Genomic DNA, 57,671 nt, shown 5'->3' on the forward strand with positions numbered 1-57,671 from the left:
GGTGTGAGGCCAGTTGTAGGGTGGTGCGTGCCGTATGGCGTGAGGCTGGTTGTAGGGTGGTGTGAGGCCAGTTGCAGTACGTTTTCATTAACTACAATCTGTCCGTTTTTCAGCAAAGAAATTAACACAAAGACTGCCCATTTTGCTCACCAACCGCCCACCCGACCGCAAAAATTCAATTCTCGCACGAGTTTGTTTTAGTGCAAAAAGAAACTAGCGCACATTCATAACAAACCTGCATAACAACGAATAAAATTACAGTTTAAAGGGACTGCAAGGCCATTAGCATCGAAACATCCTGCGTTTTGGTGCAAAATACACTGCATTTTGGTGCTAAACAGGTTGCGTTTTGGTGCAAAACACACTGCGTTTTGGTGCTAATTGCACTGCGTTTTGGTGCAAAACACATCGCATTTTGGTGCAAAACACAAGGTATTTTGCCAATAATCACAAGGCATCTTGGATAAAAATTCATCACATCAGGCCACTTAAAACCTCTATTTGGGGGTGAAAACGTGTGCAAAATAGGAGCAAAATGGTGCTTTTTGAGGTAGTTTTATATACAAAAAGCCGCTTTTGGGACTTGAAAAAACAATGAGATAACAACAAACTAGAAAGGTAAAATGGTGCTAAATGCAGTAGGCAGACTTAAAAAAGGACAAAAACAAGGGTACGTAAAGTGGGAAATAGTGGCTATTTGCTAGCTTTATGCCCCCTTTTTCTTCTAGAATGGTGTGCCGACAAAGGCATGTTTTGTAAAATATTAATACCGCATTTAACTTAAAAAAGAGTATCAACGCAGCATTACCTCAATACCGCTCCGAGGAGAGAAAGAAACAAAACGTTTGCTACCACAAAGCCAACTACGCCACAACAAGACATATCACTCCCCTCTCCCCTTGGAGAGGGGTCGGGGTAAGGCCAGTAGGGGTCGGGGGCGAGGCCAGTTGTAGGCGGTGTATGGCATATGGGGTGAGGGCAATTAGGGTAAGCTTGCGCCTAACAACGTTCGTTTTAAAAGCATACCACTCCCCTCTCCCCTTGGAGAGGGGCTGGGGGTGAGGCCAGTAGGGGTTGGGGGTGAGGCCAGTTGTAGGGTGGTGTGGATATAGGGTGAGGCCAGTTGTTGGGTGCGTTGTTGCTTTTGTAACTGCCTTGTTTTATTTAAAAAACACCTTTTCCAGCACCTTGTCAGTTGCGCCAACCTGACTTTTCACGTACTCGGTAGACTTCTCCCCTGCTACCTGCACGCGCCACGGAGCCTCGATAAACTCGTCCATCAGCGCATCGAAGTGTGCTTTACAATCCACTTCAAAGCCGCCGCCGGCCACCATCAAGTCTTGTGCCTCTTGGAAACGCTGATTGTTTGGGCCGAAAATAACGGGAACGCCCCATACGGCAGCCTCCAAAACATTGTGTATGCCAACGCCAAAGCCACCGCCAACATAGGTTACGTCGGCATAATGGTAAACGCTGGACAGCAATCCATAGCAATCGATAAGCAGACAATCGGCCTCGGCCACACTCTCGGGTGTGGCCTTCGAATAGCGAATGGTTTGCCCTTCAACCTGTTGTTCCAGCTGTTGCAGGTGCTCTTCGCTTACCACGTGGGGTGCAATAATCATCTTCCAATCAGACCGCGCGTTGAAGAAAGGCACGAAAATCTCTTCATCAGACGGCCAGCTGCTACCCGCAACAAACAAGTGCTTGCCCTGCACAAAATTCTCAATCAAAGGCAAATGCTTGCTGGCCTTTTGTATTTGCAGCACGCGGTCGAACCGCGTATCGCCCGTAACAGAAACATTGCGAATGCCTATCGTGGCCAACAGACTGCGGCTTTGCTCGTTCTGCACAAAGAAATGCGAGAAACAAGCAAGCACCTTTCCATAACTCTTGCCATACCAACGAAAGAAAATCTGGTCGGGACGGAAGATACTACTAACGCTATATGTCGGCACACCACGATGCTTAAGGATGTGCAGGTAATTGTACCAAAACTCGTACTTGATGAAAAAGGCCATCACGGGGCGCACCAGCCGCAAGAAACGGCGGGCGTTGAGCGGCGTGTCGAGCGGCAAGTAACAAACGATGTCGGCACCTTCGTAGTTCTTTCGCACCTCGTAGCCCGACGGCGAGAAAAACGTTAGCAGCACTTTGTATTGCGGATGTGTGTGGCGCAACTCTTCGATAAGCGGTCGCCCTTGCTCGAACTCACCCAACGAGGCTGCATGAAACCACACGTATTGCGCACCTTCTTCAACATTGTTGCGCAACACGTCGAAAGCATCGCGTTCGCCTCGCCACATCTTCCGCACCTTGGTGCTGAAGAAACTGGCAACGGCAACGCCCAAAAGATAGATGTAAATGATGATGTTATACACGAGTGTAAGGTTTTTGATGGATGACGTTTGGCGTAACTGCGTGGCCCGCAGCACCTTTTGCGCAAGGCAATTGTCGTTCTGTCAACGTCTGTTCTACAGCCTGTTCAGCAGTTTACTTTAAACAAAGGGCAAGCGGCGCAATGCCGCACTTACCCTATTTCAACACCTCAATAGCCCTACGAAGTCGCGCCAAGGTTTCTTCTTTTCCAAGGAAAGCGCTGATGTCGAACATGCCAGGACCCTTGCCTTCGCCCACAAGTGCCAGGCGGAAGGCGTTCATCACGTCGCCCAACTTATAGCCCATGCTTTCTACCCAGGCAAACACTTCGCGCTCTTGGTTCTCGATGGAGAAGTCGTTCAGGCCTTCTAGCACGTTGCTCAATTGGGTCATCACCTCGGCCGAGTTCTCTTTCCAGCGTTTCTTCACCGTCTTCTCGTCGTATTGAACCGGCGCGATGAAGAAAAACGAGCACAGCGGCCACAGCTCTTTCACAAAGTTCACGCGGTCTTTCATCATGGCAACCACCTGCACAATGCGTTCCATGGGTTCGTCAATGCCGTTGTTGGCCACCATCGGCGCGAAAAGACTTGCAATCTCTTCGTTGCTCTTCTGCAATATATACTCGTGGTTAAACCAAATACCTTTCTGATAATCGAACTTGGCGCCGGCCTTAGAACAGCGGCTGATGTCGAAGGCCTCAACGAGCTGCGGCAGGGTGAACAACTCCTGCTCGGTGCCTGGGTTCCAGCCCAACAAGGCCAAGAAGTTTATCACCGCCTCGGGGAAATAGCCGCTTTCGCGGTAGCCCGACGACACTTCGCCCGTCTTGGGGTCGTGCCATTCCAGTGGGAAAACGGGGAAACCCAGCCTGTCGCCATCGCGTTTCGACAGCTTTCCTTTGCCTTCGGGTTTAAGCAACAAGGGCAGGTGGGCAAAACGCGGCATGGTGTCGGCCCAGCCAAAGGCTTTGTATAGCAACACGTGGAGCGGCGCGCTAGGCAGCCATTCCTCGCCACGGATAACGTGGGTTATCTCCATCAAGTGGTCGTCTACGATGTTGGCCAAGTGGTAGGTGGGCAGTCCGTCGGCGCTTTTATACAGCACCTTGTCGTCTAAGATGTCGCTTTTAATCACCACGTCGCCCCGAATCATGTCGTTAACATGCACCTCTTCGCCGGGCATCACCTTAAAACGCACCACGTATTGCGTGCCATCTCCAATCAGCGCGTCCACCTCTTCGGCACTCATCGTCAGCGAATTGCGCATGCCGTTTCGGGTTTGGGCATCGTATTGAAAGTTTTCTATCTCTGCCCTTTTGGTTTCAAGCTCTTGCGGTGTGTCGAAGGCGATGTAGGCCTTGCCTTCGTTTAGCAACTGGTCTACATACTGTTTATAAATCTCCTTGCGCTCACTTTGTCGGTAAGGTCCATACTTTCCGCCGAAGGAAACGCCCTCGTCGAACTTTATTCCCAACCAGCGGAACGACTCGATGATGTATTCTTCGGCTCCTGGCACAAAGCGTTGCGAGTCGGTATCCTCAATGCGGAACACCAAATCGCCACCTTGTTGTTTGGCAAACAGGTAGTTGTAGAGTGCCGTACGCACTCCGCCGATGTGCAATGCCCCCGTGGGACTGGGCGCGAAACGCACCCTCACTTTTCTTTCAGACATATTATATATAATAGGTATGTTCCCCCCCTGCGTGGGCGTTTCGCTTGTTGGTGCAACGCCTCTCGCCCAAGGGATGGCAATTATTTCATGCTGTTGTTTTCGTCTCGGCATACGCCCCGCGTTTTTACACGCATGGTAAGTATGGCCGCTAATTTGTGCAAAATTACCATTTTTATGCTTAACTAGCAAACTCTTTTACATAAAAGGGGAACGTAAGCGGCTGAAAAAATGTGTCATGCAGCAACCTAGGCTTATACCACTTGCAACGCCAAAGCGTGCGGTTGACGGCCTTGCCAATGCCACAGCATGCCCATAAACGCTAACATATCGATAAGATTGTACTGGATTACGGCAAAATTGTATCAACGAGACCAGAAGAAAATGCCTAAATTTGTAACATCTAACATAAACAAGAAACAATTATGAGAAAGCCAATTTTACTAGCTTCCTTTGCGCTCTTCACCACATTGAGCGCCTTCCCGATGAAAGAGATTGCCGGCGAGTTTCAACCTTGGGACGCCAATTGCCAGATATTGGGAAACAATGTTGCATTTATGACCGAGTGGAACGGTGTAACCTTCAAGTTCTTCGACAAAGACGGATGCGTGTTTGAAGGGGGAACAGACTTCTCGGAATACGACATGCTGGTGCTAAAACTCAAAGACGCCTCGTGCATGTTTAAGATTAAGACCGAATACACGGACGGAACGACACAACAAGACAGCTGGGGCGCGGAGCAAGCCATAACGCCAGGACTTCTCGTTGCCGGCATAGCCCTGAACCACGAGCATAAGAAGAACGTGAAAGACTTTGTTTTGCAAAGTGCCGACTATCCTGGAATGATTACCGTAGACAAAGTTATTGCTTGCACAAAGGCCGAATACGAGCAAATGTTGAAGGAGGAAAAGGCTAAGCGATTCGAACTGACTCTGAAAAAAGTGAACGAAGGTGGCGGGGCAGATTACGACCCTGCAACAAAAACCATCAGCATTAAAGACGACTGGGCGCATAAGGGATGGTACTTCAACGACCAATTTAGGGATTTCAGCCTCTTCAACCTGTTCGTCATTCAGTTTGCCCAACCAACGGCAACCGACGGTGAAATAGGCATCGAATACGATGGTGAAGGTGCCCAAACAACCACAAGCAGGTTTGAAACGGGTGTTTCGCAGGTTAACGTGCCCTTATCTAAGGACAAGAACAAGCTGAGGCAGGTTTATGTAAAAGGCCCGTCGGGTGCCACGTTTGTGCTTAAAGGCGCACGTTTTGCAACCAATGGCGAGGTGACGGCCATTAAGCGCATCGACAAGGAAAAGACATCGGCCAACGCGCCGACACGTTATTACAGTTTGGACGGCAGAGAACTGAAACAGCCCACCAAGGGGTTGCACATCGAAAAGAAAAACGGTAGCGCACAGAAAGTGTTTGGAAGGTAACACAGCTGCTAGGGCATAGCAACATGCACGCCACCAAATAAGGCAGGCTCTGAACATCGTTAACGGTTCAGAGCCTGCCTCGGTTTTGTGCATTCCTTATTATATATGGTATTATCGTTTCTTAGCAAACCTCAGGTTGGCCAATGCAAAGTCGGCATCAAACCCATCGTGAGGTTGGTAAACGATGGTGAGGTCGTTGCTGCCTTTCTTCAATGTGGGTTGAGCATCGTTGTCTCTAAACCATGTGGCGGCATCTAGGGTTATGGTGCGCCACTCGCCGTTGGTATTTAACGATACGCCTTGGTCTGCCGGGTTCCAACGTAGCTTCATGTTGTCGGCACTTTGCTGGCTCCAGAAGATGAAATCGCCTGTGGGTATGGGTTTATCCTTGGCTGTCCAAACCTCGAACTTGATGCAATAGTTTTCCAAATGGTTCACCACATCAGCATCGTCGAGGTCGAAATGTCCGGCGATGAGCGTATCCCAATTCCATGCCGAGTAGAGGTTCTTTCGCCTAAAGAAACATTTGCCGACAGGCGGAACGGGGTCGCCCTCGTTCGTTCCGTCGGTGAAATAGTCTTGCGAGGTCCATAGGTAACCCTTACCGAAAAGGTAATCCTTATCGTAACTGGCAAAGAGTTGCACGCCTTTGTCGCGATAAGGCAGGCGTATAGGTTGCTCTAACTTTGGGCTCGACATTACTATTTCTGCGCCATCGGCAGCATCTTCGGGTATGGTGAGCACAATTTTCTTGTCGTTTTTCTCAACCACCGTTAGCGGTTTGCCCCCTAATGTGAATGTGGCCTGGTTTGAAGTAAGCCCATATAGGTTGAAAAATTCTCCCATAACGGTGACATTACTACCCGGTTTGGCAAATTCGTTGTCCAGCCCCACAACCTTTAGTTTAGGGAAATCGACGGTGAAATTCGTGGTGGTTTCGCCCAAAGCGGTGCGTACGGTAAGGGTGTTCGTGAGCTTATTGGGAGCTTCGGCAGGTATGGCCACGTTTATCCGCGTGCGGACAGCATAAACGTCTTTGAGGTTTACCTCCACATCATTAAAGAGAATGGCCGTGGGGTGTGCCAAGTTGTCGCCGTGAATGGCAAGCCATTGGCCCATGCCACTTTGGGTAACCGCTTGGTTTAAATCGGTAACCGTGGTAATCTTCGTTATTGTAGGTGCGCCAGCAGCAGAGAAATCTTCCACATCGGGATTGTCTACAATGTTTTGGCAAGCCATCATCGCCGTGGCAATGGCAAGCAAGCCAAGGTTTAAATGTTTTCTTATCTTTGCTTTCATTATCGTGCAATTAAAGGGGATATGTATCTTTGGGCAAAGCCGTTACCACCCCGGATTGTTTTTAGTTATGAACTTATTAACGCCCACTTCCGAACCGGGAATGGGGAAGAGCAAGTGTTTTTCCATCCTTGTCTTCACAATGTCCACCTCGTCTGTTCCGCCGATGGCGTTCATCACAGGCAGATAGATGCCCCACCTAATCAAGTCCCATCGGCGATCGCCCTCTTCGGCAAACTCCATTGCCCGCTCTTCCAACACAGCCGAGCGGAAAAGCACCTTATCGTTGATGTTGCCTACACCCGTAAGCGATTTGGGCGTGGCATTGCTGCGCACCCTTACGCGGTTGAGGGCGTTAAGTGCTTCGGCGGTAGGACCATTGTTGGCCTCGTTGGCTGCCTCTGCATATATCAGCAGTACATCGGCAAAACGCAGGAAGGGGAAATATATGTCGGCGCGCTTTTTCGTTCTGTCGCTTACATAGGTGTACTTGGTGAGGTAGGCCAAGTAATTGTTATCGTTCTTGCTTTCGTAAGAAAGTCCATCGTTGAAGGGTGCTACGGGAGCCACCCACTTCCCTTCGTCATTGGTATAACCTTGGGCCTTTTTCTTCCATTCGTCGGTGTTGGGATAATAAGAACCGCCATGATAGTCTACGGCATGATAACGTTGCCAGCGGTGCATCACGCCTTTGGTTATGCGATAGTCTTGCGGTTCGAACAGCTTATACCAATGATTGCGCATGCCATGATGCAAGCCGTAGGTCTCGCCGGCCGTACCCAACACGCCCGTATAGCCCTCGCCGAAAGAAACACCATAAACATCGTCGTTGGAAACGGTTTGCAAGCTCCAGATGTGTTCCACCTTATTGCGGTTGCCTATTGCCCAAAGTGCATCGTAAGGCAGTAAGTCGTACGAGCCGTACTTGCCGTCCATCACCTCCTTGGCCTTATCGCGCGCTAGGGCGAAACACTTCATGTAGTCTATCTTATCATATCCCGCGAGCTGCATTTTTTTGTGTTCGATGGCCACAGGATTGGTGTAAACCTTCTCGCCAGCCACTTTCTCGAAGGCCTTTCCGCCCCTTACGATAACCTTTTCGCCTGTGGGGACGGCACCCGAGGCCATGGTTAGGTAGACCTTTGCCAAGAGCGACGCAGCCGTTCCTGCCGAAACATGCCCCAAGGAAAATTCCCTATCCGTGTTCTTATAGAGCCGTTGTTCGGCCTGTTGCAAGTTGGCGATGATGTAATGGTAAACCGAGTCGATGGGTTGGCGTGGCTGGTGAATGTCGGAAAGTCCCGAATTGATGGTGTGATCACGAACGGGGATGGGGCCAAACGCCCTTACCAACAGGAAATAGGCGTATGCCCTGAGCACCTGCATTTCGCCAATGGCATTGTCTTTGCCTCGTGGCGTGGTGCCCGTCATGGCCTCAACGTTCTCAATTCCCAGGTTGCAGCGGTGTATGATGTTGTACATCTTCTCCCACATCTGCTGTGCGTGGTCGTCGTCTTGGAAGTTTCCCGACCCGAATTTGCCAAAGGCCCAGTCGGGACCTGTCATGTAATCGCAGTCGAAATCGAGCACATGGGGAAAGGCATCCCAGCGAAACACCTCGTAAGTGAGCGCGCTAAAGGCGCCCGTGGCCCATTGTTGTGCGCCTTCGTCGTTGTTTTCTATGTTCTTGTCGTTGACGAACGAGAAACCCTTCTCGTCCAACAGGTCTGCGCACGAGATGCAGGATGCGGCAACAAGCGCGCCCCACAAGCAAGCGGCAATATACTTAACACCTATCTTTTTCATAATGAAACTTCGTTTTTAGTAATCCAACTTAAATCCGAGGGCAAAGGTTCGGCTGCCCGGATAACAGTAATAATCCACGCCACGTCGCGATGCGTCCCAACCGAAAGCATTCACATCGGGGTCGGCTCCGCTATATTTGGTAATGGTAAACAGGTTTGTGGCACTGGCATATACATATATGTTAGAGATGCCTTGCCAATGTGGCTTGATGTTGTAACCCAAATTTAGGCTTTTCAACCGCAGGTAAGAGGCATCCTCCACGTACCTATCCGACACTTTCATGTCGCGGTTTCGCGTAGCTACGTTTTTGGGATAGCGGGCTGTTGCAGCCGTTTCGGGTGTCCATCTGGCCTCGTACGCACTGCGGGGGATGTTGCCAATGTCGTCGAGTCGAACGTCGCGCATGTTGGCGTTGAAGAGACTGTTGCCCACCGAACCTTGGAAGAAGAAACTCAGGTTAAACCCTTTCCAACTGAACGTGTTGGTTATTCCGAACGTATAGTCGGGCAAAGTCTTCCCTATTACGGTTTTGTCGGCATCGGTAATCACCCCATCTCCGTTGAGGTCTTTGTACTTAACCTCACCGATAACGAAACGTTTAATCTCGTCAGACGACATCCCTGCGTAGCTTTTGTTCATGCGGGCTTCGGCCTCGTTATCATAAAATCCATCTTCAAGGAAACCGTAAATGGTGCCGATATGCAGTCCGTTGCGCTGGATGAACACCTTTTCCATACCGGCAGATACGCGTTCGGCAAAGCGGTCAGAGGAGAGTCCGCCTATCTCATTCTTGTTAAAGGCGATGTTTGCTTCGATGTTCCAATTGAAACCTTTGTGGTTAATGGCATTGAACTTCGCTGCCACTTCAATTCCCTTGTTCACCACATGGCCTTCGTTAGACCACATGTTGACGAAACCGTTGCTGGAAGGGATGGCGGTGCTTTGCAGCAAGTCGCGTGTTTTTTTCCAATACAAGTCGGCCGTAAGGTTAACTCTTCCTCTCCAAAAGGCCATGTCGAGGCCAAGGTTAAATTGGTCGGTGGTTTCCCATTTCAGGTTTTTGTTCAACGCGCCACGCCATAACACCTCCGAGAAACCGCTTGCCATGCTGCCATTATAAGGATAGTTGGATGCTATCATATATAATTGTGCCTGATAAGCGCCAATGCCTTGGTTGCCCGTTTGTCCGTAGCTGAATCGCAGTTTAAGGTTATCGAAGATGTCTAAATCCTTAACGAAACGTTCTTCTGACAGTCGCCAGGCCACCGCACCAGATGCGAAGTGTCCTATTTTGTTGTTTGCCTGAGAGAATTTGCTCGACCCATCGCGGCGCAAAGATGCTGTAGCGACGTATTTTCCGCCCGCATACGAATAGTTGACGCGTGCCAATAGCGACATCAGCTTTTGCTGTCCGCGCTCGCTCTCTGGCGCATTATAGCTTAATCCCAATCCCATATTGTGCTCTTGGGTTACGTCCGAGGGAAAGTTTTTTGCAGACATGCCCTTCGAACCGAAGTTAGCTATCTCGTAGGTAAAGCCTAACAAGGCGTTTACCGAATGCTTACCGCCGAAACTCTTATCGAAAGTAAGCAGCGATTCGGACGTCAGGCTCTTCCACCAGCTATCGCTTTGCCCTCCTTTCCCATTGTCGGGATACTTGCCTTCGGAGGTATGCCTGTCGTAATACGACCCGCGACTGTTTTCCGAATAACCCAATCCGAGGTTCTGTCGGAACTTTAAATAAGGCCTGATCTTAGCCTCCAAGTAAGACGAGGAGAAGAAGTTGCTCATCCGCTGCTGGTCTTTCGAGTTGTTAAGATAAACCACAGGGTTCGATGCAAGCCAGTTTAGCTTGTCCGACTCATACACGCTGACATCGGGGGCATAAGTGGCAGGGAACACCAAGGCCGACCTTACCACACCAACTTCATTGCTCGACTTGGCGAAGTCGGTCGTCGAGTTGGTGTAATTCATGTTCATGCCAATCTCTAACCAGTCTTTCACCCTACGTCCGATGTTCATGTGAAGGATGTAACGCTCAAATCCCGAACGCCTGATAACGCCCGTCTGGTTGAGATAGTTACCCGAAAACGACCACCAACCATTGTTGTCGCTACCCGACACGTTAAGGTTGTACTCTTGAGAGAAACCCGTATGGTAGATTTCGTCTTGCCAATTGGTGCCTCGCACCATCGTTTTGTTCCCATATTGGTCGGTTCGCAGGCCGGGATTAAGGAAGTCTTCAGGCGAGGGATTGTACACGCCCGAGTTCTCAACAATCTTTCCGTTGAGTTCCCGATACTTCCATTTTCCCTCGTAAGGCAGCCCGTTCACGGTTTCTCCGTTATATATTTCCCTGTTGGCCGTTTGCTCATTAATGTAACGCGCGTAGGTAACGGGGTCGAGCACATCTATCTTTTTCAGCACGTTCGACATGCTCAGGTTCGACGTGAACTCAATCTTTCCACGCCCGGCCTTACCTTTCTTCGTGGTAATGAGCACCACGCCGTTGGCTCCACGCGACCCATAGATGGCCGTTGCAGAGGCATCTTTAAGTATTTCGAGCGATTCGATGTCGTGTGGGTTAATCGAGGCGAGGGCGTTCATGCGCATCTGACTGCCGTCGGTGGCCTTACTCGATGGCGTGCCAGCCGTTTCAAAGGGAACACCATCTACGATGTAAAGCGGCTCGGTGCTTGTGGTGAACGAGTTTGCGCCACGCACATTGATGCTGATGGCTCCGCCCGGTGCCCCGTCGGTTTTGTTAACCACCACGCCCGACACCTTTCCTTGCAGGGCTTGGTTAAAGCTGGAAGCGCCCGTCCCCAAAAGGTCGTCGCCGCTTATCTTGGAAACGGCTCCCGAGAGGTCACGTTTCTTCATCGTGCCATAACCCACAACGACGATGTCGTCGAGTTTCACGGCATCGTCTTGCAGCACCACATTGAGGGTAGACCGGTTGCCAACCTTCAACCTTTGGCTCTGCATGCCGATACAAGTGATGTCTAACACGTCGCCAGGCTCTGCATCAATGGCATATCTACCCTCGGCATCCGTAACCACAGCAGCCTTGTTTTGAATTTTGATTACTGCTCCCACGATGGGTTCGGCTTTCGTGTCAGACACCCTACCCGTTATGTGTTTGCCCTGAGCTAATGCCGACAAGGGCACCGAACAAAGCGAGAACAGCAACAATGCGTATTTATTCATTCTCATCTGATTTTATTGTTTGTACTTAGATTGTTGGCAGGCAGCAAAGCGTTTGCTTGCCCATCCCACCTTAATAATAAGACGGCGGAACGTCTTTCTCTGTCGCTCCCCATTGTTTGTTGGGCCCTTTACCCATCACGAAGTTCAGCCTTGCGCCATGTTTCAGTTTGTCCCAGTCTAACCACGTGGATGTTGTTTCGCGCCCGTCTACTTGCAAACGCTGTATGTAAGGGGCATCATTGCCTGCGTTTTCACCAATAAGAGTGAGCGTTTTGCCCCCCTTGAGCTGCAACTGAACCTTAGTGAACAGCGGACCTGTCACCACAAAGCCTCCAATGCCCGGGATGTAGGGATACAATCCCATAGCCGAGAATACGTATAAGGCCGACATTGCACCGGCATCGTCATCGCCGGGGAGCCCGTTAGGCGTATCGTCGAACCGATTGAGGACGTTTCGCACCATCCGTTGACTTTTCCATGCCTTGCCTAAGAAGTTGTACACGTAGACACTCCCAAAGCAAGGTTCGTTGCCCAACCAATAATATGGAACATCGGGTGCCCAACCGCACTTCACTTGCGACGTAAACGTGTCGAGCCGTTTCTCCATTGCATCCTTACCTCCACAAAAGTCTGTCAAGGCATCTACGTTATGCGGAACGCTCCAGAAATACTGCATGGCATTACCTTCGTTAAAGCCTTTCTCCATGTTGGGTGCGAAAGGCGTTAGGAAACTGCCGTCGGCGTTTCTCGGCCTTATCAGTCGCGTTTCTTCATCAAATAGTTTTTCGAAACTTTGCGAACGATTCATATAATAGTTGTATGCAGCCTCGTCGCCGGCAGCCTTGCATATCTGGGCAATAGAAAAGTCGTCGATAGCATATTCAAGGGTCATCGATGCGCCATGCCCATGCCTATCTACGGGCACGTATCCATACGTCATGTAGTCTTCAACGTGCTCCCAACCGTGGAAACCTTTACACTTAATGTGTTTCACCGACACGCGTTTCATCATCTCTTTGGTTGCTTGCAGGTCGAAGTTCCGTGCCCCAAAGGCATAGAGATTGGCAATGAAGGGGAACGTTGAGTAGCCATTCATCACCCCATATTCAACGTTGTTCATGCTCCAATTGGGATAAGCCCCTCCTTGCTCGGCATCAAGTAACAGCGATTGGGCCATGTCCGAAGCCTCATCGGGTGCGATTAGGGCCTGCAATGTGGCGGTTGTGCGATAGGTGTCCCACAGCGAGAAGTTGGCATATTGTTTCCTTCCATTGGCCACACGATGCACTTTATCGTCAAATCCCATGTAGTCGCCGTTCACGTCACTGTACACGTTGGGGTGCAAAAGGTTGTGGTAAACGGCGGTGTAAAATGCCTGCCGTTGACTTTCGCTGCCTCCTTCTACGGTCAGGCGCGACAACATGCGCTCCCATTGCGATTTCGTTGCGCGGCAAACGTCCTCAAACTCCCAACAGCTTATCTCTTCTTGCAGGTTTTTGCGGGCGTTATCGATACTCACATACGAGATGGCCACCTTCATTTTCACAGCCTTTCCATTCAACTTTCCAAACGACACGTATGCGCCCACGTCGTCTCCTGCCACGTTAGAGGCCCCTTCGGCCTTGGCCTTGCCTTTCCACACGCCGTAGCTGCTGAACTTGGTGTTGAACTTAGCCACAAAAAACACGCGGTAAGGACGGTCTTTGGGGTCTCGCCAACAAAATCCGCCCGTCGAAACCCACCCCGTTACGGTCATGGCTGTCGACTCGATGTGCAGTTCTCCATCGCCAATGCCATTGGCGCAATTGGTAGGAGCGAACACCAGATGTGCCTCTTGGTCGCCACGATAGGTAATTTCGCCGATGGCAGCGTGTACCGTAGCAGCGAACTTCGCATCCACATGGTAATCGTCGAGCGTAACGGAATAATAGCCAGGCATTGCCTTTTCGCGTTCGTGCGAGAACCGCGACACGTATGCATGCTTGTCGTTCACGGGCGATTTGTCGAGTGTTCCCGCAACGGGCATAAACTGCAAGTCTTGCATGGCATGGCAACCCACACCGCTATAATGTGTCAGCCCAAAGCCGTTTATCTCGTTCCGGAAATATTTGTAACCCGGACGCGATGCGGCATCTTCGTAATTGTCGAACGTGTTGTTAGGACTTAACGACAGCATGCCGAACGGAGCCTGGGCACCAGGGAAACAGTTGCCCTCGTTGCCCGTGCCTATAAAGGGGTTTACAAGCTGATAGGGTGTCTTGTCTTGGGCAAAAAACACCCTTGGCATGCCCAAGATAAGAACCAGGCATACCCAAAATCTTACTGGTTTAAGCATAAGCCACCTGTTTGTAAGGGAGGGGGTAAAGGTGCGCCGGACGCCGCAATAGTTCGACGTTTTCGTTAAGCCAAAGGAGACAATGCCAAACTTGTTCGAACGTTGCCTTGGCGAGTATTGAAAATCGCCGGCACGGCTCTTTTGGCAAAGTGGAAAGGCTAAACGTTCTTTGGGGAGGAACAAGAAGAGAACCATGCAGCACCATAAGGCGCCCCCTTACCGCGCCATTTACTATTTTACGCCATACAGTTCCAGTTCCCAAACGCGGATGGTGAAGTCTTTGTTCGGGTCGTAGGCCACGAATTTCACGTATCTTCCCTTTACGGGAGCAAAGGTAATGTCTTTCACGTTATCGTTGTTCCCCGTCTCGCTTAGGGCCAAAGTCCAGTCGGTTTGGTTGTCGCTCACAAAGAGTTTAAAGTTTTGGATGTTGTCGTAATCGGTCTCTTTGGTACGGCAGTCGTAGAATTTCAAGCGATAGATTTGGCATGTTTGCCCTAAGTCTACCACCACTTCGTGTTCTTTCTTTCCCTCGGCACACCATTTCTTGCTGTAATTGTCGGGGTCGGCGGTACCATCAAAGAGCCAATCGGGCCTTTCGTCGCCCACGTTGCCGCTACACGACACAACCTTCTTGCCAACACTCAGCAGCTCTATCTTTTTGCTGTTCGATACTTCTACGTTGGTTTTCAGTTCTACGTCGTCGCTCTCATCGTTGCTTTCCACAAACACCTTCACCTCGTAATTACCTTCATCGGGGATTTTCACCACCACTTTATTGCCCCTTTCAGACAATTTCTTAAACTGTTTGGGTAAAGTCCACTTGTACTTGTAGGTGGCAGACGGATTGGTGCCTTCTACCTCAAACGACACTTTGCCGCCAGTGGGAAGCAGCACTTTCGAGGCTTTAAGCCAAAGCTTGTTACCCGTTTGTTGCCCGAATGCCGAAAGCACACCGAGCGTGAGCATAAAGCCCAACGTCAAAAGGAAATGTTTCATGTTGTTTAAATATTAATTGTTATTCGATGTTCACTTCGTTAGTTCGTACCTTATGGTTGCCCCGTTCTTCAGGTCGTCATAAGTAATGATGCCGTCGGTGCAGGTTTTGCCGTTCACCTTCACCTCTTTTATATAGATGTTTTTGTCGGTGCGGTTGGGCGCGCTTATCTCGATGTTGCCGTTTGGCCGTTGTATGGTAACCCGTTTAAACAAGGGCGAATTGAGATAGTAGATGTTTTGCCCTGCGTTGGGGAAGAAACCCATAGCCGAGAAAAGCCACCACGAAGACATGGCACCGCTATCGTCGTTGCCGGGCATGGAATATTCGCCGAAAAGGTTTTCCAACACGTGGTTCACCCAATAGCAAGTGAGGTCCATCCGCCCGGCATGATTGAAGAGGCGCGCCGTAAGGAACGATGGCTCATTGGCCAACTCCAACAGGCTGTTTCTGAAACCGTAGTCCAGTTTCTTGGCAAACTGCTCTTTGCCACCATTCAATTCGATGAGTTTGTCTATATCGTGGGGCACGAAGAAAGAATAAGTCCAAGCGTTGGCTTCATAAAAATAGCGTTTCCACGAGCCCCAAAAGTAGGTGGCATCTATGTCTATCCACTTTCCGTCTTTGTCTCTGGGGCAAATAAAGCCCTTAAAGCCCTTGCTTTCCAAGTCGGCGTTCCACATGTTCACCCAGCGTTTCGAGCGTTCCAGATATTTCTTGTAGTCGCATTCGTGACCCAATTTCTTGGCTGCCAATGCCACACAGTAGTCGTTATAGGAGTATTCCAAGGCTGTTGATTGGGCCATCACGCCACCGGGGAGCCATCCGTTCTGCCGATAGAACAGCGTATCGTTTTGGCCCAACCCCTTTTCGCCCACCATTAACGGCGCTGCACGGCGCTCGTGGTCGGCACTGAACTTCAAGTACTTGTAAGCCTCAGCCTTGTCAAAGCCCTTAATGTCTTTAATAATAGCGTCGGCCACGATGTTGTCTACATCGTTTCCACCTTGTTCTTCGGCCATATCGTTACCTGCGATATAGGCGTCTTTCACCTTTCCGTTCACCTTCCAGCGATTAACGAAGGCCTGAACGTTACGTCCAACCACGTCGGGCTCGATGATGGTGAGCAGCGGGAAGAGCGTACGCCACGTATCCCACACGGCGAAATGGTCGTCCCACAGTTCCTTGTTGCCGAATGCGGGGAACTCGTTGGTGCGGTTTCGGGGCATCAGCAAGCAGTGATACAAGGCCGAATAAAATTGTTTCATCCTCACGGCTGGGGCTTCGTCTACAACGATGTCGCTCAATATGCGGTTCCACTTGTCCTCGCCGCGTTTCTTCGTTGCCTCGAAATCCCATCCCGGAATTTCGGCGGCAAGATACTTCTTGGCCTGCTCAACACTGTTAAACGATATGGCTATCTTGAGTTTAACCGCCTCGCCGTTGTTCGTGTAGTATGTAAAGTAGCTGCCTATGCGGTCTTCTCCTTGGGTTAGTTGGGCCTTCTTGGCACCTTGTTGCAGTGTCCCGTTTTTCCAAACGCCGAACGTTCGGGGCTTTTTGTCTAGCTGCGCGGTGAAATACAACTTGTAAAAACCACCGCTGAAACCACCCTCGTATTCAATCATACCCGAAAATCTGTCGCCTTCGTCACTGTCTATGCTCACGCTGTTTGCCTTAACTGTTCCGCCGATATATTTGGCAATGTCGCGGGTAAGACTGTGGGTTACGTCCATGGCGATGTTCGCCTCGGGCGTTTGTGGGAAAGTGAAACGGTAAATGGCGGCATGTTCGGTTGGCGTAAGTTCGGCAACGATGCCATACCTGTCTAACCTTGCCCTATAATAGTTGGGTTTGGCCACTTCGTCGCTTGCCGGCGAGTCGTGTTCGGTTTCGCCAATGCTGAGCCCCACTTGTGGCGAAAGCAAGAAATGGCCATATTTTCCCCATCCCGTTCCACTAACGTGCAGCTGTCCAAAACCGCGTATTGGCTGATTAGGCGCATAGCCGTCGTGTTCGCCTTCGGGTGTTTGGGGCGACGGATTGATGGAGCCGAACGGCATTTGCGGACCAATAACGCAGTTGCTACCGTTGGCATCGATAACGCCCACCCTGTTGTCTACAAACGACATCAGTGCGTATATCTTTTTCTTACCCTCCGTATGCAGATAGCGTGGCTTAACCATAGCACCCCATTTGCCTATCGGCTCGATGCGCGAGGGCTGCCCTGCGCCCCTAGTCCACACCTGGAACTCCATCAAGCGCACAGCGTCGTCTTTGGCCTCTTCGGGCACAAGGAAACGAACTAAGCGCACACCTTTCCAATCCACATCGTAAACACGTTGGTTTTGGGTATTTGTTGTCTCCGTTATTCGGTCGGTCCAGTGTTGTCCGTCGACACTTGTTTGCACCTTATATATGTTGTTGGGGTCCCCATGTTCCCATATCAGGCAAACCTTACGCACGTTGTAATCTTTCTGAAGGTCGTAAAGCAACCACTTGTTTGGCGAACTGTTGTCGCACCATTTGGTTCGCACGTCCCCATCGCAAGCCTTCTCGGGCGCCTCATTCTGGTTGACGAATGCCGACGCACTCACATCAATGTCTTTCGACAGGGCGATGTTGCGCATAACGGTATCTGCGTTTGCGGTTTGTGCCTGCTTTGTTACGGTCACCTTTTTACGTTTTGCGCGCGTGTTGTCCGTAGGGAAATTTGTCCGCACCACAGCGTGCAAGGCTACGGCTACAAACAACAGAGCCGGTAATAATGTATGTTTTCTCATTTGTCTATATAGGTAAATATATTGTTACTGTTAATACGTCTTTACACCCATTGCAAGGATTAGGCAAAGCAGGGCTGTTTTACGGGCAACCATTCAATTTGCTATTGATTTAGCTCCACAAGGAATAAAATGGTTGCAACAGCATACATTTTGTCATAATTTGGCAATAATTGGTGGATTATCATGTGCACAAAGTTAAGAATAATATAGTAAATCATTGTGCACTATATTATCAATATCTAATACTTTCTTGCATTATCACATTTTCTTTTTAACAATTTGGGTAATGTTACGGTGCATCCCGACCTTTTTCCCCCTCCACCTTTCCAATATAGGCACTGAAGTCGTCTTGACTTTTTATGTTTCTATCATTTAAGAGGTGTTTGTTATCTCTGTTATGCCAACACAAGATAAACACCCTTCTTACACACGAAGTAGAGGACAAATCAACCCACCAATTCATCAACTCACCAACTCATCAACTCAAAAAGCCACCAGCTCATCAACTGAAAAGCTCAAAACACCTCCAACTCACCAGCTTTCCACCTCACCAACTTAAAAACTTATAGTCAAACAGAATTGCTTTTGGAAAATAGCTGATAGAAGAATGCAACGCGTGTACATCATGGCATTAACAAGGCTTTACGCAGATTAAAAGTAGGTGTATCGTTTGCCTACGCTGTATTTGTGGCATTCTAAATTCAATTTTGTTTGACTATAAATTGTTATCTTTTATTTTACAATACCGCTCTAATTTTCGAGCCGTTCTAGCGAGAATATAGGCCCAAAAGTAGGCAAATCGCCCCAATTTTTAGCCTTTCGCTCCTCCCGGCATGTTCAATTTTAAGAAAAAGACCTGCATTTTGTACCTTTTAGCCTTTCTATTTTGCTTAACGGCTCGTAATTTTTCAAGCCCAAATACACGCTTTTAACCCCTAAAATTCCACTTTTTAACCACTATTTTGCCCTTTTCGGCCATGTTTTTAATGTTACTGAAAGGTTTTATTTATACCATTGCTGTGGATAATCATGCTTCTCACCTTGCGTTTAGCACCATTTTGCCTGGTGTTTTGCACCAAAACGCAGTGCATTTTGCACCAAAACGCAGTGTATTTTGCACCAAAACGCAGTGCATTTAGCAGCAAAACGCAGTGTATTTAGCACCAAAACGCAGTGCATTTAGCGGCAAAACGCCCGAAACGGGGTGCAAACAGCGGTCTTTTTAAATAAAAATTCATTTCATCGTATTCACAAGCTACCCCCTTTTTGCATCAAAACAAACCTTCGCGAGAATCGATTTTTTGGGCCAAGCGGGTGAAGTGGTGGATAAAAAGGGCAGCCATAGTGTCAAAATATATGCGGAAAAGCAGACAAAAACGAGATGGTAGCAGGCGGTTTAATGAGTTTCAGACATTGGGTTAATTAAGTTAGCGGGGCTAGTTTATTTAGTTCTTCTAGTCGGACTGGTCGGACTGGTCAGACTGGTCGGACAAGTTAATAAGAGTGGTGGGCGCAGCCATCTTTTCACCTTTTCACCCTTTCACCTTTTCACCTTTTCACCTTTTCACCCTTTCACCTTTTCACCCTTTCACCCTTTCACCCTTTCACCTTTTCACCTTTTAGGATGTGCCCAAACAAAAAACATCCCCCAAGCGCACTTATGGTGCGTTGGGGGATGCGTGTTTTTAGCTTTTCAGCCCTAACTTACTTCAAGTTGGGGTTGATTTCGCCCCACTTCTCTACGGGAGGAAGTACGCCAAGGGCGATAACCTCTTCGCGCATCTTCACCAAGTGGTCGTAGCTCTTCTTCAATTCGGCCATTTCCTCGGGCGTGCCAACAACCTCTTCGTAGGCAGAACCCTTCTCGGTGATGCTCACTTCCATAGCCATCATGATGTGGTCGATGCCGGCAAACGACACGTAGCGACCTGCGGGCCATGCAAATTCTTCGCCACCCATGGCGGCCTCAATCATCTTAACCGATACGTAAGCTGGGCTTTGGAACGAGCTGCGGCCACGAAGTTTGATGATGTTCGAACCACCTTGAACCGTCTTCTGCTTGATTTCGGCCCATTTTTCGGCACTCAGTTTCGGCGTACCGATAAGGTCGAGCAGCGGCGTGCCTTGCACTTTGGCGGTAGATGCAAACACAGCCATCGCCTCGCCGTGGCCTCCGTAGGTGCGGCAACCCGTAACTTCGCTCTGAGGAACACCGAAGTGCTTAGCCAATTCGCTTTGCAAACGGATGGAGTCGAGGGCTGCAAGCGTTGATACTTGTGAGGGTTTCAGGCCCGACCAGATGAGCGTTACCAAGCCCGTGATGTCTGCGGGGTTGAAGATAATAACCACATGCTTTACGTCGGGGCAGTAAGCCTTGATGTCTTTACCCAGCTGTTCGGCCACGGTGGCGTTGCCTTTGAGCAGGTCTTCGCGGGTCATGCCCTCTTTACGGGGAGCTCCACCCGACGAAATGATGTACTTGGCACCTTTTAAAGCCTCCTTAACATCGGTGGTGTAGGTGAAGTTCACATCCTCGAAACCGCAGTGGCGCATTTCTTCGGTAACACCTGCCAATCCTGGTTCGTACACATCGTACAGGCAAATGTTGGGGGTTAGGCCAAGCATGGCGGCTGTTTGGGCCATGTTGGAACCAATCATGCCGGCTGCACCGACAATAACTAGTTTCTCATCTGTTAGAAATTCCATAATTATATTTGATTTTTGATTAAAGTAACTTCGTTGCATTGTTAGGGCAAAGGTAGCAAAAAAAATGGTAAGGCAGGCATCTTACACGGCCTTTAATTTGTTATAATTTTAAAACGTACGTGCTTTTTGTTACTTATGGCTGACAAAAGTGGTGGCGAAGGCCATGTTTTTCATTTTTATTTCATAACTTAGCACCGAGCCAACAACATACGGGCACACTCCCCGCGACATGCCCCTCGACGGAACACGACATGTAAACGGGGGCGAAATACAACTCGTATAACATGACAAAAACCAAAAGCACTAGATATGAAAACAATCGAACAACGACTTGACGCCTTGCGCCAACTGATGCGCAGAGAACATTTGGCGGCCTTTATCTTTCCCAGTACCGACCCGCATTCGGGCGAATATGTACCCGAACATTGGAAAGGTCGCGAATGGATTTCGGGGTTCAACGGCTCGGCCGGCACGGCAGTGGTGACGCTCGACGATGCCGCCGTGTGGACCGACTCGCGCTACTTCATCGCCGCCGAAGAGCAATTACAAGGCACAGGGTTTAAGTTGATGAAGGACGGATTGCCGCAAACGCCAAGTGTTGCCGAGTGGCTGGCCGACAAGTTGCGACATACCGACAACACCGAAGTGGCACTAGACGGCATGGTTAACACCTTGAGCGAGGTGAATGCGCTAAAAGTAGAGCTGAGAAAACTAGGCGGACTGACCCTTAGAACCAACATCGACCCACTGAAAACGATATGGACCGACCGCCCCGAAATACCCACCAACAGCGTTGAATTGCAGCCTTTGGAACTGGCTGGCGAAGAAACACGACACAAGATAGAACGCATACGGAAAGCCTTGCGCGCCGTACATGCCGACGGAACGCTGGTTAGCACCCTCGACGATGTGGCGTGGACACTTAACCTTCGCGGCTCTGACGTGCAGTGCAATCCTGTGTTCGTGGCCTATTTGCTTATCGAGCAAAACCGTTCTACCTTATATATTAATAAGGAGAAACTGGGAGAAGAGGTGAAAGCGTATCTTAAATCGCAGCAGATTGAGGTGGCCGAATACGCCGATGTGGATAAGGGACTTGCCCGTTATGCCGAATATAACATCTTGCTAGACCCCAACACAACCAACTATACGCTTGCGCAGAAGGTTACGTGCCAAGAGATTATAACGCTGCCCTCGCCTGTCCCTGCCCTGAAAGCGGTGAAAAACGATGCCGAAATACGGGGCTTTCGCAACGCGATGCTGAAAGACGGCATCGCGATGGTGAAGTTTTTGAAGTGGCTGAAACCTGCCGTGGAGGGCGGAACAGAAACGGAAATCAGTCTGGACGAGAAACTAACGTCGTTCAGAGCTGAACAACCGCTGTTCCGCGGAAAGTCGTTCGAAACCATCGTTGGCTACGAAGCGCATGGGGCTATCGTGCATTACGAGGCCACACCCGAAACGGATATTCCCGTAAAACCGCGCGGACTGGTGCTCATCGACAGCGGCGCGCAATACCAAGACGGCACGACCGACATCACGCGAACCATCGCTTTGGGCGAAACAACACCCGAACAACGCACGGCCTACACGCTGGTGTTAAAGGGATTTATCAACTTTGCGATGCTGAAATTCCCCGATGGCGCAACGGGCACGCAGCTAGATGCCACGGCACGCTTACCGCTTTGGCGCGAGGGTATGAACTTTTTGCATGGCACGGGTCATGGTGTTGGGGCCTATCTCAACGTACACGAGGGGCCACATCAAGTTAGAATGCAATGGCGGCCTGCGCCTTTCCACGCCGGAATGACCATTACCGACGAGCCTGGGCTATATATCGAGGGCGAGTATGGCATCAGGATAGAGAACACCTTGCTCACTATTCCCTATCGTTCAACGGCCTTTGGCGAGTTCTTGCAGTTCACTTCGCTAACGCTTTGCCCCATCGACACCGCGCCTATTGTTCTTTCCATGCTCTCGGCAGAAGAGGTTACGTGGCTCAACGACTACCATCGCATGGTGTACACCACGCTTGCTCCACATCTAGACCGCGAACATCTGGTATGGTTGAAAGAGGCTACAAAGCCGTTGGAGAGAGGACGATAAAAGGTAATTGGCTTGACTTTACAAAATTAAACTAGCTTATTTAGGCAACCGAGACATAGCGGCTTACCTAGATAAGCTAGTAACACCAGTGACATTAAAGATACCATGAAAGCCAAAAGGGCTGGCTAATCAATCGCATAAACCTTAATACCATTTCTTTATCTCCATATAATGCTGGGCGAACTCTTCGGCTTGGCCGGGCGCAGTGCGCTTAATCAGCTTGGCAGGAACGCCTGCCCACAGCTCGTTTGCACCTATCTTCGTGCCTTGCAGCACCACAGCACCAGCCGCAACCACTGCTCCTTCGCCCACTTCGGCGGCATCTAGCACCGTTGCGCCCATGCCAATAAGGCAGCCGCGACGAAGAATGCAGCCGTGAACAGTGGCGTTGTGTCCCACTGACACGTCGTCTTCTATCACTACGGGCGTGCCATGCGACTGGTGTACGCATGCTCCGTCTTGTATGTTTACGCGATTGCCGATGCGTATTCCGTCTACATCGGCACGAAGTACAGCACAGAACCACACCGAACAGTCGTCGCCCATAGTGACGTCGCCCACAATGGTGGCGTTCTCAGAGAAATAACAATTGTTGCCCCATTGAGGACCTTTACCGTTTACTTGTTTGGTAAGCATGATGTTGAGTTTATAAGGAGTTAAGGAGTTAGGGAGTTAAGGAGTTAAGCCAAATGCGTTGTTGAACAGAGGATAACTATCGTGGGGAGTTAGGGAGTACATTTGGGAAGTTAAGGAGTTAGGGAGTTAAGGAGTTAAGCCAAATGCGTTGTTGAACAGAGGATAACTATCGTGGGGAGTTAGGGAGTTAGGGAGTTAGGGAGTTAAGCCAAATGCGTTGTTGAACAGAGGATAACTATCGTGGGGAGTTAGGGAGTTAAGCCGTATGCGTTGTTGCACAGGGGATGACCATCTTGTTAGTAAGTCGCAGCCTTAGTTGTTTCGAGCCTCGTTGTTTAACCAAGCTATTGGCTTAACTCCTTAACTCCCTAACTCCTTAACTCCTCGAATAAACTCCTCATTCTATCCTCCCCTTTCCACCGTAATCATCCTTTGATAATCCTTCACTCGAAACACGAAACGAGTGTTGGCAGGAAGTTTTTTAATGGGTACACTGATGTACACGCGTTGCGAATAATACTGCGGAACACCATTCTGACCATGCGCAAGGTGCATATATAAGATGTGTTCGCCAGCTGCGGTAGTAACTAACGAGTCGCGAACAACCCCTATTCGCTGCTTTCTATCGGGCTCGTCTGTTCGCCCTACCTTCAAGGCAAAGCCTATGTTGAAGTACTTTCTGTTCTTACTAACCCATGCACTCTCGAACGTTACGGGGTCGGTGGGCCACGTCGTGCTGTCTGAAAGCGAAACAACTGGGATGGGAACAATACTCCTGGGGTTGACGTTTGCCCCGCGTTGGTCGTAATAATACAGCACGCGATAAACGCTATCGGCCTTTGCCAACGCCTTATTTGATGTGTTCGGGGGAAATCGGAGCGTGTCTCCATCATCCGTTACGGCAAAGGCAAGCTTGGCATTGGCTGTGGTGTGAGCCTCTGCGAAGTGGGCCTTCAAGTACGAATTACTACCATCGCCCGTGTCGTAACTATCGGTCTCGCACGCCGAAAGGGTGGTAAGCGCAACAAGCACAACCACGGAAACCCCACCTAGGAACAAGCGTGCGAGTGGCGATATGACTTTACGAGCGTTCATCATACGGAGCGTTGGTTAATCAAGGGGTTGGCATACATCTCAAGCATACGCTGCCGCAAGAACGTTTCATCCTTCTGCGGAAGGGTTATTTTAGCCATCTGACCCTCCAAATACTTCTCGAACGTGGCCTGCTCTTCGGCTGTAAAGGCGTTGTCTGCACCCTTTTCGCCCGTAAGTAGATACAGCGCAACGTGGTTTCCGGGGTAAATACGATAGTTACGATAAATCTCTTGGTCGATGTGTTGGGCCACAGCAGCAAACAAGTCGCCTTTGGGCATGTCGCGATCCAACGTAGAGAGGAAACCGTCTATGCACGGTGCGCAATGGTAATGAATAGCCCCCTTGTAACCAACAATACCCGTTTGCATGCTCAGCACATCGTCTTGTGCACTCTTCTTAAAGTCGGGCGTATCGCGTTTCTGCTGCATTTCCTTGGCTTTAAGGAAATCGCAGGGGTCGTACTCGTACGAAATGGCCAGCGGCACAATGTGCAAGTCGGCCAATCGGTCAACAATGTCGCCCTCGCCACCAATGGCCATCATCTTCAACACGGCCTCTTGGGTGCGGTCGTTAGAGTCTTTCGCCCGCCCTTCGCGTTGTGCAATCCATACGTTCTCGTTCTTCTCGTTGATGGCGTAGTGCATATACTCCGACAACAACTTGCTAGACGCCAGCATTTGGCGGATAGGCAGGTTGCGTTCTACGATAAACGACTTGTTTACGCGCACCAAATCCCTCACCCACGGCAGGGAAAGCAGGTTGTCGCCAATGGCTATTTCGCATGTGGTAGAGAAGCCGTTGTCGATAAGGAACTTGGCTAAGAAAGCCGAATCGAGCACAATGTCGCGGTGATTACTTAAAAAGGTGTAGCGGCGTTGGCTGTCGATGGCCGTACTATCCATGCTCCCACCACTGCTTGCTTTGGCCAACAGGTTTGCCAAAAAGGGGTAGGCAAAGGTCTTTTGCACTTCAAGACTGGTTTTGCAAGCACGCAGTTGTTGCGCGAAAAGCGAGAAAGGCAGCTGCGGAAAGATGTAAGTTATCACAGACTCGAACTGCTTATCGGCCAAAAGTCGGTCGAAAGCGGCGGGCAGCTCTTCGGCATCAAAAGGCCGAATGGTTGCGAATTTCTCTAGATAGTTATTGGATTGCATGTTATGTAGATGATAAGATGACAGCCTCTACTCCCCCTAAACAAAGTAACTGAAAAGCGATTCACATCGCTACCTAGCCATTCTATAAAATTAAACTAAACATTCTTACGTGGGGAGCGAGGCTGTCGAAATTATACGTTTTGGGCGTGTCAGCGCGACAAGGGGGTTAGAATTGGTTCTCCACAATGTCGCTCAACACGTCTTTCATTTCCATTCCAGCGGCGCGCACTTGCTGTGGAATAAAGCTAGTGGGCGTCATTCCAGGCGTGGTGTTCACCTCAATGAGGTTTATCTTATCCGTCCCGTCGGGTTCCTTGGTTAGGATATAGTCGATGCGGATAATGCCGTTGCAGCCTAGCAGTTCGTAGATGCGCGCCGTTTCGTCGGCCACCCTGCGCGCCGTTTCGTCGGCAATGCGAGCAGGCGTAATCTCTTCCACCTGTCCGTTATACTTCGCATCGTAGTCGAAAAACTCGTTGTGGCTCACCACTTCTGTTGCTGGCAGCACCTTCGTTTCGCCCTTTACGCGATAGCATCCCACCGAAATTTCGGTGCCATCGAGGAAGGATTCAATCACGGCGGAGTCGTCTTCCATCAGTGCTTTGCGCAATGCTGGGGCCAATTGGTCTACGTTCTTCACCTTCGACACGCCGAAACTAGATCCGTCGGCAGCAGGTTTCACAAAGCAGGGCATGCCCAATTGTTCCTCAACGGCTCGTTCGTCGATGCCATACTCTTGACCGCGACGCACCAAAATACTCTTGGCCACGTTCACTCCAAAGCCACGTAGGTAGTTGTTTAGCACGTATTTGTCGAATGTTAGTGCCTCAACCAACACGCCACTAGTAGAGTAAGGCATGTCGATAAGCTCGAAATAGCCCTGCATGATGCCGTTTTCGCCCGGCGTTCCGTGAATGGTGATGTAGGCATAATCAAAGAACACGTGCGTGCCTTCGTGCTCAAAGGAGAAGTTGTTCTTGTCGATAGTGGCCTTTTCGCCGTTACCGAGGTCCACTTTCCAATTCATCCTTTCGATGTCTACGATGTAAACGTTGTACTTGTCTTTATCAAAGAACGAGTACAAGCCCCGCGCCGAGCGCAACGACACTTCGTGTTCAGACGAGTTGCCACCGCATACGATGGCAATATTTCTCTTCAAATCTTTCATATCCTTATATATCTTTTCTTCTTTAAGTTCAGTTGACGAGGGTAACGAGTTGACAAGTTGACCAGTTAACGAGTTAACAAGTTGACCAGTTGATAAGGTTACCAGTTGACCAGTTAACAAGTTTGCGAGTTGGCAAGTTAACGAGTTGACGAGTTAACAAGTTGACGAGGCTGGTGGGCGAAGCCATTTTTCACCTTTTCACCTTTTCACCCTTTCACCTTTATAAGCCTTTTCACCTTTTCACTCTTTCACCTTTATAAGCTCTTTCACGCCGTCTTATCAAACAGCCAATCCCTTGATGTAGTTGCGCCATTTGTCTAACAACTGCTCCATATCCTGTGGCAAGGGCGAGGTAAAGTCCATCTGTTGGCCCGTTGTGGGATGAACAAAGCCCAGCGTTCGGGCGTGCAAGGCCTGTCGAGGGCACAGCTTAAAGCAGTTTTGTATGTAGGCCTTGTAGGTAGACGAACGTTCGCCGCGCAATATCTCGGTGCCGCCATAACGTTCGTCGCCAAACATCGGATGCCCGATATGTTTCATGTGCGCCCTTATTTGGTGCGTGCGCCCCGTTTCGAGGATACACTCCACGAAGGTGACATACCCGAAACGTTCCAGCACGCGATAGTGGGTTACGGCCGGCTTACCCGTTTCGCTATCGGGCGGAAACACTGCCATACGCAATCTGTCGCGCGGGTCGCGCCCGATGTTTCCCTCTATACGCCCTTCGTCTTCGGCGAAGTTGGCCCACACCAAGGCGTTGTAACTGCGGTGAGTGGTCTTGTTGAAGAACTGCAACCCCAGCTTTCGCTTGGCCTCGGGTGTCTTCGCCACCACCAAAAGTCCGCTTGTATCTTTATCAATGCGGTGAACCAGCCCCACTTCGGGGTCGTTGGCATCGAACGAAGGCATGTTGCGCAGGTGCCAAGCCACGGCGTTGATTAGCGTTCCGTGGAAGTTTCCCGCGCCTGGATGCACCACCATGCCCGCAGGCTTGTTGATAACCATCAGCGCATCGTCTTCGTACACCACGTCGAGCGGTATGTCTTCGGCCTCAATGGTCGTATCGTGGTGCGGTCGGTCTAGCATCAGCGTAATCACATCGCCCGGCCTTACCTTGTAATTGCTCTTCACGGGGCGTTCGTTTACGTGCACGAAACCCGCGTCGGCGGCCTTTTGTATGCGGTTACGACTGGAATGTTGCAACCTTTCTGTCATAAATCGGTCGATACGCACGGGCACTTGTCCCCTATCCACCACTATGCGCAGGTGTTCGTACAGTTGCCCCGTGTCGTCGTCCTGTTCTTCTATCTCCTCTATATAATCGGTCATGCGTTGTTGTTGTTGAAGTGTGCCTCTCGGCCTGTCCCAATGGCGGCTTAGTTGCCCCGTTGCGGCGTTTCGGCAGGCGTAACCACGTCGAACTCGTCTACGTCGCCCTCGCCTTCCTGGTCCTCTTGTTGGTTTTTATAGTTGGGTTCCACATAGTCGATGGTCGTATCCGTTTCCGAACGCGAGCCATTCCCCACCTGCAACACCACCACAGCATCTACGGGTATCTTGTCGCCAGCAACCACATGCCGTCCGTTCACCGTAGCGCCGTACACCCATTCGCGTTCGCCCACGATGAATTGCGGTTCGCCCACCCTGAAACCCATCGCCCTAAGCTTGGCCATTGCCTCGCGCATCGAGCTGTTGTCTACGATGTCGGGCATGGTAATGGTGGGCGTATTACCCGAGTTTACGATTACATAGACCACATGGCCCGTCTTAACGCAGTCGCCGGGCTGTGGCGATTGCTCCAAGATGCAATCCGCAGGCAGTGTCCGCACATATCCCGTATCGGTAACTTCGATAAGCAACCCCACGTTGGCCAGCATCTGTTTGGCATCGGCGAACGACTTATGTTTGATGTCGGGTATGGGTATGGCCTCGCCATGATGGGTGTAGATGTCGATACCGAACTTAGCACCCACCACAAGTAGAACCACCACAGCCGCCATAGCCGCGAGATTTAACCAGATATATTTGCTTGTTAGTTTGCCGAAAAAATCTGATGACTTCATTTTTTATGCTATACTTAAAGGCAAAGGTAGTGCAAATAGCACAAAACACAAAGAAAAAGACAAAAAAAAGACGACTGCTACATCCTCATGCCACAGTCGCCCCACAAATTTAAGAGAGTTTTTTTATCAACGAGAGTCTGTTCTCGCTAATCATGAATAGATTGAAATATGATGTTCGCTGCCCTTTCGCAAGGGGCTTACACCGCCTCTTCCCTATCCTAATAAAATGAATTGATTTCACAGAAACGATGTGGAAGAGTTCGGCTACGCACTTCGTAACCGGCTGCAAAGTTAACCAAAAAATGTGAATTTTGCAAATAAAACCAGCCTTTTGCGCAAAATTTGAAGACACATAGGCCATTTACCGCTTGACATGCACGCGCCAAAATTCGCACGAAAGGGGCAAACGAAACGTGCACCAACACGCGTTTCGGCCATGTGTTGGTGAAGCTTTGTACGCCCCTGTGCTACCAAGGGCACATCACAAGGGGCAATGCGCAAAAGGCGGTTGCGCCTTGCACGTACGAAGTTCCGCGTTTAAAAGGCAGCTCGCAACAGCCGCCATACAGGTAAAGCCGCACACGCCAGCATCCGCATGGCGGTGAGCGCGCTTACATGGCGGGCATCCGAAAGTGGGGAGCTACAAGGTAGAAATCCGCAGATGGGCTGCCAATGCCGGCGCACTGGCTCCGCAAACAGCACATTGGCTCCACCCAACAACGTGTCGGTTCCGTATTAAAAGCAATGCCCATACGTCCGCCTTCGCCCTGTTTTCCTACCCCGCCTGGTGCGGCACACGACCTTACGGCCCTGCTGTCCGCATGGCATCGTGTCTGTTTCCGTCGATTAGATTAATGGCTATTACTTAATGAAGCACAAATCCACCTACATCCGCGAAATAACATCTTGCATTCTCCGTGTCATCTCGTCTGGGTCGAAGGGCTCTTTAAAGGCAATAAAGATAGTGTCGTTTCCAGATATGGTGCCCAATATCTCTGCAATCCCGCCATTATCGATGTTGTAGGCGATAGAGCTGGCATAGCCCGGACGGGTTTTCATCACGCCCATGTTTCCCGAAAAGGCGATAGATTGAAAGCCCGAAACCTTCATCATCTCGCGTGCCATGCGCGGGGTGGGTATGCGCTTGTACATCGTTTCGTTAGGCAGCACGTAGGTGTACCTGCCATTAATGCTGGCGGCTTTGGCCACTTTCAGCTGCTTTAAGTCACGGCTGAGCGTAGCTTGCGTGATGTTGAAACCCTCTTGGGAAAGTGCTTTCAATAGGTCTTCTTGACAGCCTATCTCCTGACTGGAGATGAGCAGTTTCAACGTTTCGAGTCGGTTGTTTTTCTCTTTCATTTCTGCATCTAATTCAAGTTAAAAAAAGCGGTTACAAAACCAAGCGCGCAACAGCAACGCCTAACACGCGCCGTGTTAATAAAAATACCTTGTTCTGCAAAGGTATGTAATAAAACGACAACTTGCAAGAAAAACGTATTATTTTGTTGAAAATTCCGTTCATTTGCACTATGTCCCTTATGTTCTTATGTCAAAAAACACCTCTATTTGTGGTGAAACACGAAAAGAATTGAGGAGTTAAGGAGTTAAGGAGTTAGGGAGTTAAGCCAAATGCTTTGTTGCAGAAGGGCTAACTAATAGAGGAGTTAAGGAGTTAGGGAGTTAGGGAGTTAAGCCAAATGCTTTGTTGCAGAAGAGCTAACGAATAGAGGAGTTAAGGAGTTTGGGAGTTAAGGAGTTAAGCCAAATGCCTTGTTGCAGAAGGGCTAACTAATTGAGGAGTTAAGGAGTTTGGGAGTTAGGGAGTTAAGCCAAATGCTCTATTGCAGAAGAGCTAACCATCTCGTCAACTTGTTAACTTGTCAACTTGTTAACTAATAGAGGAGTTAGGGAGTTAAGCCAAATGCCTTGTTGCAGAAGAGCTAACTATCTCGTCAACCTGTTAACTCGTCAACTTGTCAACTTACCGTTTCTCGTTAACTCGTCAACCCTTCACCCATGTAATCTTTTCGGCATAAATTTTAACGTTATAGCTAACATTTTTTCCACCAACAGCCCACCTTGCTGCAAAAAATCGATTCTCGCGAAGGTTTGTTTGGGTGCAAAATGGGGTTAGGATGCGAATGCGGCAAAATGAATATTTATTATAAACAACAGCCATTTGCACCAGTTTTGGGGCTATTTGCAGCAAAATATAGTGCAATATGCCGCTAAACGCAGTGCGTTTTGGTGCTAAATGCCATGCGTTTTGATGCTAAATGCAGTGCGTTTTGATGCAAAACGCAGGGTATTTTGGTGCTAAATGCAACGCAAAACGCTGCTAAATGCGAGATGAAAAGCATAAAAATACATCGTAATGGTATAAACATAACCGCTTAGAACCTTTAAAAACATGACCTAAAAGGGCAAAACTCCTATTAAAAAGCGGCATTTTGGGGGTTAAAAACTGGTTTTTGGCATCGGAAAAAACACGAGTCGAGAACCAAATAGAAAGGTAAAACGATACTAAATACCGACAAAATGCCCGAAAAGGGACTAAAAGCGAGATCTGCAAGTCGGCTTTTAGCGGCATTTTTACTGCCAAACAGCCATAATTTTCACTAGAATGGGGCGACGGGCAACACGCCTTTTGTAAAATATAAGTACCCAAATTAACAATCGTGGGCATTTGGAAAAGAGATTCCGAAACGGGCTTTTGCAAGACCCACTAAGCCACAACTGGCATGCCGGTTGGACAAAATGGCGTGGGTGCATGGCACACGCCAACAGCGCATACCAGGCAAACCCTAATCCTCATTCGTGCCTTATTGCTGCTGTTCCTCGCTCTCCACAAGGTCTTTACGCACCAAAACGTACTTGGCTTGCTCGTGCCTTAACGCTATGGCCGACCCACGAACAATGTAAGCGATGGGGTTGCCCATGGGACTAGGCATGTCAATGCTCACCACACTACCTTTTACGAAACCTAAATCCAGCAGACGACGGCGAAGTGCTCCGCGGCAAGCTGGCGACAAGCCCACAATACGTGCCTCTTCGCCCGCTTGAAGATGGGTAAGCCTTTGTGCACGCGTTTCGGGTAAATCGTTAAGTTCCGCAGCTGCAACAGGTTGCATGTTAATGGCCTCGAGTGCCGTTATGGGTAACGAGAAATGCTCGCCCTCGTAGTCGAACATCATGGCCACGTTGTCTATCTGGGTGATGAAGATGAGCGAGTCTTTGGTCAATCCCTTCTCGGCTATGAGCGTAAACAGCTGTTTGTCGTCGTCCTCCACATGCGTAATGCGCCACCACGACTGCGCCTCGATGGGTTCGCCGCATGTGCCTTTGTCGGCAACGGCCAACGAAGGCGTGGGTATGGGGTCACCATGAGGGTCGAAAAGCGGGTTGCCCAACAGCGATGCAATGCGCTCTTGCTCGTCGGGCGTGATGCGGTGTTCCATGCGATGCGCCCGTTCGTGCCACTCGGACGGTGCATAACCCGAGTGTTCGGCCAAGTATTGTTCGTAGATGCGGTGGGCGCGAATAAGCCGAAGGGCGTGCATGCAACCCTTTTCGGTAAGTACGAGCGTGTCGTTGGCAGTCAGTTCGCCGGCCAAAACCAGCGCACCCACGGTGTTGGCCATGCCTTCGCGGTTGGTGCCAAGGTCTTTTGCGGCCTCATCCACCAACTGACGAGTCATTTCCTTACCGTGTTCGTAGATATATTTAAGGAAGTCTTCTTGCAATTCCTTTCCGTCCACATGTTTGTTGCGGGCCAGCAAACCTTTCGTTGCCGTCCACCAATGTTCCTTGCTGTTTATGGTTGTTGCCATGATATGGTTCTCCTTTTATTATTAGTTTACGAGTTGACAAGCTGACAAGTTGACGAGGTAACAAGTTTACGAGTTGACAAGATGGCTAGTTGACGAGTTGACAAGATGACTAGTTGACGAGTTAACAAGATGGTTAGTTGACGAGATAGTTAGTCCCTATGCAACAAAGCATTTGGCTTAACTCCTTAACTCCTTAACTCCTTTAACTCCTTACTTCTTAACTCCTTTAACCTTCTTAACTCCTTAACTCCTTAACTCCTTTAACTCCTCACTTCTTAACTCCTCTCCCTTACAACGGGTCTACATCGTAAAACACGTGCAGGGTGGCGTATTTTTTATCTTTCGCCATCTCGTTATGGGCGTATCGTAAGCATTGGCGCACTTGTTCGCCACTAAGCGATGGTTCTAGTTTTAACACCAACTTGCGGATGTGCAGCGTTTTTACACGCGCCACGGCAGGCTTATCGGGACCAAGAACGCGGTCGCCAAACAGTTGTCGCAGTCTGCTGCCCAGCTCTATCCCGGCTGTTTCGGCCACCTGTTCTTTGGCGTGTTTCAGGTAGACATACACCAATCGAAAGAACGGCGGGTACCTGAACAAACGACGTTCTTCCAACAAGTCTGTATAGAACGCTTGATAATCATTGCGCACCACCTGACCAATGACGGGCAGTTCGGGCGACGTAGTTTGTAGCAACACCAAGCCACGTTTACCCTTCCTCCCTGCCCTTCCGCTCACCTGCGCCATCATCATAAACGCCTGTTCGTAGGCCCTGAAGTCGGGATAGTTAAGCATGGCATCGGCGTTTAAAATGCCCACCACGCTCACTTTGTCGAAGTCTAGCCCCTTAGTAACCATCTGCGTACCGATAAGCACGTTGGTTTTGCCCTGCGAAAAGTCGTGTATAATACGTTCGTATGCGTTTTTCGTGCGCGTGGTGTCAAGGTCCATGCGTGCTATTTTGGCCTCCGGGAACAGCTGTGCAAACTGGTCTTCAATCTTTTCCGTGCCATAACCGCGCCCCCGCAAGTCGGTTTCGCCGCAGTTGGGGCATGTAGTCGGCACGGCGTATGTAAAGCCGCAGTAGTGGCAGGTAAGCTGGTTCATGTTCTTGTGCAACGTCAGCGACACGTCGCAATTGTCGCATTTGGGCACCCATCCGCAGGTGTGGCATTCAACCATTGGGGCAAAGCCGCGCCGGTTCTGAAACAGAATAACTTGCTCACCACGTTCCAACGCACCACGAACGGCAGACAGTAAGGTCGGCGAAAAAGGCCCGTTCATCAGCTTTCGGCGGCGAAGGTCCTTCACATCCACCACCTTTATCTCGGGCAGGGCAATGTCTTTGTATCGTGTGGTGAGTTCAACAAGGCCGTACTTGCCCGTTTGCGCATTGTAATAGGTCTCGGTCGAAGGCGTTGCCGTGCCCAAAAGCGTTTGCGCGCCATAGTAACTGGCCAGCACGATTGCCGCAGAACGGGCGTGATAACGCGGCGCAGGGTCTTGCTGTTTGAAACTTCCCTCGTGCTCTTCGTCGATGATGACCAGCCCAAGACGTTGAAACGGCAGAAACACGGCACTCCTTGCGCCCAGTATAACCTCGTAGGGTTCGGCAGAAAGTTGCTTTTTCCATATCTCCACACGTTCGGCATCGCTGTATCGCGAGTGGTAAATGCCCAGGCGTTTACCAAACACGCGTTTCAGGCGCGAGGTCATTTGCACGGTCAATGCTATTTCGGGAAGCAGGTAAAGCACTTGTTTCTTCTCTGCCAAGGCTTTGCTGATAAGATGGATATACACCTCGGTTTTACCGCTAGATGTTACGCCGTGCAACAGCACCACTCGCTTTTTGAGAAACTGGAACACGATGCTGTTATACGCCTCTTGCTGTGCCGCGCTCAGCGGTTTGGGCTTTTCGGAGGGTTCTGTGTCGCCAGTATTCAGTCGTCCCACCTCCTTATTATATATACGGAGTAGGCCTCGGTCCACCAAAGCCTTAATGGTAGCGTTGCTAGCACCGCTTTCGTTCATCAGTTCCACGCGCGTTATCTCGGCCACGGGCTGTTGCGTTAGGTTGTTTTCTAAGGTGTCCCAATGGCTGAGATGCAGGAAGCAGGTGAACGCTTTGAGCTGTTGGCGCGCGCTACGCAGCATGTCGAGGGCGATGTTCAGCGTTTTATCGGTTTGGAAATTGTCGGCCAATGCCACGTAAACTTCGGTCTTGGGCTGCCACCCGGCCTCGTCTTTAAGGCCCGCAGGCAAGGCCGCAGTGTACACATCGCCGATGGGCGCCATGTAATATTGGGCAATCCATTGCCAAAGGTCAAGCTGCTGGGGCAGCAACATCGGCGCCGAGTCTACCACTTGCAGCACGGCTTTGGTGTCGAAATCGGGCTTTTCATCGTGCACCCGCACCGCCATAGCCGTGCAAGTTTTTGACGAACCGAACGGCACAAGCACGCGAATGCCCAGTTTCACCCCCGTAGACAGCTCGTCGGAGATGGCATAAGTGAAGTATCCCTCTAAGGGGCGGGGCAATATAACGTCTACATAGCGCATGTGTAAGGCCGTTTATCTTTGTTCTTTTCGTTGTTCTATGCGGTTGGCTTTTGTGTTAGGCAGGGTCTGTTTCGCCGCTTTTCGCAGAGAGTGGCCCCGCTTTCGGCAGAAGAATACCGATGCCTTGGGGCAAAGATTTCCGCCCCTTCGGGTTGATGTTTCCGCCGCTTTTGGTTCAGAAATTCGTCCTTTTGGAAGGGCATTTCGCCCCTTTGGAAAGCAATTTCGCAAGCAAGCCCAAACCTAACGCAAAGTTACGATTATTTATTTAACGGACTAAACGGGCAGCAAAGTTTTTCACTTTTGTTGCGCACACAAGTTTTTTATCGCCCAATTTTGCGGTATGCACATCGTTTGCAGGATGTGAATTTATCGGCAAAGAGTGCCTGCCGTTGAACATCTATTAACAAAACAAAGTGCCATTTGTTTAAGAAAAGCAGTATTTTTGCAAAAAATCCACAAGCTACGCCGACCGAAAAGGGCGAGATTATCTCTATTTTTTGAACATTCGCACCTGCCGTTCGGTCGCCCTATTGTCGTCAAACCCCTTTCTAATGAAGTGCTTTGTGGCAGAGGTATGCTTACTTATCCCATCGTTTATGGAGGACACTTCTACCCTTTTGCGGCCATCTGCACGCATGGCCTTGCACGCCCGAAAGGCGTTTTTTATACTATCAGCCCTCTTACTTTTGGCTGCCTGCGCGGGCAGACATCGTTGCTTTACGCCCCAAGAGCGGCGCAAGGCAGACAGCATCGTAGCTCAAGCGCAAGGCATTGAGGCCTTAGCCAAGCTGCAAGCGCAACTGGAAAAACAAGGAAACAAGCTAGGTAGCGTGGTGGCCTTGCGCGAATGGGGTAAGGCTTTGCGCGATGAAAGCCGCTTTGAAGAGTCGTTACGCGTGCATAGTAAGGGCTTGCAACAGGCCGAAGCCATGGGCGACACCATCGAATGGGTGCTCGCACTGAACTATATCGGCACCAACTATCGACGGCTGGGCGTGCTGGATGCCGCCCAAACCTACCACTATCAGGCACTGCGACTGACGGAAGAGAGTGGCGACACGTGTTGGCTGGCCAGAAAAAACTATGTGAAATCGCTCAACGGACTGGGAAACATCTACATGACCTTGGGCAACTTCAGACGTGCCGACAGCGTTTTGCGCAAGGCTTTGGCAGGAGAACGCCAGCTGGGGAGCGACGTTGGGCAAGCCATCAACTGCGCCAACCTGGGCTCTGTGGCCAAACACTTGGGCAAAAAAGACAGCGCATGGGCCTACTTCCATCGGTCGATGGCGTTTAACCGGCACGCCAACAACACGCTCGGCATTGCCCTTTGCCACACGGCTTTTGGCGAAATGTACCAAGAGGCCAAAGAATACGACAAGGCATACGCAGAATATCAAACGGCATACGAGCAGTTACACGACTCGAAAGACGAGTGGCACGCCCTGCAACCGCTGCTTGCCCTGGTGAGCATCGACTACATAACGGGCAACACAAGCACGGCTTTCGAAAACCTACAACGCGCCAAAGCCATCGCCGAAAAGATAAAATCGAAGGAGCATCTGGCCGAAGTGTATTCGCACCTGTACCGCCTTTACGAACGACAAGGCAACTATCGCGCCGCATTGGCCAACCATGTGCTGGCCAGTGCCATGCAAGACAGCGTGATAGACATGGAGAAGGTGAACCGAATACAAAGCATCAGCCTCAACCTCGAACGCCAAATGCAGGGCGAAAAGGTGAACAAGGCGCGCCAAGAACTGGCATCCGAACGCACCGCCAAAACGAACATACTCTACGCAGGCACGCTGGTTATCGTTGTTTTGGGCCTGCTGATTGGCACTTTGATTTACATGGGCCTCATGCGAAAGCGCAATCACCTGCTGTTAAAGAAGATGAGCGCATTGCGCGAGAACTTCTTTACCAACATCACACACGAGTTTCGCACGCCGTTGACGGTTATTCTCGGCCTAAGTCGGGCCATATCGCAAGACAAGAACGTGCCGGCCGACACGCGCGAGAAGACAAAAACCATCGAAAGGCAAGGGACAAGCCTGCTGACACTCATCAATCAGCTGCTCGACATATCGAAAATGAAGTCGGCCGTGGGCGAACCTGCATGGCGAAACGGCAACATCGTGGCGCAAATTGCCATGAACATTGAGAGCTACCGCGAATATGCACGCATGCGCGAAATGACCTTTACGGCCGACCTTTGCGGCGAAGTGCTGATGGATTTCGTGCCCGACTATGTGAATAAGCTGATGAACAACCTGCTGTCTAACGCCTTTAAGTACACGCCACCGCAAGGAACGGTGAGCGTAAAGGTGCGCACAGACGGACAAAAACTGCTGATGGACGTGAGCGATACGGGCAAGGGAATACCTGCCGAGAGCCTTCCGCACATCTTCGAGGCCTTCTACCAAGCCGAAAACGACGGCGCGAAGATTGGAACGGGCGTGGGATTGGCCTTGGTCAAGCAGATTATCGACGCGATTGGCGGCACCATTACCGCTGAAAGCACACTGGGACAAGGCTGCGTTTTCCACGTGAGCCTACCCATCAGACAGACAAAATCGGCAGCAGAGCCTGCCCAACCGCAGAGGCCCGACATGCCGAAACCCCTGCTGCCAACCGAAGGAGACGACCCCACCGACACCGAAATGGCCAACGACGACGCGCTACGCGTGCTGGTTATCGACGATAATGTGGACGTGGCCGCATTCATCGGCTCGCAGCTGTCGGACAAATACGCCATCATTTACGCACACAACGGACGCGACGGACTGAACAAAGCCGAACAAATGGTGCCCGATGTGATTGTTACCGACTTGATGATGCCGGGCGTAGACGGGCTGGAAGTGTGCCGAAGGATTAGGGCTAACGAGGTTACAAGCCACATACCCATCATCGTTGTTACGGCGAAAATAACCGAAGCCGACCGCGTAAAGGGACTGGAAGCGGGCGCAGACGCCTATCTTGCCAAGCCTTTTAATCGCGACGAGCTGCGCATGCGCGTTGAAAAACTGCTTGAACAACGCCGATTGCTACGGGAAAAGTACGCCAAACTGGAAGAAACAGACAAGGAAGACGAGCAACCCCAAAGCGAATCCGACCGCAAATTCATCAACAAAGTTACCGACACGGTGTACATGTTGCTTAATGCCGGCGGCGAAATAGACGTGACGGCAGTGGCCGAAAAGATGGGCATGACGTACAGCCAGTTCTACCGTAAGCTATCGGCACTTACGGGATGCACGCCTATGGGCTACATCCTGCGCATCAAGATACGCAAGGCACGGCTGCTGATAGACAAAAATCCCAGCATGCCTTTCCGCGATGTGGCCGAGCGTTGCGGTTTCAGCGACTACTCCAACTTTGTTCGCGCATTTAAAAACCTATGCGGCATAACCCCCACACAATACGTTAGGCAAAAGGAATAGTGCCCAATAAGCTGCTTTTTACCAATCAAACCTTTTGTTGCCGAACGGATGGGGCTTGCAAAACAAGCCCGATTGGTTCGGCAATTTCTTTTAACCCCCGCAACAAAAAGCAATTTTTCGGCACGTAAAACAAGCCGCCCATATCGTCAACTCCTAAATTTTAACCATTCCTAAATACTGTAAACCTGTCACTGAAAAACGCCCATTTCATCGGCGTTTGTAGACTGCATATTGCTAAATATCACCAGTTGGTGCAGTTTGACGGTGCACAAAAAAAGCACAAATTTACATGATTTTACTAGTAACAGTCTGCAAAAAACAACCTAACTTTGCCATCAGATAAAACGAACAATCATGAAGGATGCTCGAGACACGCCACTACCGAGACGTCAAAGCAACAACAGACGGCAATGTGACGAACGGGTGGAACTTCTCGAAGTCATTAAAGAGATGGTGGAAGCAGAGGTAGACAAACGTTTGAGAGCACTTCTTGATGGTTTTAAAAAGAAAAAAGAAACGGGAGACGAGCCTAGTGGGACCGCTCCTAACAAATAAAGAAACAGCCTGACAGACGAACATCGAACAGGCTGGCATCATGAGAATGAGAAATGTTGAACTGTAAATGTGACTCGCAAAACCTGGTGACACATGGGTCATTATGGGCAGAGTAACAAGAGACTTAACGGCAAAACGTTGTGAAACGATAAGGTTGATAAACTGGATTTGACTTTAAAGACGCAACAGGGTAAACGTTGTGAGACGTAAATCCCTTAGATAGGGAAAGTTTGCATCATAAAGATGGGAGGGTCGCCAACGTGGTGGATTTGAATAGTATGTTTAGTTTTGTTTTTCTACCGGCGGCCTTCCTTTCCCTATTGAAACACAGTTGGCGGAGAGATGGGCGCAACCTGGTTTTTTAATATTTGATTAATTGGTTATTCGATCATCAATCTCTCAATAGTGCAAACCGAAATTAAATGGATGAATAGAGAGCACTGGCACTTGTCAATCCGCCAACTTACCTGTTTTGCAATGTGCAACGAAGAAAAGCAAACCCGGCAAAATGCAGGTACAAAACCGTAAAAACAACCTTCGACTAAAACGACGATTAACGACTTTACAGTGAAACGACGATACAAACGGCAAAGCCCTCGGGCCTAAACCGTTGAGAAGAGCAAGTTCAGGTGCGGGAAAGGTGACGTAGACACAAAAAGAAACGACATTATCTTATCGGATAATCTACAAACTAGCTAACCCAGAATACGAACCGAACCTTATCTAACCAGGTCGCCTCCGCAACCTTGTTCTTTCTTAAATGTATGCAAATCGAGAACATAAACTTAAAATACATCAAACGGACGAACGAATGAAAAGGAAACGAAAGCTATGCGGGCGAAACGCTTGTTGGGACCATACCGAAAGCCACCAGTAAAGAAAACGCCCGAGAAAAACAGCGAAACCCACAGCATGGCCACAGAAGGCATGCCCTTCGCTGCACCCCGACAATAAAGGAGAGAGACTATATATACAAACATCAGGCCTAACAGCAAAGCCCAAAGGGCAACCACCAGGCAACTGGAAAGCAAAGGCGCGGCGGGTGCGCCTGCAAAAAATAAAAGAGAAAGAGAGTGGCAGTGACCCATAATAAAATGTTTTTTTTCATACTTGTATGGTGCAAGGCGCGAGCCTAGTCCACACATCGAACCAACAATTTGGTGTTTAGGATAACAAGGACGCAAATAAACATAGTTGTGGCTAAAAGGTTTTCTAGATTATAGAAGTTAGCTTTAGTCAAGGTATAAAGTTAAATTGTTGGTTGGAGCCGGGTTTCCAGTGATGGAAGTTCGGCTCCTTTTGCGTGTGCGGTGTGCGGTGCGAGGGCAACCACGACCCGCAAATGAGGAACAAGCAACATCCTTTTGATGCTCTTTCGTGGCCAACACCGCTGCAAAAAGCTTGTCGTTCTGGGGCAAGTACGTTTCCTTGCCTGCTTGTAAGCCGGCTATTCGTACACTCATTAACTCGTTTGCTCGTCTACTTGTTACCCCCTTCAACTTGCCTTCTCGCTTACCTTCCCACCCGTCAACTTGCCACCGCTGTAAATTTTTCAGCAAGAAATTTAACACTATAAGTGCCATTTTTATCCACCAATCGCCAACCTTGCCGCAAAAAATCGATTCTCGCGGAGGTTTGTTTAGGGGCAAAAGTGGGATGGTTATAAATGCAAGTGAAATGAATACACATTGCATAAAACCGCAACTTGTACCAGATTTTGGGCTGTTTTCAGCAAAATCAGGTGTAATTTGCCGCTAAATGCACTGCGTTTTGATGCAAAACGCAAGGTGAAATGCCGCAAAACGCAGTGCGTTTTGGTGCAAAATGCAAGGTAAAATGGTGCTAAATGCAGTGCAAAATGAGGCTAAACGTAAGACAAAACGCATAAAAATTCACTGCCACAGCATAGACAAAACCTCTTAGAACCATGAAAAACATGGCCCAAAAGGGCAAAATGGCCATCAAAAAGTGGGTTTTTAGGCACTAAAAGGGCATATTTGGGCGTAAAAAATAATGGGTTGGCAACCATTCTAGAAAGGCTAAATGGTGCAAAATGCAGGTTGCTTTCTCAAAAACAGACAAGACGAAAGACTTGAAAGGCCAAAAACAGTAGCCATTTACCTACTTTTTAACCGATATTTTCGCTAGAACGGAGCTAAAAACAGAACGATATTGTAAAATAAAAATATCGGATTTAAGATTTTGAGTTGATGGAACTGTGAGTTGAGGAGTATGTGAGTTGAGGAGTTCGTAAGTTGATGAGTTTTTGAGTATGTGAGTTGATGAGTTTGTCAACTTGTGAACTTGTGAACTCGTCAACTTGTCAACTGGTAAACTCGTCAACTTGTTAGTTAGAAACCTGCGAATTGAATTACCCTACACTTGCTATGCGAGAGGAGCGTTTATCCTGTGTCGGCATCACAAAGACAACAGACTCCTCTCAATTTATAGAAAGTTTAGAAGTCAACACAACTTCGTTTAATATCGTCAATATACCGCAGCGTATGCCGCATAATTTTCTTTGCCCAGCGCATTCCCTCGCCATGTTCCGAGTAAGCGATGTAGTCTAGGCCTAGCGCAACAAGGCCTTCGAACTGCGCCAAGGCATCTTCATTTCGGCCACAGTACATCAACGCCACAGCATAATTATATTTAACCAACGGGTCGTTGGGTTCTTGTGCAAAGGCGTTTGTGGCATATTTAAGGCAATCGGCCTTGTTCCCAACCTTCTTGCTGTATTCAGACAGTCGCACATGGAAATAATATTCCTTGGGATAACGCTTGCAAACACCTTTAAGATAACGCACCAGCTTATCCCATTGCTTGGCATCTTCCAGTGCCTCCATCCTCCTTCCTATTCGATGGGCCTGTGGCCTGGTGGCATAACCTTCATCCGAATAATCCACATCCGAATTGAGATAGCTGTATTTCAGCTCTTTATAAAACAGCGTAGCTTCCTTCTTTGTGAAGTTGCTCCGTACGCCCTTTCCCCTATTTTTCAGGTGTTCTTCCATCAGGGTGAGTGCCTCTTTGTCTCTGAAAAGCGCGCGAAGGGAAAGGGCTTTGTAATATCGGGCATCGTTAACAAACGTCTTAATCCACATCGGGCGATACCCGCTTTCCTTCAAGTCGTGCTCGCTCATATTCAGGATGTTGTCCCATTCGGCAATCGCCTCTTCGTTTTTGTCCAACGCCCAAAGCACGCGGGCACGCGTATAAATAACGTAGGGGTCGGTTGGTTCAACTTTCTTTGCCCTATCCGCATATTGCAGTGCCTCTTCGTTTTTGCGATCATCCCACAAATCATTTGCCATCCGGGTGAGCAGATAGCCGTCTTCTGGTGCCTGCTCCACCATCTTGCGCAGCAAATTACTTGCTGCCCTATATTTCTTCTGCCTTATTAGTTGATTTAATTTGTCCATATCCACATTGTTTAGTTAGAGCTTTTAGTTGCTTATGTTTCTGCTTTCGCACGACAGACGGGACTTTCGCCACTGCCTTTTGTGTGCGGTTAAGGGCTGGTAGACGGGCTTTTGGAGTGCATGGTACGTTCTTGCTCGAAACCATTGGCGATGTCGGCCCAATCGTCTAACATGCTCCGCAGTTGCGTATTTTTGGGATGAGCCTTCACTTACTCTGCCAAAAACGCCCTTGCCCTTTCCATTCCGTCGCGCAGGTATATGCCTTCATACATCTTGCTTTTAATGGTTTTCTGCTGTTTCTTCCTTTTGTTTGATTTCCTCGATATACCGCTGCGAGTGCCGCACAATTTTCTTTGCCCAGCGCATTCCCTCGCCATGTTCCGAGTAGGCGATGTAGTCTAGGCCTAGTGCAACAAGGCCTTCGAACTGCGCCAAGGCATCTTCATTTCGGCCACAATACTTCAATGCCACGGCGTAATTATATTTAACCAGCGGGTCGTTAGGCTCTTGTGCAAAGGCCTCTTCGGCATATTTAAGGCAATCGGCCTTGTTCCCAACCTTCTTGCTGTATTCAGACAGTCGCACTTGGAAATAATATTCCTTGGGATAACGTTTGCAAACACCTTTAAGATAACGCACCAGCTTATCCCATTGCCTGGCCTCTTCTAGTGTTTCCATCCTCCATTCTATTCGATGGGCCTGTGCACTGGTGGCGTAACCTTCATCCGAATAATCCACACCCGAATTGAGATAGCTGTATTTCAGTTCTTTATAAAACAGCGTAGCCTCCTTCTTTGTGAAGTCGCTCCGTACGCCTTTGCCCCGGTGTTTCAGGTGTTCTTCCATCAGGGCGAGCGCCTCTTTGTCCCTGCTAAGTTCGCCCAGGGAAAGGGCTCTGTAATATCGGGCATTGTTAATCACCGACTTTGCCCAACCCTTTCCAAAGCCTTTCTCCGCCACCTCCGCTTCCCCCATGCTGATGAGTTCTTCCCATTCGGCAGCAGCCTCTTCGAATTTGTGCAACGAGCCAAGAACGCGGGCGCGGGTAAAAAGCGTTAGCGGATTGGTGGGAGAAATGCTTTTGGCCTTGTCGGCATAGCTCAATGCCTCCTCGTCTTTATTGAGGTTCCAAAGCGCATTTGCCAGTTGGGCGAGGAAATAGACGTTCTCGGGTTCCTGTTCGAGCTTTTTCCGCATCAGGTTTTCTACGGCTTTAAACCGATTCTGCTTTATCAATTGTGCTAGTTTACTCATAATTTAATGTCTTTTGTTTGGATTGGGTTTTGGTTCATAAGTCTGATTTTTTTCTCCTTTCTTTGCATTCTGATTTTGATTATATCTTCTTCCAGAATGCCTCCTCGTGTGTTTGTCATTTGTTTGTTTGCATTTATTTTTTGTATGTTCTGCTGCCATTGGTTTAAAATAAGAGTCTTTAATCCCCTTATAAATAGCGGTGGCACTGTTCCATGTTATGATTGCACCCGCTGTAGCATAGAGAGCGAAGGCGATGGGATCGTCTATTACCCCAATTCCTGTTGCATCATCGACAAGCAGAGCAGTACCGGCAAGAGCCAGCGATCCTGCAAGTTGATTGCTGTTGTCGTCATCGTTGGTTTGCTGCTTCGTCTTTTTTCCATCTGTGTGCATCATGTCGTTAAATAGGATTGTGAATGCCCCTGTGATCGCTCCATTTGCGAACTTGCCACCACCTATCTCGTCGATCGTTCCGCCAAGAATAGAATTGGCTGCAACCTCTGCCACCTTACCAAGAGGTTTGAGATTGCTTTCAATGAAACTGCTACCTAAGGAAGATGTTGCTCCCATCATGAAGCCATGAATAACATTACCACCTTGTAGACCTTCAAGTGCTCCCTCTGAAAGCGTATGCGCACCAATGCGTAGCCAAAATTGTTGAATGTCTCCTACATAGTTCTTCACGACCCCAGTAACGGCACCCCAAAATGCACCAATAAAGGTTGATTTAGCTATTTGCCCAATGTTTGCTCCATTTAGTAGAGCACCTGTTAATGCGCCAGCAGCTCCACCCGCAGCACCAGCAATGAGTGCAACAGCAGCTCCACTGCCCGACCCCGCGGTAACAACGGTTACAGCAATTCCAACGATAGATGCTGTGATGGTTTTCCAGTTTTCGCTAAACCAGCTATAACCTGATGGGTCGATTAGGGAAAGCGGATTGTTTATACAGTATGCATAGCGATTGAGGCTTTGTGAAAGGTCTGGTGATTGAATGAAAGGGTCGGCAGAGATAAAGCGACCTACAATGGGGTCGTACATCCGGCCGTCCATATTTATCATTTCGAATATGTCGATATGCTCGTGTCCTCCAAAACCATGGTCGTTGTAAGCGTTGCTTGATGTCAGCACAGAAAACTCGACCCAAGTGTCAGGATTACGCCTTACCCCCCATGCATCATAGCTAAGCTCTTGAAAAAGCTTGCCCGTCTCATCAGAATATGCCTGGATAGAACCCAAATGATCATGGTGCAGGTATTTAACACTGCTGCTACCATTGTCTTCTTGAGATACGATGGCAATTGCTTTATCAAAAACAAGTATATAGTTGGTGTTACTAACTTTGCCGTTCTTAATCTTTTGTTCGAACAAATTATCCACATAATATCTACGAGTATCATCAATGTCGGTCAATACCCTAGATTTGTTAACGCCATATCCTATGTACATGAATGTGCCACGAGCTTCTACGACAGTGATCTTATCGAAAGAATTGTAGGTGATACCATCCCATGTTGTAAGGGGGCTTTTACTGTTTTTAATGGCATGCAGTTTGTTTGAACCGTCTAGGTAAGTGTATGTTCCTAAATCAGACTTACTGGTTATGTTGCCTGCATTGTCATAAGTCATGGACTGTTTTACCTGTCCATTTTTGCTAACAGTGGTGAGACGATACATGTCATCGTAGGTGAAGACCTCTTCGAGGTTTCTTTTTAAGTCGTGGCGTGCGATGAGATTACCTACGGGGTCAAACTTATAGCCCCAATTTTGTACTCCTGGGGTCAGAATACTGGCAATGGTTCCCTTCCTGGGGTCATGGGTAGTTGTTGTAACAAGGCCGTTTCCGTATTCTTCTTTTTCTATTTGCCCTCTTGCATCTAGGCTTAGTAGTTTCCAATATACCTTTTGGTTATCAGCATTCACAACCGAAGTTTGTATCCCGCACGCATCATATTCGTATTTGATTTTGAGTCCTGAAGGATATTTTATCGTTTCAACTTGGTTTGCTGAGTTATAAGTATAGACAATATCGTATTCTTTGTCATCAATTAATGTCTGTTTTTTAACAACCCTGCCATAACTATCATAGGAATATAAGTTATGAGACTTAGGAGGACCTTCTGAAAAAGCCACATCTATTGCGCCTTTCCAACCTTTATCATATCTAGTAAAGACCTCTACGTCCGGTCGGAGTTCTTCTTTTATGCGTCCGCCTGAGTCATATACATATCTAGTTTCTCCATGTGCATCTCTGTGTGCAACAAGTTCCCCAAATGCATTATAGGTATCTTCTGAAAATCCTAAATCCGGGTCGTTTAGGCCTACTCGATTACCCACCATATCATAAGCGCAGCTAATGGTTGTTCTTGGCCCTTTTGTTTCGACACACTTCCCGTCAGGATTGTATTTGTAAGTGATGCTTGTCCCTGCATTGTCAATGCTTTCCACTAGTAGGCCATTAAGGTTACTAACCTTTGTACTGGCATGGCCGAGAGGATCTGACACCGCGGTTTTAAGCCCTGCATACTGAAATGTATAACGACTTCCATCAGAGGCAATCTGTGTTGTTGTTCTACCAGCATCATCATATTCGTTCCAATTCCATAATGGTTGATCGCCAATATAGTATGGTTCGGAACTTTTCTCTATAAGTCCCCGTTTATTATAAGTATGATCTATGCAGACCTTCTTCCCATTAATCGACTCTGTAACCTTTCTCAACAAGCGACCTAGGCAATCGTAAAACTCGATGACAGCAGGCTGTCCTGTAACTTTGCTCCATTCAAAATACAAAGCATTTGTTGGAGCGTCAGGCATTTTGGAACTCCATCCTATTGTTTTTAACGCCTTTGATATGGGGTTGGATGCCGTGACAAGATTGCCAAACACATCATAAGTGTAATTAGAGGTAATGTTATTCTTATCCGTAGAAGTTGTAACAAGCCCTGTTGCCTCATTAAATGTTGAAGTTTCGGTAAAGCCAAGACTGTTGATTGAGCGGATTATGTTTCTTCCTTTGGTGTCGAAAATGGTTTGAGTAACCCTTTCGATGGAATTATGAGCAAGCGGCGACACAACACTTTTAATGATGTTTCCGAAGTTGTCGTGGACATAGGTCTTACGGTAGCCTAGGTTAGCGTTGTCTGGTGCAAAGACCTCCGCAGACAGTAATCCTGAACTTTGATCGTATTCGAAAGCAGACTTCCGCGTTATCGTATTGCCTTCATAAGATTTGGAAACGATACTTTCCATAAGCCTACCCAAGAACCATTTATCCGTATTGTTGGTGAACGTGTTGGTTGTGATTGTTTCTACGTCTCCATCTTTAATAATTGTCTTTGTGGTGTTCCCAAAATTATCGTACTCATAATTAGTCTTTACATCCTTTATCAATTCACCTGTATTAAATTCATAGCTCCTTTGGTGAACCATTTCTGGCATATAGGTGTATATGTGCTTAAAATAAATTGAATAAGAGTAGTCTGCTTTAAACGTATAGGTATAGTCGCTTTCGTCAATCACCTTGTTGTTAATCGTTGTTTGGCTATGACTTGGTGCAATTACATACGCTCGCTTGTCGACAGCATAATCCGTAGTTGTCAGTGTATTTGTTGCTTCGTCTTTTACATAACACTTTGCAAAGCCCAACAACCCACGTCCATTTTTATGGAAAAGCGCATCTTCATATCTGTAGGAAGTAACGTTTGTTCCGCCAATTCCGTTTGGTGTCGAAACTGATGCAACAACAGGCCATGACGAGCCTATAGAAACAAGGGGGTAGCGGTTTGTTTCACCCCTTTTAAAAACGGTGTCATCAGTTAAGTATTTATATTCGATATTTGTGGTGTTTCCTAGTCCATCTTTAATTCCTGTGAGAAGACAATTCTTAGTAGATGGCATCAAATAAAGCTGATAACCATCCCACCAGCTCTTGTTCCAATCGGATGTACAAACAAAATCAGCTTTACCATCACCATTAAAGTCTCCTACGTAGAAGTGCCATTTATCAGTAGCATATACTGACTCCCCCTTGATCTGCTGGTAAAAGTTTCCCTTACCATCATTAAGATAAACTTGGGGCCGTGTCGTATTATAGCCTGAGGATGTGTTGTCTACGGCTTGCATGTCGTCGAAACCATCTCCATTTAGGTCAGCAATGAAAAGATGCTTTGAGCGAGCATCGAAAGGTTTTTCGTAATACTCTCTCGTAAAAGTTCCGTCTCCCTTTGAGTAATTTATACACCAATCACTCCAGCCCCCACTGTTAGGGTCAGCCGTCCATCCCGTAAGGAGCATGTCTGTTTTACCGTCACCATTAAAGTCACCTAACTCCATATAATGCCTTTTGTCGGGCCATGATGTCCAATCCTCTTTAGTCATCGTTCCCGCACCATCACTGTACATGATGCTGTTTCCGTACTCGTTAAGGTTCATGGCATCTGTTAGTCCATCACCATTGAAATCTCCGAACTCCACTCGATCCCAATTAGCAGAACAATAACGAGTGGCAGTATAATCAAGAGGTTTTATGCCGTACTCGCCCTCTACTGAATATATTAGTTTGCATTCCCGCGAGTCAGAAAGCCAAGCGAATAGGTCAGCTGCCCCATCACCATTTAGTTCGACTGTTTGAATGGTGTAATTGCTTTGAAGTGAGATAAAACATTTGGAGAAATTTAAATGAACCTTTTTGTTGGCATCCACGGAAGTAGTGTACAAATCACAATTATGCCATGTTCCAGAAACACATCTCTTTGCAACCACATCCGTATAACCATCACCATCAAAATCTCCGCAAACCACTTGCTCAAGATCATTGTCGTTCCAATTCCAAGTTCCACTTGCAGCAAGTTCAAAAGAAGTTCCGTGGCTGATGAAAAGTTTCCAACCTTTCCAACCTGCATCGTTATTTTCTGGCGTGGCAATAAAATCTGCTAATCCATCACCGTTAAAATCACCTATGGTCAAGGTGGCTTTATGGATAAAGCTTGTTTTGGAATAGTCGTAATTCTTTACGTTGAAATCGTTAAGGTTGGTCCATGTCAGCTGTGTAGGATTCTTGTTTTCACGTCCCACACCACTTTCCGTAATCTTAGAAAGCTGATATTTACGATTTACAACCTGATAATCAAGACTAAAAGATCTTACTGTTTGCCCTTGCATAGATAGGGAGACAGACGAAAGGATCTGGCTTCTTTTAACCTTTACTCCTGTAATATAGGTCACGGGAGAATAAAGATTGTCTCTGTATGAAAAGTTAATAGAAGCATAAGGGGTAAGGCCAGCAGCTGCATTTCCAGTATATTCTACTCTGTGCGGATAAAAATCATTGGTTTCAGCTTCGCCTCGGTACGTGACAGTAAAATAATTCCCCTTTGTGTCTGTAACTTTAGATACTAGCCAAAACAGGGTGAAATCTGTTTTTGTCTTGCCTAGGGCTATTGCCACTGGAACATACTCATAAATCAGCCCTGACTTTGTATATACAATAAATGAGTCGGGATTTATACTCTTTCCTTTTGCTATAATTCTTGCAAAAGAGTTGTTCTCTGTTCGATATTCATTTGTTGTTTCTGTAGAGTAAGAGCAATTGAATAGCCTCTGTCCATCTAATGCAAAATGGTCGCTTCGTGAAAAGCCTATTACCGTCGAAGTTCCATCATGGAACCTATCAGAAGGAACACGGCTTATGATGGATAGTCCCGTAAGGTCAAAACCATATCCTGCTAAACCGTTTTTCGTGGAACTATTATAACTTATTGATAAATTTGGCTTCATTCCAGCCGTTCCTGGGATGGTAGGTATAGGTATTTCATACGATAATTGGCCCGTGGGAGAGACATTTATCTCATCATTTATTTTGCCGAAGACACCATTTTCGATACCTCCATGTTCTTTTTCTGTATAAAGGCGTTCCTGTGTGAAACCTTTTGTTGCCACTAACAAGCATAGTAGCGTGAGTAAATACGTTCTCATACATTTAAAGTTTAGATACACTTTTTTATTTCTGCGTTCAAGTGAATGCGTTCTTTTCAAATCTCGTTTTTTGGGAGTAACCTCCTGCAAGATTGTAGCAACACAATCTAGATTGTTGCATCAAACGTTTCACTTGTCATTCTGAAGTGGGTGTGTAATTTACACAGATAGAAATAACGTCATTGTTTCTGTTATCTTAAAGGGGTTACATAAAGCGTTATTTTGAAAAGAAACAAATTTGGATGTCACTTACATAGTGAACCCGTGAATGGCAAAGCCTATACATGTAACCTCAACAAGCAATGTCCCCTTCCCGTGTGGGAATAAGCAGTAATATGCATTGTCTGCATGCAAAATCAATTCAATGGAGCTATTTCTAAGTTCAAAAAGACAGCGTTTGATTCCTCTAGTTCAAGATGCTCCCAGCTTTGAGTATGCAACAAGTTATATTCCTCATTCGATATTTCTTTGAACGGAATAAATCTTTTACAAGTGTGGGAGTTACTTGAAAGTATCAATTACTTGGCTTGTTAAACATCCCTTTAGATAACTTATAAGATTTCGTTATTCTTGCACCATTTACATTTAGTATATAGAGCCCCCTTGGCAATGTACCAGTTGCTAAGGTAAGACTTCCATTTCCTGTCCGTCCTTTAAAGACAACCTGCCCACCCAAATTAGTCATGAGGTATGATGCATATTGCCCCTTGGGCATTCCTCTTACCCACAATGTAATCTGAGTGTCAAAATTAGGGACTGGTGAAACTTCTACCTCTGATAGTTTGGGGTATTTTATGTCGCCATCATTGGAGTGGGAACTAACGTGAACACGGGAAGTGCAACTGCCTTGTGCATTATAAGTATAAGTGTAGTTATAGCGTTGTATATATTGCCCTTGCATTTTGCTGCATATACACAAAAGCAATAGCATTAGTAAAATAGTAAGATTTCTCATAGGGAATGTGTTTTTGTTAATTTGTTGAGTGCGATCTAATGAAATTTTACACATGCAATTTATTAGGCATGGGGTTAATTTCTAAATTAAAGTAGAGGTTGCTTTGTTCTCAGTAAACAAATGATTGCTCTGTGATTTTTTCACCTAAACTAAAAATGTGGTAACAAAAATAAGGAGTTGGTTGGAATTCAAAATGAGCCAACCAAGCAGTCAAACACCGCGAATTGGTAGAATGCATACTGTGAGCGATGCTTCTTTAGAAAAGATATGTAAGCTTCTCATAATTTTACGTCTTACATTTTCCGCAAAAATAGATTATTAAAGCGACATGCGCAAGTAATTAAGTGAAAATTTTTCTTACGAATTACATATTTAACATTCAATAGCAAAAGATTCAAAAATTCACCCGCCACGCACAATATATCCGCCTGCCGCGCGTTATACACAACGTGTTGAAACGTTTAACCATCATTACGCTGTGGCTGGTTCTGGGCTTTTCGGAGGCCAGTGCCCAATACGATGCGACCTTTTCGCATTACTTCGACCTCGAACCCACGTTCAATCCTGCTGCCGTGGGCAAACAGCCGAAGCTTAACATAACGGGGGCATACGCCATGAGTATGGCGGGCTTTGAGAACAATCCGCGAACAATGGTGCTCGCGGCAGATATGCCGTTCGTCTTCGCAGGCATGAACCACGGCGCAGGCGTGCAGCTAATGAACGACCAAATAGGCGTTTTCAAACACCAACGCATTGCCCTACAATACGCCTATAAGCTGAAACTGGGCAGCGCAACATTGGGATTGGGACTGCAAGGAGCGTTGCTGCTGGAGAACATAGACGGCACACGACTAGACCCTGCCGATACAAACGACCACGCCTTGCCTACAAGCGAGGAGACGGGAAACGCTGTTGACCTGGGCGTTGGCCTCTATTACATGGCCAGAACATGGTATGTGGGACTATCGGCACAACACCTTAATTCGCCAACCGTTGAACTAGGCGAACGCCACGAGCTGCACGTCGCCCCCACATATTATCTAACGAGCGGATGCAATATTTCGCTACGCAATCCGTTTGTTAAGATAAAGCCCTCGGCTTTGGTGCGTACAGACGGCACTGGCTATCGTGCAGACATCTCCACTCGCGTGGAATACACCAACGAGAAACGCTTGTTGTACGCAGGTGTGAGCTATGCGCCCACCATTTCGGTAACGGGCATGGTTGGCGGACGCTTTCACGGCATCGTGTTGGGGTACAGTTACGAGATGTACACCTCGGCCATTAAGCCGGGAAACGGCAGCCACGAGCTGTTCGTGGGCTATGAGCAGGAACTGAATTTCGTTAAAAAAGGAAAGAATAAACATAAAAGCGTAAGACTATTGTAGGGCGCACCCCAACGCAAAGGCCTTGGGCAACGGGCGGTTTGCCGCAGAACGGCATGCAGGAGAGTGCGGCTCGTGTTGATTGGATAAAACAGATGATGAAGAGAAAAAGGCAAATCGTGTTGGCGCTGTGCGCCTTTGGCCTGTCGCTGATGGTTTCAGGATGCTTCGGCGGCAAGGGATTGTCCGCCTCCGGACGTGGTGGTGAAGTGGTTGGCGTGGGTTCGAGCAAGAACTTCGCTGAGCCAACGCCCTACGGAATGACCCGTGTAGGGCGTGGATACCTCAAGATGGGCATCGAGAAAGGCGACAGTCTGTGGGGCAAGAACACGCCCGTTAAAGACATTTCGGTGGATGGATTCTGGATGGATGAAACCGAAGTGACCAACTCGAAGTACAAGCAGTTTGTGAATTGGGTACGCGACAGCATCCTGCGCACACGCTTGGCCGACCCGGCTTACGGCGGCGACGAAACCTATATGATAACCGAAGACAAGGACGGAAACGCCATTCGCCCGCAGGTTAACTGGAAAAAGCCGCTGCCACGCAAGCCTAACGAAGACGAACAGCGCGCCATCGAGAGCATGTATGTAACCAATCCCGTTACAGGCGAGAAGTTGCTCGACTACCGACAGCTGAATTATCGCTACGAGATTTACGACTACACAACGGCCGCCTTGCGTAAAAACCGCATCCTGCCACAAGAACGCAACCTCAATACCGACCTTACCGTCGACCCGAACGAAGAGGTGATGATATCGAAAGACACGGCGTACGTGGACGACAACGGGAATATCGTGAGCGAAACCATCAACAGGCAGCTTAGTGGGCCGTGGGATTTCCTCAACACATATATAGTAAACGTATATCCCGACACTACTTGCTGGGTGAACGACTTCACCAACTCGGACAACGAAGTGTACTTGCGCAACTATTTCAGCAATCCTGCCTACAACGACTATCCCGTAGTGGGCGTAACGTGGGAGCAAGCCAACGCCTTCTGTGCATGGCGCACCGATTATCTGCTTAAAGGCTTGGGAGCTGTGGCTCGTTTCGTGCAACGCTACCGCTTACCCACAGAGGCCGAGTGGGAATATGCAGCCCGCGGCAAAAGCGGAGCCGAGTTTCCTTGGGAAAATCCCAACGTAAAGAACGGACAAGGCTGTTTCTACGCCAACTTTAAGCCCGACCGCGGCGACTATACGCAAGACGGAAACCTCATAACGAGTCGTGTTGGTGCCTATCCAAGCAACAGCAATGGCCTGTACGACATGGCCGGAAACGTGGCCGAATGGACCAGTACCATATACACCGAGGCCGGTGTCGACGCGATGAACGACCTCAACCCGCAGCTGGATTACAAGGCGGCTAAGGAAGACCCCTACCGCTTAAAGAAGAAAAGCGTGAGGGGCGGGTCGTGGAAAGACCCCGAATCGTACATCCGCAGTGCATGGCGCAGCTGGGAATACCAAAACCAACCGCGCGCATACATCGGTTTTCGCTGTGTTAGAAGCCTGGCAACAACGTCCACGGGCAAACCTCAAAAGCAAAAAAGCAAATGACATCGTACAGTAAATACAACCTCGTCTATCGTCTGCAAAAGTGGATGGATAGCGTTCCCGGACAAACTTTCCTCAACTACGCATACAGTTGGGGCGCATCTATCGTTATCCTTGGTACACTCTTCAAGCTTACACACTTGCCCGGTGCCAACCTCATGCTCTTCTTCGGCATGGGAACGGAGGTAGTGGTGTTCTTTCTTTCGGCCTTCGACCGGCCTTTCGACAAGACCGCCGACGGCATGGACCTGCCATCGCACGTAACAAAAGAGCATCTTGAAGGCACAGACGTTAGTGCCGAACAGCCCACAAAAATACGTGTGGCCGCAGTTCAACAGCCGCCCGTTGTCGGTGTTCAACAGCAACAATCAGCAGCCGTTAGACAGTCTGCCGTTGGTGTTCAGCAGCCCACAGTGGCTCTTTCGGCCAACGTTTCCACGCCTGCAAGCCAAGTTCCTGCGGCTCATACCCATGCCAACGCCCAAACCACGCCTGCTGCAAACGCCGCTCAGGGTTCGCCATTGTTGGCCGACATCGAAGTGGTAGAGGCTACAAGCCGTTATATTGACGAGCTAAACAAACTTACCGAGACGTTGGAAAAGGTTAGTCAGCAAAGCGCGCGCCTCACAAGAGACAGCGAAGAGATGGAAAACCTTAACCGAACGCTCACAGGCATCACCAAGGTTTACGAGATGCAGCTCAAAGGAGCAAGTCAGCAAATCGGCACAATCGACCAGATTAACGACCAAAGCCGACGCATGGCGCAACAGATTGAGCAGCTAAACGCCATCTATGCCCGCATGATTGAGGCCATGACGGTGAACATGAAGATGCAAAACCCATAACAACGCGGCAGATGGCAATAAAGAAAAGGCCCATATCTCCACGCCAAAAGATGATTAACCTGCTTTATGTGGTACTCATGGCGATGCTGGCTCTCAACGTTTCCACCGAAGTGCTCGAAGGGTTTTCGGTGGTTGAGGATAGCCTTAAACGCACCATATCGGGTTCCACCAAGCAGAACGAGGCACTATACGACGTGTTCGCCAGCCAATTAAAGTCGAACCCGGAGAAAGTAAAGGCGTGGTTCGACAAAGCCGAAGGGGTAAAGCGAGCCAGCGACTCGCTGTTCAATTTCGTTGAAAAGCTTAAGGTAGCCATCGTTCGCGAGGCCGATGGGAGCGACGCCGACGTACACGACATTGTGAACAAAGAGAACCTCGAAGCAGCAAGCCATGTGATGCTAGCTCCGATTGAAGGAAAGGGACGTAAGCTTTACGAGGGCATCAACGCCTACCGAAACTACATCTTAAAGATGGTTAACGACCCCACACAACGCGAAATAATCGCCCAAAACCTCTCTACCGAGATACCCAAAGGCAAGCGTTCGATGGGCAAGAACTGGCAAGAATACATGTTCGAGAGCATGCCCGTGTCGGCCGCAGTGACCCTTTTGTCGAAGTTACAGAGCGACATACGCTACGCCGAAGGCGAAGTGTTGCACACGCTAGTGGCCAACATCGACATGAAAGATATTAGGGTGAACAAGCTAGATGCGTTTGTGATACCCGAAAAAACCACGCTCTATCCCGGCGAAACGTTCTCGGCGAGCATCGTTATGGCGGCGGTAGACACCACACAGCAGCCCGACATATATATAAACGGTGCGCGTGTGAACCTTCGGGGCGGCAAATACTCGTTCGCCGCAGGCGGTGTAGGCCAACATTCGTTTGGCGGATACATCACCATGCGTAACGGTTCGGGCGAGGTTCTGCGCCGAAACTTCCTGCAAAAGTACGAGGTTGTGGCCATGCCAACAGCCGCAACGGTGGCCGCCGACTTGATGAACGTGCTCTATGCAGGCTATACAAACCCCATGAGCGTTAGCGTTTCGGGCATCCCGCAGAACGCCATCAGCATGACCATGACAGGTGGTAAGCTCACCAACAAGGGCAACGGGCATTATGTGGCCGTGCCTTCGGCCGTTGGACACGACGTAACCTTCAATATAACAGCCAACGATAAGGGTAAGGTTCGTTCCTTGGGACAAGCCGTTTTCCATGTTCGTAAGCTGCCCGACCCCACTGCCTACATCGCCGTAGGCACCGACCGCTTTAAAGGAGGCGGCCTAAGCAAGGGCGCATTGATGGGTGCCGAGGGCATAAATGCCGCCATCGACGACGGCATTCTCGACATCCGTTTCCGCGTTTTAAGTTTCGAGACAGTGTTCTTCGACAACATCGGCAACGCCGTTCCCATGTCTTCGGCAGGCAGTCAGTTCTCCGAACGCCAGCGAGATGCCTTCCGCAAGCTGTCGCATAGCAAGCGTTTCTACATCAGCAACGTGTCGGCCGTAGGCCCCGATGGCATTACGCGCAAGTTACCGCAGGCAATGGAGGTAATCGTAAGGTAACAATGCGGGGTGCAAAGCCGGCAAAGCCGCAGCCCAATAAGGCAGCAAGCATAGGCCATTAGGCAACAGTTGCACCCCAACATCCAACCCAATTCAACAACAGATGATAAGATTAGCATTCATACTTTTGATGTCGTGCGCCCTGCAAGTGGCTTTCGCACAACCTGCCGCACGCCGAAACAACCAACAAAACACCGCCACAGGCAACGCCGACAACGTGAGCCTGAGGGCGCGAATATCCTTTCCCACACAAAGCAAGATGGACGAGGACGTTGTTTGGAGGCGCGACATATACCGCGAACTGAACCTTACCGAAGATGCCAACGCAGGACTTTACTACCCCGTTGAGCCCATCGACGGCCGCATGAACCTCTTCACCTACCTCTTTAAGCTGGTGATGCGCGGACAAGTAAAGGCATACGAGTATCGGTTAGACGGCAACGAGAGCTTTGAAGACTCGGCTCGCGTAAAGCCATTGGCATTGCTAGACAACTATCACATCTTCTACGAGCGGGTTGACGGGCGTGTGCGCATCGACAACAGCGACATCCCTTCGCGCGAGGTTACGTCCTACTACATCAAGGAAAGTGCCTATTACGACCAGGCAACGGCCACCTTCCACACCAAGGTTCTGGCCCTTTGTCCCATCATGAAACGACAAGACGACTTCGGCGATGCCACAACCTACCCCTTGTTTTGGGTGAAGTACGACGACCTTGCACCCTTCTTGGCCAAGCAAACGGTGATGACGAGCAACCTAAACAACGCCGCAACCATGAGCTTAGCCGACTATTTCACGATGAACAAATATCGCGGCAAGATATATAAAACCAACAACATGCTGGGCCTTACGCTTGCACAATACTGCAAAAGCGACTCGGCTATGGCACAAGAACAAAAACGTATCGAGGCGGAGATAGCCGCTTTCGAGAAAGGCATGTGGGGTGTGAAGGCACCACAACAAGCCGACAGTCTGGCACAAACCACGAAAAACAGCCGCGGAGTAAAAGCCCCCCGCGCCAACCGCCGTGCAACAGTGGCACCCGCACCCAAGAAAGAGAAGGCTGCACGCAGCAGTCAGGGCAGCGCATCGCCACGCATGTCGGTAAGAAGAGAAAGACACTAATCCTAATATTCACGCGTATTTGGCGCACCCAGCGCGTTGCAAGTGCGCACTTTGTTTAATTTAAAACTATTATTGTATGAAAAAGATGATGAAGATGGCTGTGCTTGCCGCAGCATTGACCTTATCTGCAAATGCCAGTGCACAAACGAAGTTAGGTTTAAAAGGTGGTATCAACACCTCCGAAGTTTCGGTAAACGACGACGTTTGGAAAACCGACAACCGCTTAGGTTTCTTTATTGGCCCAACGGTTAAGTTCACGCTGCCCATCGTTGGCATGGGCATGGACATCTCCGCGCTATACGAAAAGCGCGAATCTAAGATGAAGAGCGAGGATGGCAAGCTCGGT

Annotated in this window: 33 protein-coding genes (1 of these 33 cut by a window edge); 10 read left to right on the plus strand and 23 right to left on the minus strand. The window is 48.8% G+C overall.

Annotated elements, in window-relative coordinates:
* Nucleotides 1–1,160: 1,160 nt before the first annotated feature.
* Nucleotides 1,161–2,381, minus strand: coding sequence for a 3-deoxy-D-manno-octulosonic acid transferase (locus HMPREF0670_RS11170; protein WP_009231257.1), 1,221 nt, complete (start codon nt 2,379–2,381; stop codon nt 1,161–1,163).
* A 154-nt stretch (nt 2,382–2,535) separates the two neighbouring features.
* Nucleotides 2,536–4,053, minus strand: a complete 1,518-nt coding sequence (gene gltX, locus HMPREF0670_RS11175) for a glutamate--tRNA ligase (protein WP_009231258.1) — start codon at nt 4,051–4,053, stop codon at nt 2,536–2,538.
* Between the two features lie 422 nt (nt 4,054–4,475).
* Between gltX and HMPREF0670_RS11180 the strand changes: the two genes are divergently transcribed.
* Nucleotides 4,476–5,489, plus strand: a complete 1,014-nt coding sequence (locus HMPREF0670_RS11180) for a hypothetical protein (RefSeq protein ID WP_009231259.1) — start codon at nt 4,476–4,478, stop codon at nt 5,487–5,489.
* Between the two features lie 111 nt (nt 5,490–5,600).
* Here the strand turns inward: HMPREF0670_RS11180 and HMPREF0670_RS11185 are convergent, their stop codons facing one another.
* The 7 genes from HMPREF0670_RS11185 to HMPREF0670_RS11215 all read right to left on the minus strand — a co-directional run bounded on the left by HMPREF0670_RS11185 (nt 5,601) and on the right by HMPREF0670_RS11215 (nt 20,622).
* Nucleotides 5,601–6,788: a glycan-binding surface protein gene (locus HMPREF0670_RS11185; RefSeq protein WP_009231260.1), complete on the minus strand. Its 1,188-nt coding sequence runs from the start codon at nt 6,786–6,788 to the stop codon at nt 5,601–5,603.
* Between the two features lie 42 nt (nt 6,789–6,830).
* Nucleotides 6,831–8,591: a RagB/SusD family nutrient uptake outer membrane protein gene (locus HMPREF0670_RS11190; RefSeq protein WP_009231261.1), complete on the minus strand. Its 1,761-nt coding sequence runs from the start codon at nt 8,589–8,591 to the stop codon at nt 6,831–6,833.
* Nucleotides 8,592–8,606: 15 nt separating this feature from the next.
* Complete coding sequence (locus tag HMPREF0670_RS11195; protein WP_009231262.1) at nt 8,607–11,807, minus strand: SusC/RagA family TonB-linked outer membrane protein; 3,201 nt, start codon at nt 11,805–11,807, stop codon at nt 8,607–8,609.
* Nucleotides 11,808–11,871: 64 nt separating this feature from the next.
* On the minus strand, nt 11,872–14,136 hold the full coding sequence (locus HMPREF0670_RS11200) for a GH92 family glycosyl hydrolase (protein WP_044078211.1): 2,265 nt from the start codon (nt 14,134–14,136) through the stop codon (nt 11,872–11,874).
* A 231-nt stretch (nt 14,137–14,367) separates the two neighbouring features.
* Nucleotides 14,368–15,135 (minus strand): discoidin domain-containing protein, encoded by a 768-nt coding sequence (locus HMPREF0670_RS11205; protein WP_009231264.1) that lies wholly within the window; start codon nt 15,133–15,135, stop codon nt 14,368–14,370.
* Between the two features lie 30 nt (nt 15,136–15,165).
* Complete coding sequence (locus tag HMPREF0670_RS11210; RefSeq protein ID WP_009231265.1) at nt 15,166–17,916, minus strand: GH92 family glycosyl hydrolase; 2,751 nt, start codon at nt 17,914–17,916, stop codon at nt 15,166–15,168.
* Between the two features lie 1,704 nt (nt 17,917–19,620).
* Entirely contained in the window at nt 19,621–20,622 is a 1,002-nt protein-coding gene (locus tag HMPREF0670_RS11215; protein ID WP_009231266.1) for a malate dehydrogenase, read from the minus strand.
* 309 nt (nt 20,623–20,931) lie between these two features.
* Between HMPREF0670_RS11215 and HMPREF0670_RS11220 the strand changes: the two genes are divergently transcribed.
* A complete protein-coding gene (locus tag HMPREF0670_RS11220; protein WP_009231267.1) occupies nt 20,932–22,728 on the plus strand; it encodes an aminopeptidase P family protein in 1,797 nt (598 codons plus the stop codon).
* A 144-nt stretch (nt 22,729–22,872) separates the two neighbouring features.
* Here HMPREF0670_RS11220 and HMPREF0670_RS11225 read toward each other — a convergent pair whose 3' ends face one another.
* From HMPREF0670_RS11225 to priA, 9 genes are all read right to left on the minus strand, one after another.
* A complete protein-coding gene (locus tag HMPREF0670_RS11225) occupies nt 22,873–23,364 on the minus strand; it encodes a gamma carbonic anhydrase family protein (RefSeq protein ID WP_009231268.1) in 492 nt (163 codons plus the stop codon).
* 402 nt (nt 23,365–23,766) lie between these two features.
* Nucleotides 23,767–24,462, minus strand: coding sequence for a hypothetical protein (locus HMPREF0670_RS11230; protein WP_232213911.1), 696 nt, complete (start codon nt 24,460–24,462; stop codon nt 23,767–23,769).
* Complete coding sequence (locus HMPREF0670_RS11235) at nt 24,459–25,613, minus strand: 1-acyl-sn-glycerol-3-phosphate acyltransferase (protein ID WP_009231270.1); 1,155 nt, start codon at nt 25,611–25,613, stop codon at nt 24,459–24,461. Before HMPREF0670_RS11235 ends, HMPREF0670_RS11230 begins: the two co-directional genes overlap by 4 nt.
* A 166-nt stretch (nt 25,614–25,779) precedes the next feature.
* Nucleotides 25,780–26,781 carry a D-alanine--D-alanine ligase gene (locus HMPREF0670_RS11240; protein WP_044078168.1) on the minus strand — a complete coding sequence of 334 codons (1,002 nt, stop codon included), beginning with the start codon at nt 26,779–26,781 and terminating at the stop codon, nt 25,780–25,782.
* 279 nt (nt 26,782–27,060) lie between these two features.
* Nucleotides 27,061–28,110, minus strand: coding sequence for an RluA family pseudouridine synthase (locus HMPREF0670_RS11245; RefSeq protein ID WP_009231272.1), 1,050 nt, complete (start codon nt 28,108–28,110; stop codon nt 27,061–27,063).
* 47 nt (nt 28,111–28,157) lie between these two features.
* A complete protein-coding gene (locus HMPREF0670_RS11250) occupies nt 28,158–28,844 on the minus strand; it encodes a PASTA domain-containing protein (protein ID WP_009231273.1) in 687 nt (228 codons plus the stop codon).
* Between the two features lie 885 nt (nt 28,845–29,729).
* On the minus strand, nt 29,730–30,203 hold the full coding sequence (locus tag HMPREF0670_RS11255; protein WP_009231274.1) for an arginine repressor: 474 nt from the start codon (nt 30,201–30,203) through the stop codon (nt 29,730–29,732).
* Nucleotides 30,204–31,666: 1,463 nt separating this feature from the next.
* Entirely contained in the window at nt 31,667–32,674 is a 1,008-nt protein-coding gene (locus tag HMPREF0670_RS11260) for a DtxR family transcriptional regulator (protein WP_044078169.1), read from the minus strand.
* A 289-nt stretch (nt 32,675–32,963) separates the two neighbouring features.
* Nucleotides 32,964–35,234, minus strand: coding sequence for a primosomal protein N' (gene priA, locus HMPREF0670_RS11265; RefSeq protein ID WP_009231276.1), 2,271 nt, complete (start codon nt 35,232–35,234; stop codon nt 32,964–32,966).
* Between the two features lie 554 nt (nt 35,235–35,788).
* Between priA and HMPREF0670_RS11270 the strand changes: the two genes are divergently transcribed.
* Together HMPREF0670_RS11270 and HMPREF0670_RS11275 are read left to right on the plus strand one after the other, a co-directional pair.
* Nucleotides 35,789–38,680, plus strand: coding sequence for an ATP-binding protein (locus HMPREF0670_RS11270; protein WP_009231277.1), 2,892 nt, complete (start codon nt 35,789–35,791; stop codon nt 38,678–38,680).
* Nucleotides 38,681–39,034: 354 nt separating this feature from the next.
* On the plus strand, nt 39,035–39,235 hold the full coding sequence (locus tag HMPREF0670_RS11275) for a hypothetical protein (protein WP_009231278.1): 201 nt from the start codon (nt 39,035–39,037) through the stop codon (nt 39,233–39,235).
* Nucleotides 39,236–40,020: 785 nt separating this feature from the next.
* Here HMPREF0670_RS11275 and HMPREF0670_RS16410 read toward each other — a convergent pair.
* From HMPREF0670_RS16410 to HMPREF0670_RS11305, 5 genes are all read right to left on the minus strand, one after another.
* Nucleotides 40,021–40,380 (minus strand): hypothetical protein, encoded by a 360-nt coding sequence (locus HMPREF0670_RS16410; protein WP_157579624.1) that lies wholly within the window; start codon nt 40,378–40,380, stop codon nt 40,021–40,023.
* A 1,311-nt stretch (nt 40,381–41,691) separates the two neighbouring features.
* Nucleotides 41,692–42,657 carry a tetratricopeptide repeat protein gene (locus tag HMPREF0670_RS11285; protein WP_044078171.1) on the minus strand — a complete coding sequence of 322 codons (966 nt, stop codon included), beginning with the start codon at nt 42,655–42,657 and terminating at the stop codon, nt 41,692–41,694.
* 279 nt (nt 42,658–42,936) lie between these two features.
* Complete coding sequence (locus HMPREF0670_RS11295) at nt 42,937–43,911, minus strand: hypothetical protein (protein WP_009231283.1); 975 nt, start codon at nt 43,909–43,911, stop codon at nt 42,937–42,939.
* 3 nt (nt 43,912–43,914) lie between these two features.
* Nucleotides 43,915–49,947 carry an FG-GAP-like repeat-containing protein gene (locus HMPREF0670_RS11300; protein WP_009231284.1) on the minus strand — a complete coding sequence of 2,011 codons (6,033 nt, stop codon included), beginning with the start codon at nt 49,945–49,947 and terminating at the stop codon, nt 43,915–43,917.
* A gap of 454 nt (nt 49,948–50,401) precedes the next feature.
* Nucleotides 50,402–50,842 carry a T9SS type A sorting domain-containing protein gene (locus tag HMPREF0670_RS11305; protein WP_044078173.1) on the minus strand — a complete coding sequence of 147 codons (441 nt, stop codon included), beginning with the start codon at nt 50,840–50,842 and terminating at the stop codon, nt 50,402–50,404.
* A gap of 449 nt (nt 50,843–51,291) precedes the next feature.
* On the opposite strand from HMPREF0670_RS11305, the gene HMPREF0670_RS11310 reads away from it, so the two are divergent.
* The 6 genes from HMPREF0670_RS11310 to HMPREF0670_RS11335 all read left to right on the plus strand — a co-directional run.
* Complete coding sequence (locus HMPREF0670_RS11310) at nt 51,292–52,230, plus strand: PorP/SprF family type IX secretion system membrane protein (RefSeq protein WP_044078174.1); 939 nt, start codon at nt 51,292–51,294, stop codon at nt 52,228–52,230.
* A 95-nt stretch (nt 52,231–52,325) separates the two neighbouring features.
* On the plus strand, nt 52,326–53,789 hold the full coding sequence (locus HMPREF0670_RS11315) for an SUMF1/EgtB/PvdO family nonheme iron enzyme (protein ID WP_044078213.1): 1,464 nt from the start codon (nt 52,326–52,328) through the stop codon (nt 53,787–53,789).
* Nucleotides 53,786–54,631 carry a gliding motility protein GldL gene (gldL, locus tag HMPREF0670_RS11320; RefSeq protein ID WP_009231287.1) on the plus strand — a complete coding sequence of 282 codons (846 nt, stop codon included), beginning with the start codon at nt 53,786–53,788 and terminating at the stop codon, nt 54,629–54,631. Before HMPREF0670_RS11315 ends, gldL begins: the two co-directional genes overlap by 4 nt.
* An 11-nt stretch (nt 54,632–54,642) precedes the next feature.
* Nucleotides 54,643–56,199 carry a gliding motility protein GldM gene (gene gldM, locus HMPREF0670_RS11325; RefSeq protein ID WP_009231288.1) on the plus strand — a complete coding sequence of 519 codons (1,557 nt, stop codon included), beginning with the start codon at nt 54,643–54,645 and terminating at the stop codon, nt 56,197–56,199.
* Nucleotides 56,200–56,302: 103 nt separating this feature from the next.
* Nucleotides 56,303–57,325, plus strand: a complete 1,023-nt coding sequence (gldN, locus tag HMPREF0670_RS11330; RefSeq protein WP_009231289.1) for a gliding motility protein GldN — start codon at nt 56,303–56,305, stop codon at nt 57,323–57,325.
* Nucleotides 57,326–57,401: 76 nt separating this feature from the next.
* A protein-coding gene (locus HMPREF0670_RS11335; protein WP_044078175.1) for a porin family protein crosses the window boundary here: on the plus strand, nt 57,402–57,671 show its 5' portion. 357 nt of this gene lie beyond the right edge of the window; the window shows 270 of its 627 coding nt (coding positions 1–270); it begins with the start codon at nt 57,402–57,404; the stop codon falls past the right edge of the window.

Origin of the sequence: Prevotella sp. oral taxon 317 str. F0108, assembly GCF_000162415.1 — a bacterium.
Classification (GTDB): Bacteria; Bacteroidota; Bacteroidia; order Bacteroidales; family Bacteroidaceae; genus Prevotella; species Prevotella conceptionensis.

Bases quoted from the DNA above. Each gene is read 5' to 3' on its own strand.
- gltX (WP_009231258.1), bottom strand. From the start codon at position 4,053: ATGTCTGAAAGAAAAGTGAGGGTGCGTTTCGCGCCCAGTCCCACGGGG.
- HMPREF0670_RS11180 (WP_009231259.1), top strand. From the start codon at position 4,476: ATGAGAAAGCCAATTTTACTAGCTTCCTTTGCGCTCTTCACCACATTG.
- HMPREF0670_RS11185 (WP_009231260.1), bottom strand. From the start codon at position 6,788: ATGAAAGCAAAGATAAGAAAACATTTAAACCTTGGCTTGCTTGCCATT.
- HMPREF0670_RS11190 (WP_009231261.1), bottom strand. From the start codon at position 8,591: ATGAAAAAGATAGGTGTTAAGTATATTGCCGCTTGCTTGTGGGGCGCG.
- HMPREF0670_RS11195 (WP_009231262.1), bottom strand. From the start codon at position 11,807: ATGAGAATGAATAAATACGCATTGTTGCTGTTCTCGCTTTGTTCGGTG.
- HMPREF0670_RS11200 (WP_044078211.1), bottom strand. From the start codon at position 14,136: ATGCTTAAACCAGTAAGATTTTGGGTATGCCTGGTTCTTATCTTGGGC.
- HMPREF0670_RS11205 (WP_009231264.1), bottom strand. From the start codon at position 15,135: ATGAAACATTTCCTTTTGACGTTGGGCTTTATGCTCACGCTCGGTGTG.
- HMPREF0670_RS11210 (WP_009231265.1), bottom strand. From the start codon at position 17,916: ATGAGAAAACATACATTATTACCGGCTCTGTTGTTTGTAGCCGTAGCC.
- HMPREF0670_RS11215 (WP_009231266.1), bottom strand. From the start codon at position 20,622: ATGGAATTTCTAACAGATGAGAAACTAGTTATTGTCGGTGCAGCCGGC.
- HMPREF0670_RS11220 (WP_009231267.1), top strand. From the start codon at position 20,932: ATGAAAACAATCGAACAACGACTTGACGCCTTGCGCCAACTGATGCGC.
- HMPREF0670_RS11225 (WP_009231268.1), bottom strand. From the start codon at position 23,364: ATGCTTACCAAACAAGTAAACGGTAAAGGTCCTCAATGGGGCAACAAT.
- HMPREF0670_RS11230 (WP_232213911.1), bottom strand. From the start codon at position 24,462: ATGATGAACGCTCGTAAAGTCATATCGCCACTCGCACGCTTGTTCCTA.
- HMPREF0670_RS11235 (WP_009231270.1), bottom strand. From the start codon at position 25,613: ATGCAATCCAATAACTATCTAGAGAAATTCGCAACCATTCGGCCTTTT.
- HMPREF0670_RS11240 (WP_044078168.1), bottom strand. From the start codon at position 26,781: ATGAAAGATTTGAAGAGAAATATTGCCATCGTATGCGGTGGCAACTCG.
- HMPREF0670_RS11245 (WP_009231272.1), bottom strand. From the start codon at position 28,110: ATGACCGATTATATAGAGGAGATAGAAGAACAGGACGACGACACGGGG.
- HMPREF0670_RS11250 (WP_009231273.1), bottom strand. From the start codon at position 28,844: ATGAAGTCATCAGATTTTTTCGGCAAACTAACAAGCAAATATATCTGG.
- HMPREF0670_RS11255 (WP_009231274.1), bottom strand. From the start codon at position 30,203: ATGAAAGAGAAAAACAACCGACTCGAAACGTTGAAACTGCTCATCTCC.
- HMPREF0670_RS11260 (WP_044078169.1), bottom strand. From the start codon at position 32,674: ATGGCAACAACCATAAACAGCAAGGAACATTGGTGGACGGCAACGAAA.
- priA (WP_009231276.1), bottom strand. From the start codon at position 35,234: ATGCGCTATGTAGACGTTATATTGCCCCGCCCCTTAGAGGGATACTTC.
- HMPREF0670_RS11270 (WP_009231277.1), top strand. From the start codon at position 35,789: ATGAAGTGCTTTGTGGCAGAGGTATGCTTACTTATCCCATCGTTTATG.
- HMPREF0670_RS11275 (WP_009231278.1), top strand. From the start codon at position 39,035: ATGAAGGATGCTCGAGACACGCCACTACCGAGACGTCAAAGCAACAAC.
- HMPREF0670_RS16410 (WP_157579624.1), bottom strand. From the start codon at position 40,380: ATGTGTGGACTAGGCTCGCGCCTTGCACCATACAAGTATGAAAAAAAA.
- HMPREF0670_RS11285 (WP_044078171.1), bottom strand. From the start codon at position 42,657: ATGGACAAATTAAATCAACTAATAAGGCAGAAGAAATATAGGGCAGCA.
- HMPREF0670_RS11295 (WP_009231283.1), bottom strand. From the start codon at position 43,911: ATGAGTAAACTAGCACAATTGATAAAGCAGAATCGGTTTAAAGCCGTA.
- HMPREF0670_RS11305 (WP_044078173.1), bottom strand. From the start codon at position 50,842: ATGAGAAATCTTACTATTTTACTAATGCTATTGCTTTTGTGTATATGC.
- HMPREF0670_RS11315 (WP_044078213.1), top strand. From the start codon at position 52,326: ATGAAGAGAAAAAGGCAAATCGTGTTGGCGCTGTGCGCCTTTGGCCTG.
- gldL (WP_009231287.1), top strand. From the start codon at position 53,786: ATGACATCGTACAGTAAATACAACCTCGTCTATCGTCTGCAAAAGTGG.
- gldM (WP_009231288.1), top strand. From the start codon at position 54,643: ATGGCAATAAAGAAAAGGCCCATATCTCCACGCCAAAAGATGATTAAC.
- gldN (WP_009231289.1), top strand. From the start codon at position 56,303: ATGATAAGATTAGCATTCATACTTTTGATGTCGTGCGCCCTGCAAGTG.